This window comes from Rhodoferax sp. LS1R11 (assembly GCF_056521395.1).
On record NZ_JBWMAW010000013.1, the window covers coordinates 1 to 56,034 of the forward strand.

At 61.4% G+C, this 56,034-nt stretch carries 59 protein-coding genes (1 of these 59 only partly in view); 47 read left to right on the plus strand and 12 right to left on the minus strand.

The genetic code is table 11. The features are described from left to right. The 12 genes from AC097N_RS15080 to AC097N_RS15135 all read left to right on the plus strand — a co-directional run. Positions 1-310: flagellin (locus AC097N_RS15080; RefSeq protein WP_479582326.1), on the plus strand; the 310-nt coding region annotated here is incomplete at its 5' end. Between the two features lie 174 nt (positions 311-484). Continuing rightward, the gene (flhD, locus tag AC097N_RS15085; protein ID WP_479582330.1) at positions 485-811 is read left to right on the plus strand and encodes a flagellar transcriptional regulator FlhD; all 327 of its coding nucleotides are present in this window, start codon (positions 485-487) and stop codon (positions 809-811) included. Positions 812-822: 11 nt separating this feature from the next. Continuing rightward, positions 823-1,359, plus strand: coding sequence for a flagellar transcriptional regulator FlhC (gene flhC, locus AC097N_RS15090; RefSeq protein ID WP_479582332.1), 537 nt, complete (start codon positions 823-825; stop codon positions 1,357-1,359). Between the two features lie 207 nt (positions 1,360-1,566). Further along, positions 1,567-2,424, plus strand: a complete 858-nt coding sequence (gene motA, locus AC097N_RS15095; protein WP_479582334.1) for a flagellar motor stator protein MotA — start codon at positions 1,567-1,569, stop codon at positions 2,422-2,424. Positions 2,425-2,442: 18 nt separating this feature from the next. Further along, positions 2,443-3,387, plus strand: coding sequence for a flagellar motor protein MotB (gene motB, locus AC097N_RS15100; RefSeq protein ID WP_479582336.1), 945 nt, complete (start codon positions 2,443-2,445; stop codon positions 3,385-3,387). Between the two features lie 51 nt (positions 3,388-3,438). Continuing rightward, a complete protein-coding gene (gene cheY / locus AC097N_RS15105) occupies positions 3,439-3,828 on the plus strand; it encodes a chemotaxis response regulator CheY (RefSeq protein ID WP_479582338.1) in 390 nt (129 codons plus the stop codon). 5 nt (positions 3,829-3,833) lie between these two features. After that, positions 3,834-4,490 (plus strand): protein phosphatase CheZ, encoded by a 657-nt coding sequence (locus AC097N_RS15110; protein WP_479582341.1) that lies wholly within the window; start codon positions 3,834-3,836, stop codon positions 4,488-4,490. A gap of 83 nt (positions 4,491-4,573) precedes the next feature. After that, the gene (locus tag AC097N_RS15115; RefSeq protein WP_479582343.1) at positions 4,574-5,728 is read left to right on the plus strand and encodes an EscU/YscU/HrcU family type III secretion system export apparatus switch protein; all 1,155 of its coding nucleotides are present in this window, start codon (positions 4,574-4,576) and stop codon (positions 5,726-5,728) included. After that, positions 5,725-7,806 (plus strand): flagellar biosynthesis protein FlhA, encoded by a 2,082-nt coding sequence (gene flhA / locus AC097N_RS15120; protein WP_479582345.1) that lies wholly within the window; start codon positions 5,725-5,727, stop codon positions 7,804-7,806. Before AC097N_RS15115 ends, flhA begins: the two co-directional genes overlap by 4 nt. Further along, positions 7,803-9,248, plus strand: a complete 1,446-nt coding sequence (flhF, locus tag AC097N_RS15125) for a flagellar biosynthesis protein FlhF (protein ID WP_479582348.1) — start codon at positions 7,803-7,805, stop codon at positions 9,246-9,248. The genes flhA and flhF overlap by 4 nt, the downstream gene beginning before the upstream one ends. A 61-nt stretch (positions 9,249-9,309) precedes the next feature. Continuing rightward, positions 9,310-9,996 (plus strand): hypothetical protein, encoded by a 687-nt coding sequence (locus AC097N_RS15130; protein WP_479582350.1) that lies wholly within the window; start codon positions 9,310-9,312, stop codon positions 9,994-9,996. After that, complete coding sequence (locus AC097N_RS15135; RefSeq protein WP_479582352.1) at positions 9,996-10,712, plus strand: RNA polymerase sigma factor FliA; 717 nt, start codon at positions 9,996-9,998, stop codon at positions 10,710-10,712. The genes AC097N_RS15130 and AC097N_RS15135 overlap by 1 nt, the downstream gene beginning before the upstream one ends. A 68-nt stretch (positions 10,713-10,780) precedes the next feature. Here AC097N_RS15135 and AC097N_RS15140 read toward each other — a convergent pair whose 3' ends face one another. From AC097N_RS15140 to flgA, 3 genes are all read right to left on the minus strand, one after another. Then, positions 10,781-11,164, minus strand: coding sequence for a hypothetical protein (locus AC097N_RS15140; RefSeq protein WP_479582354.1), 384 nt, complete (start codon positions 11,162-11,164; stop codon positions 10,781-10,783). 13 nt (positions 11,165-11,177) lie between these two features. After that, entirely contained in the window at positions 11,178-11,492 is a 315-nt protein-coding gene (gene flgM, locus AC097N_RS15145; RefSeq protein WP_479582356.1) for a flagellar biosynthesis anti-sigma factor FlgM, read from the minus strand. A 111-nt stretch (positions 11,493-11,603) separates the two neighbouring features. Next, a complete protein-coding gene (gene flgA / locus AC097N_RS15150; RefSeq protein WP_479582358.1) occupies positions 11,604-12,344 on the minus strand; it encodes a flagellar basal body P-ring formation chaperone FlgA in 741 nt (246 codons plus the stop codon). A gap of 182 nt (positions 12,345-12,526) precedes the next feature. On the opposite strand from flgA, the gene flgB reads away from it, so the two are divergent. The 12 genes from flgB to AC097N_RS15210 are packed head-to-tail and all read left to right on the plus strand — an operon-like array spanning position 12,527 to position 24,224. Next, positions 12,527-12,979 carry a flagellar basal body rod protein FlgB gene (gene flgB / locus AC097N_RS15155; RefSeq protein WP_479582360.1) on the plus strand — a complete coding sequence of 151 codons (453 nt, stop codon included), beginning with the start codon at positions 12,527-12,529 and terminating at the stop codon, positions 12,977-12,979. Positions 12,980-13,005: 26 nt separating this feature from the next. Then, entirely contained in the window at positions 13,006-13,410 is a 405-nt protein-coding gene (gene flgC, locus AC097N_RS15160; protein WP_479582363.1) for a flagellar basal body rod protein FlgC, read from the plus strand. A gap of 18 nt (positions 13,411-13,428) precedes the next feature. Next, positions 13,429-14,085 (plus strand): flagellar hook assembly protein FlgD, encoded by a 657-nt coding sequence (locus AC097N_RS15165; protein WP_479582365.1) that lies wholly within the window; start codon positions 13,429-13,431, stop codon positions 14,083-14,085. A 29-nt stretch (positions 14,086-14,114) separates the two neighbouring features. Then, the gene (flgE, locus tag AC097N_RS15170) at positions 14,115-15,323 is read left to right on the plus strand and encodes a flagellar hook protein FlgE (RefSeq protein ID WP_479582367.1); all 1,209 of its coding nucleotides are present in this window, start codon (positions 14,115-14,117) and stop codon (positions 15,321-15,323) included. Between the two features lie 40 nt (positions 15,324-15,363). Continuing rightward, the gene (locus AC097N_RS15175; protein WP_479582370.1) at positions 15,364-16,104 is read left to right on the plus strand and encodes a flagellar basal body rod protein FlgF; all 741 of its coding nucleotides are present in this window, start codon (positions 15,364-15,366) and stop codon (positions 16,102-16,104) included. A 54-nt stretch (positions 16,105-16,158) separates the two neighbouring features. Next, a complete protein-coding gene (gene flgG, locus AC097N_RS15180; RefSeq protein ID WP_479582372.1) occupies positions 16,159-16,941 on the plus strand; it encodes a flagellar basal-body rod protein FlgG in 783 nt (260 codons plus the stop codon). Next, positions 16,938-17,633 carry a flagellar basal body L-ring protein FlgH gene (locus tag AC097N_RS15185; RefSeq protein ID WP_479582374.1) on the plus strand — a complete coding sequence of 232 codons (696 nt, stop codon included), beginning with the start codon at positions 16,938-16,940 and terminating at the stop codon, positions 17,631-17,633. Before flgG ends, AC097N_RS15185 begins: the two co-directional genes overlap by 4 nt. Positions 17,634-17,666: 33 nt before the next feature. Beyond that, complete coding sequence (locus tag AC097N_RS15190; protein WP_479582376.1) at positions 17,667-18,812, plus strand: flagellar basal body P-ring protein FlgI; 1,146 nt, start codon at positions 17,667-17,669, stop codon at positions 18,810-18,812. Between the two features lies 1 nt (position 18,813). Continuing rightward, a complete protein-coding gene (flgJ, locus tag AC097N_RS15195; protein WP_479582379.1) occupies positions 18,814-19,710 on the plus strand; it encodes a flagellar assembly peptidoglycan hydrolase FlgJ in 897 nt (298 codons plus the stop codon). 11 nt (positions 19,711-19,721) lie between these two features. Further along, positions 19,722-21,707: a flagellar hook-associated protein FlgK gene (gene flgK, locus AC097N_RS15200; RefSeq protein WP_479582381.1), complete on the plus strand. Its 1,986-nt coding sequence runs from the start codon at positions 19,722-19,724 to the stop codon at positions 21,705-21,707. A 26-nt stretch (positions 21,708-21,733) separates the two neighbouring features. Further along, positions 21,734-22,966, plus strand: coding sequence for a flagellar hook-associated protein FlgL (gene flgL, locus AC097N_RS15205; RefSeq protein WP_479582383.1), 1,233 nt, complete (start codon positions 21,734-21,736; stop codon positions 22,964-22,966). A gap of 4 nt (positions 22,967-22,970) precedes the next feature. Then, a complete protein-coding gene (locus tag AC097N_RS15210; RefSeq protein ID WP_479582386.1) occupies positions 22,971-24,224 on the plus strand; it encodes an HDOD domain-containing protein in 1,254 nt (417 codons plus the stop codon). A 28-nt stretch (positions 24,225-24,252) separates the two neighbouring features. Here the strand turns inward: AC097N_RS15210 and AC097N_RS15215 are convergent, their stop codons facing one another. Further along, entirely contained in the window at positions 24,253-25,698 is a 1,446-nt protein-coding gene (locus AC097N_RS15215) for an aminotransferase-like domain-containing protein (protein WP_479582387.1), read from the minus strand. Positions 25,699-25,831: 133 nt separating this feature from the next. Between AC097N_RS15215 and AC097N_RS15220 the strand changes: the two genes are divergently transcribed. The 5 genes from AC097N_RS15220 (at position 25,832) to AC097N_RS15240 (ending at position 30,291) form a co-directional block, all read left to right on the plus strand. After that, entirely contained in the window at positions 25,832-26,443 is a 612-nt protein-coding gene (locus tag AC097N_RS15220) for a LysE family translocator (protein WP_479582390.1), read from the plus strand. Further along, complete coding sequence (locus AC097N_RS15225) at positions 26,440-27,342, plus strand: DMT family transporter (RefSeq protein WP_479582393.1); 903 nt, start codon at positions 26,440-26,442, stop codon at positions 27,340-27,342. The genes AC097N_RS15220 and AC097N_RS15225 overlap by 4 nt, the downstream gene beginning before the upstream one ends. Before the next feature lie 37 nt (positions 27,343-27,379). Further along, on the plus strand, positions 27,380-28,594 hold the full coding sequence (locus AC097N_RS15230) for an aminotransferase-like domain-containing protein (protein ID WP_479582395.1): 1,215 nt from the start codon (positions 27,380-27,382) through the stop codon (positions 28,592-28,594). Between the two features lie 17 nt (positions 28,595-28,611). Beyond that, positions 28,612-29,544, plus strand: coding sequence for a PhzF family phenazine biosynthesis protein (locus AC097N_RS15235; RefSeq protein WP_479582397.1), 933 nt, complete (start codon positions 28,612-28,614; stop codon positions 29,542-29,544). Between the two features lie 78 nt (positions 29,545-29,622). Then, positions 29,623-30,291, plus strand: a complete 669-nt coding sequence (locus AC097N_RS15240; protein ID WP_479582399.1) for a histidine phosphatase family protein — start codon at positions 29,623-29,625, stop codon at positions 30,289-30,291. 109 nt (positions 30,292-30,400) lie between these two features. Here the strand turns inward: AC097N_RS15240 and AC097N_RS15245 are convergent, their stop codons facing one another. The 5 genes from AC097N_RS15245 to AC097N_RS15265 all read right to left on the minus strand — a co-directional run bounded on the left by AC097N_RS15245 (position 30,401) and on the right by AC097N_RS15265 (position 34,991). Continuing rightward, positions 30,401-30,787: a cupin domain-containing protein gene (locus tag AC097N_RS15245; RefSeq protein ID WP_479582401.1), complete on the minus strand. Its 387-nt coding sequence runs from the start codon at positions 30,785-30,787 to the stop codon at positions 30,401-30,403. 109 nt (positions 30,788-30,896) lie between these two features. Then, the gene (locus tag AC097N_RS15250; RefSeq protein WP_479582403.1) at positions 30,897-31,439 is read right to left on the minus strand and encodes a phasin family protein; all 543 of its coding nucleotides are present in this window, start codon (positions 31,437-31,439) and stop codon (positions 30,897-30,899) included. A 167-nt stretch (positions 31,440-31,606) separates the two neighbouring features. Further along, on the minus strand, positions 31,607-32,503 hold the full coding sequence (locus AC097N_RS15255) for a DMT family transporter (protein WP_479582405.1): 897 nt from the start codon (positions 32,501-32,503) through the stop codon (positions 31,607-31,609). Positions 32,504-32,524: 21 nt separating this feature from the next. Further along, a complete protein-coding gene (locus tag AC097N_RS15260; protein ID WP_479582407.1) occupies positions 32,525-33,376 on the minus strand; it encodes a creatininase family protein in 852 nt (283 codons plus the stop codon). A gap of 4 nt (positions 33,377-33,380) precedes the next feature. Continuing rightward, the gene (locus AC097N_RS15265; RefSeq protein WP_479582409.1) at positions 33,381-34,991 is read right to left on the minus strand and encodes a B12-binding domain-containing radical SAM protein; all 1,611 of its coding nucleotides are present in this window, start codon (positions 34,989-34,991) and stop codon (positions 33,381-33,383) included. Between AC097N_RS15265 and AC097N_RS15270 the strand changes: the two genes are divergently transcribed. The 9 genes from AC097N_RS15270 to priA all read left to right on the plus strand — a co-directional run bounded on the left by AC097N_RS15270 (position 34,990) and on the right by priA (position 43,425). Further along, a complete protein-coding gene (locus AC097N_RS15270; RefSeq protein ID WP_479582411.1) occupies positions 34,990-35,253 on the plus strand; it encodes a hypothetical protein in 264 nt (87 codons plus the stop codon). The two genes, AC097N_RS15265 and AC097N_RS15270, sit on opposite strands and share 2 nt — an antisense overlap. Further along, positions 35,250-35,672: a type II toxin-antitoxin system RelE/ParE family toxin gene (locus AC097N_RS15275; protein WP_479582413.1), complete on the plus strand. Its 423-nt coding sequence runs from the start codon at positions 35,250-35,252 to the stop codon at positions 35,670-35,672. The genes AC097N_RS15270 and AC097N_RS15275 overlap by 4 nt, the downstream gene beginning before the upstream one ends. Then, positions 35,669-36,091: a helix-turn-helix domain-containing protein gene (locus AC097N_RS15280; protein ID WP_479582415.1), complete on the plus strand. Its 423-nt coding sequence runs from the start codon at positions 35,669-35,671 to the stop codon at positions 36,089-36,091. The genes AC097N_RS15275 and AC097N_RS15280 overlap by 4 nt, the downstream gene beginning before the upstream one ends. Beyond that, positions 36,066-36,563 (plus strand): hypothetical protein, encoded by a 498-nt coding sequence (locus AC097N_RS15285; protein WP_479582417.1) that lies wholly within the window; start codon positions 36,066-36,068, stop codon positions 36,561-36,563. Before AC097N_RS15280 ends, AC097N_RS15285 begins: the two co-directional genes overlap by 26 nt. A gap of 216 nt (positions 36,564-36,779) precedes the next feature. Beyond that, positions 36,780-37,115: a DUF167 domain-containing protein gene (locus tag AC097N_RS15290; RefSeq protein ID WP_479582419.1), complete on the plus strand. Its 336-nt coding sequence runs from the start codon at positions 36,780-36,782 to the stop codon at positions 37,113-37,115. 68 nt (positions 37,116-37,183) lie between these two features. Then, entirely contained in the window at positions 37,184-39,370 is a 2,187-nt protein-coding gene (locus AC097N_RS15295) for a protein-disulfide reductase DsbD family protein (protein WP_479582421.1), read from the plus strand. A gap of 10 nt (positions 39,371-39,380) precedes the next feature. After that, positions 39,381-39,800, plus strand: a complete 420-nt coding sequence (locus AC097N_RS15300; RefSeq protein ID WP_479582423.1) for a CoA-binding protein — start codon at positions 39,381-39,383, stop codon at positions 39,798-39,800. A gap of 31 nt (positions 39,801-39,831) precedes the next feature. Then, entirely contained in the window at positions 39,832-40,941 is a 1,110-nt protein-coding gene (gene hemE, locus AC097N_RS15305) for a uroporphyrinogen decarboxylase (protein WP_479582425.1), read from the plus strand. A gap of 345 nt (positions 40,942-41,286) precedes the next feature. Continuing rightward, positions 41,287-43,425: a replication restart helicase PriA gene (gene priA, locus AC097N_RS15310; RefSeq protein ID WP_479582427.1), complete on the plus strand. Its 2,139-nt coding sequence runs from the start codon at positions 41,287-41,289 to the stop codon at positions 43,423-43,425. Between the two features lie 168 nt (positions 43,426-43,593). On the opposite strand, the gene AC097N_RS15315 is transcribed toward priA, so the two are convergent. Further along, entirely contained in the window at positions 43,594-44,535 is a 942-nt protein-coding gene (locus AC097N_RS15315; RefSeq protein WP_479582429.1) for a bestrophin family protein, read from the minus strand. Positions 44,536-44,645: 110 nt separating this feature from the next. On the opposite strand from AC097N_RS15315, the gene hpaR reads away from it, so the two are divergent. Beyond that, positions 44,646-45,092, plus strand: a complete 447-nt coding sequence (gene hpaR, locus AC097N_RS15320) for a homoprotocatechuate degradation operon regulator HpaR (RefSeq protein WP_479582431.1) — start codon at positions 44,646-44,648, stop codon at positions 45,090-45,092. Here hpaR and AC097N_RS15325 read toward each other — a convergent pair. Continuing rightward, a complete protein-coding gene (locus AC097N_RS15325) occupies positions 45,081-45,995 on the minus strand; it encodes a LysR family transcriptional regulator (RefSeq protein ID WP_479582434.1) in 915 nt (304 codons plus the stop codon). The two genes, hpaR and AC097N_RS15325, sit on opposite strands and share 12 nt — an antisense overlap. A 158-nt stretch (positions 45,996-46,153) precedes the next feature. On the opposite strand from AC097N_RS15325, the gene AC097N_RS15330 reads away from it, so the two are divergent. Both AC097N_RS15330 and AC097N_RS15335 read left to right on the plus strand, forming a co-directional pair. Next, positions 46,154-48,103 carry an FAD-binding monooxygenase gene (locus tag AC097N_RS15330; protein WP_479582437.1) on the plus strand — a complete coding sequence of 650 codons (1,950 nt, stop codon included), beginning with the start codon at positions 46,154-46,156 and terminating at the stop codon, positions 48,101-48,103. A 146-nt stretch (positions 48,104-48,249) separates the two neighbouring features. Next, positions 48,250-49,230: a Bug family tripartite tricarboxylate transporter substrate binding protein gene (locus AC097N_RS15335; RefSeq protein ID WP_479582439.1), complete on the plus strand. Its 981-nt coding sequence runs from the start codon at positions 48,250-48,252 to the stop codon at positions 49,228-49,230. Between the two features lie 64 nt (positions 49,231-49,294). Here the strand turns inward: AC097N_RS15335 and AC097N_RS15340 are convergent, their stop codons facing one another. Continuing rightward, positions 49,295-50,260 (minus strand): AEC family transporter, encoded by a 966-nt coding sequence (locus tag AC097N_RS15340; RefSeq protein ID WP_479582441.1) that lies wholly within the window; start codon positions 50,258-50,260, stop codon positions 49,295-49,297. 202 nt (positions 50,261-50,462) lie between these two features. Here AC097N_RS15340 and AC097N_RS15345 point away from each other — a divergent pair, with 202 nt between their 5' ends. From AC097N_RS15345 to AC097N_RS15370, 6 genes are all read left to right on the plus strand, one after another. Next, positions 50,463-50,711: an AbrB/MazE/SpoVT family DNA-binding domain-containing protein gene (locus tag AC097N_RS15345; RefSeq protein ID WP_479582443.1), complete on the plus strand. Its 249-nt coding sequence runs from the start codon at positions 50,463-50,465 to the stop codon at positions 50,709-50,711. Continuing rightward, positions 50,708-51,043: a type II toxin-antitoxin system PemK/MazF family toxin gene (locus AC097N_RS15350; RefSeq protein ID WP_479582445.1), complete on the plus strand. Its 336-nt coding sequence runs from the start codon at positions 50,708-50,710 to the stop codon at positions 51,041-51,043. Before AC097N_RS15345 ends, AC097N_RS15350 begins: the two co-directional genes overlap by 4 nt. 371 nt (positions 51,044-51,414) lie before the next feature. Then, entirely contained in the window at positions 51,415-52,221 is an 807-nt protein-coding gene (locus tag AC097N_RS15355; RefSeq protein ID WP_479582448.1) for a S1 family peptidase, read from the plus strand. A gap of 209 nt (positions 52,222-52,430) precedes the next feature. Continuing rightward, positions 52,431-54,563: an ATP-dependent helicase gene (locus tag AC097N_RS15360; RefSeq protein WP_479582450.1), complete on the plus strand. Its 2,133-nt coding sequence runs from the start codon at positions 52,431-52,433 to the stop codon at positions 54,561-54,563. Continuing rightward, positions 54,563-55,033, plus strand: a complete 471-nt coding sequence (locus tag AC097N_RS15365; RefSeq protein ID WP_479582452.1) for a hypothetical protein — start codon at positions 54,563-54,565, stop codon at positions 55,031-55,033. Before AC097N_RS15360 ends, AC097N_RS15365 begins: the two co-directional genes overlap by 1 nt. Further along, positions 54,955-56,034 carry the 5' portion of a phospholipase A gene (locus tag AC097N_RS15370; protein ID WP_479582454.1) on the plus strand. It continues 186 nt past the right edge of the window, so the window shows 1,080 of its 1,266 coding nt (coding positions 1-1,080); its start codon is at positions 54,955-54,957; its stop codon lies beyond the right edge, outside the window. Before AC097N_RS15365 ends, AC097N_RS15370 begins: the two co-directional genes overlap by 79 nt.

A 56,034-nucleotide genomic window follows, 5' to 3' on the forward strand; every position in this document is an offset into this window, starting at 1 on the left:
GACCAGCACCCTGGATGTCTCCTCTGTCGACTCCGCGACCCGCACCCTGACCACCGTGGACGCAGCACTTGCCGCTGTCAATGGCCAACGTGCCAGCTTTGGCGCCTTGCAATCCCGTTTTGAGACGACCATCTCCAACCTGCAGACCACCTCGGAAAACTTGAGTGCTTCGCGCTCACGCATCCAGGACGCTGACTTTGCCGAAGAAACGGCCAACCTGTCACGCTCGCAAATTCTGCAACAAGCTGGCACCGCGATGGTGGCGCAGGCCAACCAGTTGCCACAAGGCGTACTGGCCCTGCTGAAGTAAAAGAAATCGCCGCAATGCGGCGCTGCCCCGTCAAAGCTTGTAAGAGAAAACCTTACAAGCTTTTCTTTTTTTCTGACGTCTGCATTAGGCACTCCCCGATTCAAGTTTCTGAAGGTCCGGTTCAGAATCAACTCCATCGCAGCCCACACGGGTTGCCCACCGAAGGAGCCGACCATGACCGACGACCAACTCACCTCCGCCATCCGCGATGCCAACCTGACTTACCTCATGCTGGCGCAGAACCTGATTCGCAAGGACAAGGCTGAGGCGTTGTTCCGTTTGGGTGTATCCGACGAATCGGCCGACCTGATTGCCACGCTCTCGCCCTCACAGATTCTGAAAATTGCCTCCAGCACCATGCTGCTGTGCCGCTTCCGGGTGGATGACGACATTGTGTGGAACCTGCTGACCAACCACACCGCCAGCAAAGTTGACAACGACGCCACCACCAAGCTGCACGCAAGCATCTTGATGGCCGGTCGTTTCGCAGAAGCAATGTAAGGAGCAACACCATGGCCACCAAAAGCGTTTTGAATGATTCTCGCCAGGTTGACCGCGCCGTTGCGCTGATCCAGCTCGGTGCCCGCCTGCAAGTGCTGGAAAGCGAGACTGACCTGTCTTACGAGCGCCTGCTGCGTCTGTATAAAGAGGTGGCGGGCCGTTCACCCTCCAAGGGACAACTGCCCTTCTCGACCGACTGGTTTCTGACCTGGCAGCCCAATATTCACGCCTCGCTGTTTTTGAACACCTATGAATACCTGACCAAGGTCAGCGCCATGGAAGACATTGACGCGGTGATGAAGGCCTACCGCCTGTACACCGAGCAAATTGCGGCTTGCAATGTGGAGCCCCTGCTTTCCATCACACGCGCCTGGCGCCTGGTGAAGTTCGTGGACAACAACATGCTGTCCATGACCAAGTGCTGCAAATGCGGCGGGCATTTTGTGAGCGAAGCCTACGAGAACAGCCGCCACTTTGAGTGCGGTCTGTGCACCCCCCCAGCGCGGGCGGGTAAAGGGGCGGGAACTGGCGGCATCATGCTGCACTAAACGCTATTCTTTTTATAGCTGCTTACGCAGGTAGTACGGGGGCTAGGCCCCCGTTTTCTATGAAAAATACGTCTTCATGAGCCTGACAGGACATCCACAACAATTAACTCAAGCACGGGCCGTTTTGGTCGATATGGTTGATAAAGACCCTGAAAAGCAGCCCTCATCAACCCTTGAAGCCACAGGCACCCCTGTCACAATAAATTTATGTTTGTAATCATTGGTTGGATCATTGTTATGGTGTGCGTCTTTGGCGTGTACATCTTCCACGGTGGCAACATCATGGTGGTCTTGAAGGCGTTGCCGTTTGAGTTGATCACCATTGGTGGTGCGACCATTGGCGCTTTTGTAGCCAACAACCAGATGAAGGTGATCAAGGCCAGCATCAAAGGTCTGGGAACCTGCTTCAAAGGCAGCAAATACACCAAGGCCCGCTACATGGATTTACTGGCCCTGATGTTCGACATTCTCCAGAAAGCCCGTAAGGAAGGGTTGATGGCGATCGAGAAAGATGTCGAAGACCCTCACTCTTCTGCCATTTTTCAAAAACACGGCGCCGTGGGCAACGATCACCACGTGGTGGAGTTCATCACCGACTACCTGCGCATGATGGTTTCGGGCAACCTGAATGCTCACGAAATCGAATCGTTGATGGACAGCGAAATTGAAACCCACCACAACGAAGAACATGCTGCTGTAGCCGCACTTCAACGCATTGCAGGCGGTCTGCCAGCCTTTGGTATTGTGGCGGCCGTGCTGGGGGTGGTGAACACCATGGGCTCAGTAGGCCAGGCTCCTGCCATCCTGGGCGGCATGATTGCGTCAGCTTTGGTGGGGACGTTTTTGGGCATTTTGCTGGCCTATGCATTCGCAGAGCCGCTGGCTGGCCTGCTGGAACAAAAAGTGGAAGAAGCGGGCAAGGAGCTGCAATGCATCAAGACCACCTTGCTGGCCAGCATGCAAGGCTACAACCCCTCTACAGCCATTGAGTTTGGTCGCAAAGTTCTGTACTCCACGGACCGGCCTTCGTTCTCCGAACTCGAAACCTTTGTCAAGAAAAAATAAGAACATGGAGAGCTAATCATGGCCACGGAAGCCAAGAAACTCCAGCCCATCATCATCAAGCGTGTCAAGAAGGGTGGGCACGCGGTGCACGGGGGCGCATGGAAAATCGCTTACGCTGACTTCGTGACGGCCATGATGGCGTTTTTCTTGCTGATGTGGCTGCTGGGCAGCACGTCCGAGGGCGATAAAAAAGGTATTTCCGATTACTTTCAGTCACCCCTGAAGGTGGCTATGGCAGGCGGCAGTGGCGCCGGGTCCAGCAACAGCGTAATCACCGGGGGCGGCAACGACCTGACCCAGGCCGCAGGGCAAACCAAACGCAGCAATGGAGAAAAGATCTCCAAAAAAGTATCCGGCGAGCAAGCCAAAGCTGAAGTCGCCAAACAAGATGCGAAGAAACTGGCGGCGCTGAGCGCCAAGATCAGCGCGATGATTTCCAACAGCCCGCAGTTGGCCGAGTTCAGCTCCCAAATCAAGCTGGAGGCCACGCCAGACGGCTTGCAAATCCAGATCGTGGACGACCAGAAACGCCCGATGTTTGACAGCGGTGGCGCTTCTGTCAAACCTTACATGCGCGACATCCTGAGAGAAATTGGCGCGGCCCTCAGTGGTGTAGAAAACAAGATCAGCCTGGATGGTCACACCGATCGCACGCCTTACGGCAATGGCGACCGGGGTTACAGCAATTGGGAGCTCTCATCTGACCGGGCCAATGCCTCGCGTCGCGAGCTGGTGGCCGCAGGCATGCCCGACGACAAGGTCGCCCGGGTGGTGGGCCTGGCGTCAAGCATTTTATTGGACGGCGACAACCCCAAAAGCCCGGCCAACCGCCGAATCAGCATTGTGGTGATGACACGGGAAGCCGAAGAACGGCTCCTGGGCGCAGGGCGCATTCCGGTAGCCACCAGCACCGAACCCGTACCAACCGAGCCCAAAGCAGAGGCAAAGCCGGGGACAATATGATGCAGTACACACTCGAAATAGTTCGGACAAACGCGATTGAAAGGTTGCCCCATGGCAAATGAGCTCAGGTTTTTAGTGGTGGATGACTTCTCGACCATGCGGCGGATTGTGCGCAATCTTCTCAAGGAGAGTGGATTCACTGAAGCGGACGAGGCCGAAGACGGCGTGGTGGCGCTGCAAAAACTGCGAAACAGTACTTTTCACTTTGTCGTGAGCGACATCAACATGCCCAACATGAACGGGTTTCAGTTGCTCTCGGAGATCAAAAAAGACGAAAAACTCAAGCATATTCCGGTTCTGATGGTGACCGCTGAAGCGCGCAAGGAAGACATCGTGATGGCCGCGCAGCAGGGCGCTGCTGGCTACATCGTGAAGCCCTTTACCAAAGCTACGCTGGAAGACAAAGTTAACCTTATCCTTACCAAAATGGGCTTGAAGTAAACACCATGCAAAGCGACCAACCAACTCCTGCCGTGTGCGCCGCAGTCCCTGCGGATATCCATCAGTCGATCGGGATGCTGACGCGTCAACTGCATGACTCCCTCAATGGCCTGGGCTTGACCGACAAGGTCAAGGGCTGGGCTGGCGAGCTGCCTGATGCCAAAAGCCGCTTGTCCTACATCGCAAAACTGACCGGTGAGGCTGCAGAAAAGGTGCTCAACCGGGTTGACCAGGCCAAGGCGCAACAAGACCATATCGCGGCCGAGACCCGGCGCATTGGTGCATTGATCGTCAAGGACCCGGTAGGCGCCGTGGCCAAGGGCCATGTGATGAATTTCCTGAGTGACGTGGAAGCGTCCACCAAGCAAATTGATGACCACCTGACGGACATCATGATGGCACAGGACTTTCATGACCTGACCGGGCAGGTCATTGCCAAGGTCGTCAACCTGGCGGCCAGCATCGAGGAGCAGTTGATTCAGTTGCTGATTCAAACCGCCCCGGCTGACGCAGCAGTGAAAACCGCAGTGGCTGCCGCGGCTGCCACTGCAAAAGAACCCATGCCCTCCCTGTCAGGACCAGTGGTCAACCCCGAAGGCAACCCTGATGTGGTGACCGGGCAATCTGAAGTGGATGACCTCCTGGCCAGCCTGGGTTTCTAAGTGACGGGTTAAACGCCCGCTTATTGGCCTTTAGTTAACAAGGCCTGTCCGGACAATGGGGAGAACTACACAGTCTCCCCATCATGGAATCAAGTCAGGACCGCAACCTACCCGCGTCAGAGCAAAAGCTCAAGAAAGCGCGCGACGACGGGCAGACGGCCCGCTCACGGGAATTGACTCATCTGGCGGTGCTGGGAACGGGTTCAGTCACCTTATTGACCCTGGGTCCGGTCATGTTTGACCAGCTGAAACTCAGCTTGAGTCAGCAGCTCTCTTTCAACACCAGCGTCATGGAAAATCCTCTTTCCATGCTGGGTCGCCTGCAGGACATGGTGGCCGTGGGCTTGCTGGGTTGCGCCATTTTTGCAGTCATCACCACCGCCGTTGTCCTGCTCAGCACCGTAGCGGTCGGTGGTTGGATTGCCAGTTTCAAGCCGGTCATGCCGGACTTCAGCCGCCTCAACCCGCTCACGGGTTTTGGTCGCCTGTTTACCAAAGACAAGGTGACCGAAGTGCTCAAAATGACTCTCGTCACGGCGGTATTGATCACCATTGCCACCTCCTATTTAAGCGCCAGCATCAACACCATGGCCATGCTGGTGTTACAACCGTCGACCGCCGCCATTCGCCACCTGACTGAATGGCTGACTTCCGGCTTGGGAATGCTGCTGGTCGTGATCTTGCTGCTGGCCATGGTTGACATTCCGTTGCAACGCTTTCTGCACATGTCCAAGATGAAAATGTCACACCAGGAGGTGAAGCAGGAGCACAAGGAGTCCGACGGCAACCCTCAAATGAAGGGCAAGCTGCGCCAGCGGCAGCGGGAAATCTCGCAGGGCAACAGCGTGGGCGCCGTGCCCAAGGCCGACTTTGTGCTGATGAATCCCACCCACTTTGCCGTCGCCATCAAGTACGACGAAAAAACCATGCGCGCACCGCAAGTGGTGTCCAAGGGTGCCGACCTGCTGGCCATGAAGATTCGCGACATTGCCAAGAACAACGCCATCCCGGTATTACAGTCCCCCATGCTGGCGCGGGCGCTGTACGCGAATGCCGAGCTGGACCAGGACATTCCGGCCAGCCTTTACACCGCGGTGGCACAGGTGCTGGCCTACATCTACCGCCTGAAAGCCGCCATGCGGGGCGAAGGTCCCACACCGGGCGAGCCCCCTCAGCCTTTTGTCCCGCCTGAGCTGGATCCCCTGTCCAAGGTTATTGCCAGCACGCCCACACCATGAACGCACAACTCAAAGCCTTTCAAAACTGGTTCGGCGGCAACTCGGCGTTGATCAAGGGCGCGGCCGCACCTCTGCTGGTGGTGGCCATTCTGGGCATGATGGTGTTGCCCCTGCCGCCCTGGTTGCTGGACACCTTCTTCACGATCAACATCGCGGTCGCCTTGATGGTCATGATGGTGGCGGCCTACATGATTCGCCCGCTGGATTTTGCGGCGTTTCCCGCCGTGCTGCTGCTCACCACGCTGATGCGTCTGTCACTCAATGTGGCCTCAACCCGCGTGGTGTTGATGGAAGGCCATACTGGTCCGGGTGCTGCCGGTGCCGTGATTGAAGCGTTTGGCCATTTCCTGATTGGCGGCAACTTTGCCGTGGGTCTGATTGTGTTCTCGATCCTGGTGGTCATCAACTTCGTGGTGGTGACCAAGGGTGCGGAGCGCATCGCCGAGGTGTCGGCCCGCTTTGCGCTGGACGCCATGCCCGGCAAGCAAATGGCCGTCGACGCTGATTTGAATGCCGGCCTGATTGACGAGAAGGAAGCCAAGCGCCGCCGTGCCGAAGTGTCTGAAGAAGCCGACTTTTTTGGTTCAATGGATGGTGCCTCCAAGTTTGTGCGGGGCGATGCGGTTGCCGGTATTTTGATTTTGCTGATCAACATTTTTGGCGGCTTCCTGATCGGGGTGCTACAACATGGCCTGAGCGCTGGCCAGGCCGCCGACACCTACATCCTGCTGGCGGTGGGTGATGCGCTGGTGGCGCAGATTCCGGGCCTGCTGATCTCGGTGGCAGCCGCCATGGTGGTCTCCCGTGTCGGCAAGGAGCAGGACTTGGGTCGCCAGATCATCGACCAGATGTTCATCTCGCCGCGCGTGCTGGGCATTACTGCGGGCATCATGGGCGTTTTGGGACTGATCCCAGGCATGCCACATGTGGTGTTTCTGGGCATCTCCGCCGTGTTGGGCTACGGCGCCTGGGTACTGGCCCACAAGCCGGTGCCACAAGAGGCCTCAGATGTCGCGCCGGTGGTCACGTCTGACGGTGAAGCCACCTGGGATGACCTGCAACCCGTTGACCAATTGGGACTGGAACTCGGTTACCGGTTGATCTCCCTGGTAGACAAGACCCGCCAGGGCGACTTGCTGACGCGCATCAAGGGCGTGCGCCGCAAGTTTGCGCAAGAGGTGGGCTTCCTGCCGCCCGCGGTGCATGTGCGTGACAACCTGGAACTCAAACCCAGCGGCTACCGCATCACCCTGCGCGGCGTCATTGTGGGCGAAGGGGAGGCTTTTCCCGGCATGTTCCTGGCCATCAACCCGGGGGGCATCACAACCCCGCTAATCGGCACGGCCACCACCGACCCCGCTTTCGGTTTACCCGCACACTGGATCGACGATCGCCAGAAGGAAGCCGCGCAAATGGCCGGTTTTACCGTGGTTGATTCCGAGACTGTGATGGCCACTCATTTGTCACACTTGATGCAAGTCCAGGCCTCCAAGTTATTGAGCCGGACAGAGACCCAGCAGCTTGTTGAACATGTCGCCAAACAAGCGCCCAAATTGATTGAAGAAGTGGTTCCAAAAATGGTGTCTATTGCGGTTTTCCAGAAAGTTTTGCAGCTCTTGCTGGAAGAGTCTGTGCACATCCGTGACATCCGCACCATCATCGAGTCCCTGGCCGAGCATGCAGGCTCGGTGGTTGATCCCGCCGAACTGGCGCGCCGGGTGCGCATCGCCCTGTCGCCCGCCATCGTGCAACAGATCTACGGCCCGTCCCGTGAACTCAACGTCATCGCCATTGACCCCGCACTGGAACGCCTGCTGGTGCAGGCCCTGGGCAACGTCAATGGTCCGGCGCTTGACCCCGGTGTGGCCGACATCCTTACCCGCACTGCAGCGGAAGTGGCGCTCAAGCAGGAAGAAATGGGCATTCCAGCCTGTCTGCTCGTGCCCGATCAAATTCGAAGCGCCATTGCCCGCCTGGTGCGCCGCGTGGCCCCCAGGCTCCAGGTGCTCGCGCACAGCGAAATTCCTGAATCCCACACTATCCGCATTGGTCCGATTCTCAGAGGTGCCTCATCATGAACATCCAACGCTTTACTGCACCCACTTCGCGCGAAGCGCTTGCCAAGGCCCGCCTCGCCTTTGGCGACGGTACCCTGATTTTGTCGAACCGCCCGACCGCTTCGGGCGTTGAAGTGGTGGCGACGGCAGAAGACACCCTGACGTCCCTGGACCGCGCCGAGTCATTTGCCAGCCGTACAAAAGACCAAGCTCCACCCCGCCGGCAATCGACCCCGGTCAGTGCTGAATCAAGAGCCCAGGTCGAGGACGACGCCGCCCAACTGTCCATGAGCACCCTCTCCTTCCAGGACTATGTGCGCGAGAGAATGCTGCGCCGCCGCCACGAGGCAATGGCCGGCCGCGCAGAAGGCGCCATGCCGGAGGCAGTCGTTGCGCCCCGCGCCATTGTGGAGACCCCCCGGCCCCAGCCGACACCCTTCCAGACCCGCACCCAGACCCAACCGGCACCCGTCGTGCGCAAGGCGGCGCCCGTAGCCGCGCCAACTCAGGCACCTGCCATGTCGCAAGGCATTGCCAACGAGCTACACGCCATGAAAGCCATGATCGAGGACCGCTTCAATACCTTGACCTGGCTGGGTCAGGCGCGCCAGAACCCGATCCAGTCCAACCTGATGCTCAAGATGATTCGGGCGGGCTATTCACCCACGCTGTCTCGCACCATTCTTGAACGCATGCCCGAAGACTTGGGTGCCACCGAATCCGTTCGCTGGGTCATGGACATTCTGGAACGCAACCTGAAGACCGACGCCGCTGCCCGCCCCATCCATGAAGAAGGCGGCACATTTGCACTGGTCGGCGCCACGGGCGTTGGCAAGACCACCACGGCGGCCAAGCTGGCCGGCCTGTGCGCACGCACCCACGGTCCCGCCAGCGTGGGCCTGATTACCCTGGACACTTACAGAGTGGGTGCCCACGAGCAGTTGCGCTCTTACGGCCGCATGCTGGGCGTCGTGGCGCATTTGGCCCACGACCGCGCTGCTTTGCAAGACCTGCTGGGCTTGCTGGCCAACAAGAAAATGATCCTGATCGACACAACCGGCCTCGCACCCAGCGACCCGCGCAAACGCGACATGCTGGACCTGCTGGACCTGCCCAACGTCAACCGGCTGCTGGTGCTCAATGCGGGCGGCCACGGCGACACACTCGACGATGTCGTGTCCTCCTTCAAGTCCAACGGCGTGCAACAAGCGGTGCTCTCAAAGATTGACGAAGCGGCCAAAATGGGCCCCGCGCTGGATGCCACCATTCGCCACCAACTGGTGCTGAGGGGCGTGACCATGGGCCAAAAAGTACCCGAGGACTGGGAACAGGCCGATGCAGCCAAGCTGATCCGCATGTCAATGCGCTCACCCGTGAAATCCGCCTTTGACCCGAAAGCCGCCGACCTGGGCTTCTTCTTTACCCAGCCAAGCTCATCCTACGCAGGAAGACTCGATGCTTGAAACATGCGTCAACCAGGGCGCCGGACTCTTGAACCTGGCTTCGCAAACGGCCCCTCGCGTCATGGCCATGGCCAGCCACGGCAACCAGCAGGGTGAGTTGCCCCTTTTGTGGAGCCTTTGCGCCACGATGGTCGATTGCGGGCATTCGGTGGCCGTGCTGGATGCGACCACCGTTGAATCAACTGACAACCCGGGACTCGAGCAGCTACTGGAAGATGCCTATTGGCGCGGCAACGAAAGCCGTGAACCCCTGCCGTGGTCAGTGGTCCCGGCAGCGCGGGGCCTGCGCCAACTCTGCAAAAAGAATATAAATGGCGGCCAGGCACTGGAGCCGCTCAGCGGGTTGTTTGAGAATTTTGGGGTCATCATTATTTACGCCCAGGCCGAGGTCTTATCCCTTCTGTTGCCCAATACCGGCATTGAACCCCTGCTGACTGTGGCGCCCGTCAAAATGTCGCCGGTGACGGCCTACCAGGCGCTTAAGAAAATGTTGCTGAACGCCAAACTTCGGCCTACGCTTGCGACTATAGTGTCAGATACGTTTTCGAAATCACCGATGGCAAGCAAATCCCCGGACAATAATTTGCAGGAATGCGCCATGACCTTTTTAGGCTATCGCCTTGATTCGCTGGCCGTTCGCGCGCCACAGCCTGACGGCCACCCTTCAGACGACATTCATCGCCTCGCACTGCGGCTGCTGGAAAAAGCCATGCCGCTCAATCGCTACCATTCTGTGGGGACTCATTGATGTATACCGCCAAGGGTCAACTCGACCGCAACGCCATGATCAAACAGTACCAGCCACTGGTTCGGCGTCTGGCCCATCACATGATGGCCAAGTTACCGGCCAATGTACAGGTGGACGACCTGATTCAGGTTGGCCTGATCGGCTTGTCCGAAGCCCTGACCCGCTACGAAGCGGCGCAGGGTGTGCAGTTTGAAACCTTTGCCACACAACGCATCCGTGGCGCCATGCTGGACGAACTGCGCGGCAACGACTGGATGTCCCGGGGCTCCCGCAAGAGCCAGAAGGAAATTGAGCAGGCCTTGCGACGGCTGGAACACAAGCTGGGCCGCACGCCACTGGAAAGTGAAATCGCCGCCGATCTGGGGCTCAGCCTGGTGGACTATCAGACACTGCTCGGCAAAGTGCGGGGAACCCAGCTGGTGTACCTCGAAGACATGTCGCGTGGCAACGAAGACGACGACAGTTTTCTGGATCGACATGTAGGCGACCCCGAGGCCGACCCGTTGAACATGCTGTGCGACCAGCGCCTGCGCCAGGCCCTGGTCGATGCCATCAAGAACCTGCCTGAGCGGGAACAGTTCATCATGAGCATGTACTACGAGCAGGACATGAACCTCAAGGAAATCGCTGCCGTGCTGGACGTGACCGAATCACGGGTGTGCCAGTTGCACAGCCAGTCGATCGCCCGCTTGCGGTCCAAAATGCGAGCGCACTGAACGGCGCAATTAAATCAGGGATCGAACTGAAAGGCCCGAGGATTCAACATCCTTGGGCTTTTGCCGTTTCAGGCACTCAAATATTTGAAGGCGCCAGACTGCTTGCCGGCACTTCCGTAAGGACTGGAAGCGGGCGAATAAGTGTTATTGCCAGATGCAGGCACAACCGCGATCAAAGCGCGCTCCACCATGGCCGTGCGACGGATCAGGCTTTCGCGTCGAATCGCCATGCCATCCACCATGGTTTTCAACCGGGATGTCAGCTCTTTGTGTTTGAGATCTGCAGGTGTCAGGCCTTGTATCAAGACGGAGAAATCCACGGCGGCCTGGCGCAAAGCTGCGCTTGCGGCCTCCAGTGCCACGGGCTCGCCACTCACCAGCGCGTCGGACACGTCCTTGAACTGAAGTTCAACCCGTGTCAGCGCCTCTTCAAGATGAGCGGGCAACCTCATGCGTCAGCCCGTCTTAGGCGCTTGCGCCTTTGAGCATGTCCTGTGCATTGGACAGCAGTTTGTCGGCAATGGCTTCTGCGTTCACTTTGTACGAGCCATTCTGGATGGCTTCGCGCACCGCGTTCACTTTTGCCATGTCCACATCTGCCGTGTCGCCGCTGCTGGATGGCTCCAACGTGCGCGCCAGGGAAGAAACGGTGACCGCCACACCGGCGGGTGGTGCGCCCTTGGCTGGCGCCGCACTGGCGGACGCTGCCGCACTCTTCCCACCCTTGGTGGAAGATATGCTGACCGAAATCGGATTGTCTGAAGGTTGACCTATTTTCATCGTGCTCTCCAAAACTACTGGAAATGTAGCCTCGTATGAGAACTATCGGCCCGATTTTGGCTAGCTTTAGCCTTTTTTGCTTGTGATTGAGATTTCTGGTGCCGGAAACCATCATATTTCCAGTTTGACTGTACGGTTGTCCAGTACAACGCCCGACATAACACGCCCATTGTCCATTTTGACGCGGGCCGGCTGGCCGATGACCCCCGCCGAAAGAGCTTGTCCGTCAGATGTAATCTGGAACCCGATACCTTGCGCCACGACGCGCACCTGAGCGCCGGCCTGGAAAACCTGCGCGGGCTTGATCATGACCTGCCGAATGGCTTGGCCGGTGGTCAGCGCCCGGGACGCAACTTGCCCCACCCATTGGGCGGGATTGTTGACGATCGGACTGGCATCCTCGGCCCAGTCAACCTCGGACTCCATGGCATCGGCTTCGGTCAGCACTGCGCCAGGGGCCACATTGCCCTTGACGACCCAAGCTGAACCAAAGGCCTTGACCGTGACCGGCAGAAAGACATTCCACTTGGCAGCCCCTTCCAGGCAGCGGATGCCCAGACGGGTTTTGCCCCAGAGACGCGTTCCGACTGGAATGTAGGGTTCGACTTTCAGACAGGGCGCCAGGCGCAACCGGCTGTCGAGCTCCCCCACCGCCACCTCCATGCGCAGCGGCAACGCCCCCGACGACTTGACCGTTGTCACAGCGGCATTCAACCACTGGCGTGTCGCGTCAATGAATTCAGTCCCGACCGCGGCTTCCTGTGCATGGGCGCCAAAACTACAGCAGGCGGCCACCAGTCCACCCAGAGCGGAGGCCTTCAGGCGAATCAGGGGAAATGGCTTATTGAACATGGTGACCTTCGTGCGGAATGACAGCGACTATAGGCAAGACATCCCACCATGAACCACCCAAGTAAAGACGGATTTACCCCTCTATTCAAGGCATCAAAAATTAAAGAAATTTCCATAATTGCCTCACGTCGCATCCTCAGGCCCCCGCCATGAGGCCGGATAACCGAAAGTTGAGGTGTTTCATGTTGGCAAATTTAACCAGTGGTTTGGACTTCCATTCGAAGGCCCTGGTCCAGCGCGCCGAACGCCAGCGTGTCATTGCCAGCAACATCGCCAACGCCGACACCCCCGGCTATGTGGCCCGCGACCTGAATTTCAAAGAGGCCATGAGTGCCGCCACCGGCAGCAACCTGACCGGCGGTTTGACGCTCAGCCCCACCCAAGGCGCGGGCACCAGCAACACAGGCACGACCCACCCCAACCATATTGCACTCAGCGGCAGCACCGTTGGGTCGCTGGGCGGCGGGTCCGGCCTGGCTTACACAGCGCAAAGCCAGCCCAGCCTGGACGGCAACAGTGTGGACTTGGACCGCGAGCGCGCCAATTTTGCCGACAACTCCATCCGTTACGAAGCCACCCTTCGCTTCATTAACGGCCAGTCCAAAACGATCTTGAGCGCCATTCAAGGCCAGTAAACCTAAAAGGTTGTCGGAGACCCCTTATGTCCATGTTTTCCATCTTCAATGTGTCGGGCAGCGCCATCAGCGCGCAATCGCAGCGTCTCAATGTGGTGGCCAGCAACCTGGCCAACGCGGACGCCGTGGCTGGCCCCGACGGCAAAGGTTACAAAGGGCGCCAGGTGGTGTTCGAGACCACCCCCATGGGGTCAGACGCCTCCTCTGGCGTGCGCGTCGCCTCCATCCAGGAAAGCAATGAGCCCCTGCGCAAGGTGCACAACCCGAGCCACCCGTCGGCCGATGCAGAAGGGTATGTGACCCACTCCAACGTGAACCCGGTGGAAGAAATGGTCAACATGATCTCCGCCTCGCGTTCGTACCAGAACAACGTCGAGGTCATGAACACGGCCAAAACCCTGCTACTCAAAACCCTGCAAATGGGTCAGTAAAAACACAAGGACCTTCCCATGCTTTCTGCTACTTCCGCCGTCTCATCATCCACCGCAGCCGCGACAACGTCCAGCACGTCGACGTCCGCCACCGACACCACAGCGTCACAGGACCGGTTTTTGAAGCTGCTGGTGGCGCAGCTCAACAACCAGGACCCGATGAACCCGATGGACAACGCGCAGATGACCAGCCAGATGGCGCAGATCAACACGGTCACGGGCATCCAGCAGGTCAACGACACGCTCAAAAGCATGGCGACACAATTCACCTCGCTGCAGGTGCTGCAGGGCTCGTCCATGGTTGGTCACAACGTGCTGGTCGCCAGCAACACCCTGACCCGCAGCGACGGTGTTGCCAGCGGCGCCATTGATTTTTCGGGCAAGGCCGACACCGTCAAAGTCGACATTCTTTCGCCAGGTGGCCAGGTTCTGGACACGATCAACCTGGGTCCGCAGGAGGTCGGCCGCCAAGCATTCAACTGGGATTCAAGCAGCTACCAGGGCACGGGCGAACCCAGCTTCAGAGTGACCGCCACGCTGGCTGGGAAGACCGTTGAAACCACCTCACTGGCACGCGATACGGTCGTCTCGGTGGGCAGTGAAAACGGGGCCATGACCGTCCAACTGCAGGGACGCAGTGCAGTGGCCTACGACAGCGTCAAGGCCATTCTCTAAACAACAACGCAACGCAGAAGGAACACATCATGTCTTTTCAAACAGGTCTCTCCGGATTGAACTCCGCCAGTCGCAATCTGGACGTCATTGGCAACAACATCGCCAACGCCAATACCGTAGGCATGAAATCTTCACGTACCGAGTTTGCGGACCTCGTCTCATCCTCCATTGGCGTAGCGGGCGGCAACTCGGGTGGGATCGGGGTTGATGTCGGTTCAATTTCCCAGCAGTTCTCGCAAGGCAACATCACGATCACGGGCAACGATCTGGATGTCGCAATCAATGGCGGCGGATTTTTTGAGCTGACCATGCCAGACAAATCGATGGCCTACACCCGAAATGGCCAGTTCAAGCTGGACAAGGTGGGCAATGTCGTCACGAACGCCGGAGCCAACGTGATGGGCTACCCCACCGACATCAACGGCGTGCAGACCAGCAGCACCATCCAGGCCCTGAAACTGCCCACCAACGCCCCGATCAGCGCCAACCAGACAAGCGCCATTGCGGCCGAATTCAATCTGGACGCACGTGCGACTATTCTGCCGGTGGTGAGCCCCATTGCCACCACCTACGGCACCTCTTTGACGACCTATGACTCTCAAGGGGTGGCCCTTCCCGTCAACCTGTATTTCAGCAAAGTCACCCCCACAACGGCGGGGACGGACGAATGGGCGGTCTACCAGGACCCTGCTGGTGCACCTGTTGGCTCGATGGTGTTCAACGCCAACGGCGGCCTCGCGAGCTCCACTGTTGGCACCATGACATTGACGCCCAAACCACCCAGCATCGTGCCTGCTTTTCCGGTCACACTGGACGTCAGCAAAGTCACCCAATACGGATCGGCCTTTGCCGTCTCTGCCATCACCCAGGACGGCTACGCCCCGGGCGAGTTGACCGGCCTCAAAATTGGCAACACCGGCGTCATCACGGCCAGCTATTCCAATGGCCAGACACAGGCAGCCGGTCAACTCGCCCTGGCAGACTTCCGCAATGTCCAGGGCCTAACCCCCACCGGCGGTGGCAACTGGGTTGAAACGTATGCCTCCGGTCAACCCGTTCAGGGTGCCCCCGGGTCGGGCAAATTTGGCGCATTGACCTCTGGCGCCATCGAAGAGTCCAACGTCGACCTGACGGCCGAGTTGGTCAACATGATGACGGCCCAGCGTGCCTATCAGGCCAACGCCCAGACCATCAAGACCCAGGACCAGGTCATGACCACGCTGGTCAACCTGCGTTGATCCTTAGCGCCATTTAACCCGTCATTGAACAGGACCCGCCATGGACCACCTCATCTACACCGCCATGTCGGGCGCCAATGCAGCGGCCAACCGCCAGGCCGTCCTGTCCAACAACCTGGCCAATGCTTCCACCAACGGTTTTCGGGCCGAACTCTCCACATTTCGCGCCGTGCCGGTGCGAGGTGATGGCGCCAGCACCCGCGTGATGGCACTCGAAGCCACCCCCGGCCATCTGGAGACCCCCGGCGCGGCACAGCGCACCGGCCGCAACCTGGACGCCATGACCACCGGCAACTCGTGGTTTGCCGTGCAGGCGCTGGACGGCACCGAGTCCTACACCCGCAACGGCTCCTTTGAAGTTGCCAATGACGGCTCCCTGCGAACCAGCAGCGGCTTGACCGTGTTGAGCGACGGCGGCTCGCCCATCACCGTACCGACCGGGGCCGAAGTGTCCATCGGTTTTGACGGCAATTTAAGCGCCAAAGTCGGCAACCAGCCCCCCAGCGGCATTGGGCGACTGAAGATGGTGACCCCGACCGGCGATGACCCCTTGAAACGCGGCACCGACGGCCTCTTCCGGTCGACCTCCGGCGACCCCTTGACCAGCGACGCCAATGCCCGCCTGTCAGTCGGCGTACTGGAAGGCTCCAACGTGAACGCCATTGAAACCATGGTCGGCATGATCCAGACGGCCCGCCAGTTCGAGACCCAGATGCGCCTGCTGCAAAACGCAGAAGCCAACGACAAATCAGCAGGCCAGCTGCTCAGCATGCAGGGCTAAGCCCGACGCGCGCCGCCCAACACTCACTGCACCTCACAAGCGAAGGACTTCATCATGATCAACTCCCTGTGGATCTCCAAGACCGGCATGGAAGCCCAGCAAATGCAGTTGGACGTCATTTCCAACAACCTGGCCAACGTCTCCACCACCGGCTTCAAACGCGCCAACGCGGTGTTTGAAGACCTGATGTACCAAAACCTGCGCCAGGTCGGCTCCAACAGCGCCGAGCAGTCGCAACTGCCCACCGGCCTGCAGGTGGGACTGGGTGTGCGCACCGTGGCCACCAGCCGTTCGTTTGCACAAGGCAACCTGCAGCAGACCAGCAACAAACTCGACGTGGCCGTGCAAGGCAACGGCTTCTTCCAGGTCACCATGCCCGATGGCACCACCAACTACACGCGTGACGGCTCCTTCCAGGTGGACTCACAAGGGCGCCTGGTCACGGCCACCGGCCTGCCGATTGCCAACGGCGTGACCGTGCCGGCCAATGCCACCAGCGTGGCGATTGCGGGCGACGGCACGGTGACCGCGCAAATTCCGGGCAGCACATCACCCCAGGGTATTGGCACCATTGCGCTGGCCAGCTTCATCAACCCCGCTGGCCTGGACCCCAAGGGTCAGAACCTGTACGCCGAAAGCCCCGCCTCCGGCCAGCCCAACACCGGCACACCCGGCGCCAACGGACTGGGCTCCCTGATGCAGGGTTTTGTGGAAACCTCCAACGTCAACGTGGTGCAGGAACTGGTCACCATGATCCAGACCCAGCGCGCCTACGAGATGAACTCCAAGGCCATCCAGACCTCGGACCAGATGTTGCAAAAACTGGGGCAGTTGTGAAATCGCGCCTGACAATTACCGCGCTCGCGCTGGGCGCAGGCCTGCTTTGCGCGGGGTGCGAGTCCCTGCCGCAAACCGCCAAGGTCGACTTCCCCGAGTCCAAACCTGTGCAGCCCATGGCCGTGGCGACTTTGCCAGACCGGCCCGCTACTGGCGGCCTGTTCAACAAGGTCAGCTACCGGCCTGGTTTTGAAGACCAGCGCGCCCGGACCATTGGCGACACCGTGACGATCCAGATTGTGGAGAAAATCACGGCCAGCCAGGTCTCCAAATCCACCGCGAACCGCACCACCTCGGGCGCCACCAGTGTCTCCGCCTTTCCGCTGCTGTCGCCGCTGGACCTGGCCAACCTCAAGGCCGGGGTGACCACCTCTTCTGCCAACGACTTTTCCGGCAAGGGCGGCACTGAAAGCGCCAACACCTTCGCAGGCACCATCACAGCCACCGTCGTGGAAGTCCTGCCCAACGGGCATATGGTCGTCACGGGCGAGAAGCAGATTGGCGTCAACCAGAATGTGGACGTGCTGCGCTTCTCCGGCACGGTCGACCCCCGCGTGGTACAGCCCGGCAGCATTGTCAATTCCACCCAGGTGGCCAATGCCCGCATCGAGTCCAAGGGGCGCGGCGCACAGGCCGAAGCGCAGACAGTTGGCTGGTTAACACGGTTCTTTTTCAGCTTTCTGCCGTTCTAAAGCTGCCGAGAATAGTGCCGAGGGGTAACCACAATGCACACCAGCCACACACCAAACAAGATTCGCCACTTCTGGCCTCGCGCCGCGCTGTGGCTGATCGCCAGCCTGCTGGTGGTCGGGGTGGCTCATGCCAGCCGCATCAAGGAAGTGGCGGCCGTGGAGGGTGTGCGCAGCAATCAGCTGACCGGCTTCGGGCTGGTGGTGGGGCTGGACGGCACAGGTGACCAGACCTCCCAGATGCCCTACACCTCACAGGGACTGACCAACTACCTGCAACAACTCGGCATCACCCTGCCTGCAGCAGCCATCGCGCAGCTGCAGCTCAAAAACGTGGCCGCCGTGCTGGTCACCGCACAACTGCCCGCCTTCGCGCGCCCGGGTCAGGCCATTGACGTCAACGTATCGTCCATGGGCAACTCCAAATCGCTCAAGGGCGGCATGCTGATCACCACGCCGCTCAAAGGCGCCGATGGCGAGGTTTACGCGCTGGCCCAAGGCAACCTGATCGTCGCCGGCGCGGGGGCCTCAGCGGGTGGCAGCAAGGTGCAAATCAACCACCTGAGTGCCGGGCGTATTCCCGGCGGCGCCCAGGTGGAGCGCGTTGTGCCCACGCCCCTGCTTGAAGGCACCAGCATCAATCTGGGGCTCGAGGCGTCTGACTTTCAAACCGCACGCCGTGTGGCCCAGGCCATCAACAAGCGCTTTGGCGAAGGATCGGCCAAGGCTCTTGACGGCCGCACCATCCGGGTCAATGCGCCCACGGAATCCGATGCACGGGTGTCCTTCATAGCCGAGATGGAAGAACTGCCACTGGAGTCGTCCGTCCCGTCGGCCAAAGTCGTCATCAATTCACGCACCGGCTCCATCGTGCTCAACGGCGCCGTCACACTCGGTTCATGCGCCATTGCGCATGGCAACCTGTCGGTCAGCATCACCACGACACCGATGGTCAGCCAGCCCAACGCCCTGTCCACCGGCGGCCAAACGGTGGTGACCGAAAAGAGCAACATCCAGATCCGGCAAGAACCCGGCATGCTGATCCAGTTGCCGCCGTCGACCCAGCTGTCTGACGTGGTACGCGCCCTGAATGCGTTGGGCGCCACACCGCAGGACCTGCTGGCCATTTTGCAGGCCATCAAGGCGGCAGGCGCTCTCAATGCGGAGCTGGAGGTGATCTGACATGAGCTTCGGACAAACCAATTCAAGCACCGGCGCACTGGCCGCCGACGCCCGCTCACTGAACAACCTGAAGATGCAGGCGGGACAAAAAACGCCTGAAGCCATCAAGGAAGCCGCCAAACAGTTCGAGTCGCTGTTCATGCGTGAGCTGCTCAAAAGCATGCGCGACGCCACCATGAAGTCCGGCATGATGGACAGCCCCGGCGGCGACCTGGGCACCGACTTGCTCGACCAACAATTTGCGGTGCAGATGTCCGGCCAGCCCGGCGGACTGTCAGAGCTGATCGCGCAGCAATTGACGCGCCAGATGGCAGGTGCAGACGGCACGACCGATGCAGCCCCCAAAACCAGTACCCCACGCATCAGCGCCCTGAGCAAGGCCTCATCGATTGCAGCCTACGGCGGCAATGCCAGCACACCCTCGGTGAGCCAAAGCAATTTTGTTCAACGCCACAGCGAAGCGGCCGCCCAGGTGGAAAAAACCAGCGGCATTCCCGCCAGCTTCATGGTGGGACAAGCCGGTCATGAAACCGGCTGGGGCAAACACGAAATCAAGATGAAAGGCGGCGCGCCCTCGTACAACCTGTTCGGCATCAAGGCCGGTGGCAGCTGGACCGGCAAGGTGGCGGAAGTCACCACCACCGAGTACGTCAACGGTGTAGCCCAAAAGACTGTGGGCAAGTTCCGGGCCTATGACTCGTATGAAGACTCTTACCGCGACTACGCACGCCTGATTACCAAGTCGCCCCGCTACGCCCAGGCCAGCCAGCAAACCGGATCGGCGATGGCGTTTGCGCAAGGCCTGCAAAAAGCCGGTTACGCCACCGACCCGGACTACGCCTCCAAGCTGAGCCGGGCGATCAACACCACGCAGCGCCTGCAGCGCGCACAGGCTTGAGCCACTAGCGTATGAGCAGCGGCATCCTCAACATCGGCACCCGTGCCCTGATCGCCAACCAGACGGCGCTTCAAACCGCGGGCAACAACATTGCCAACGTCAACACGCCGGGCTACTCGCGCCAGTCGGTGGTGCTCAAAACCACACAAGGCCAATTCACAGGTGGTGGTTACATTGGCAAAGGGGTGGATGTCCAGACCATCCAGCGTAATTTCAGCGCGTTCCTGACGCGCCAATCAGCCGTGGCAGGCTCGACCCAGGCGGCAGACAGCACCCGGGCCGACAAACTCACGCAGCTGGAAGGCATCTTTGAGGGGGGTGCCACCGGACTCGGCGCGGCGGTCAGCGACATGCTGAATTCCTTTTCAGATGTGGCCAGCGCGCCCACCGACCTCACCGCCCGCACGGTCGCCCTGACCCGCATTGACGAAACCGCGTCGCGCATGCGCGCCGCTTCCCAACGCCTGGACGACCTGCAACAAGGCGTGACCCAGGAACTGAGCCAAAAGGTCACGGCCATCAACAGCCTGGCCAAAAGCATTGCCGGCGTGAATGAGCAGATTGCCCGCGCACAGGGTTCTGGCCAGCCGCCCAACGACCTGCTGGACCAGCGTGACCAGTTGGTGCGTGACCTGAACAAATACATCCAGACCACGCAGATCGCGGCCGATGACGGCACCGTCGGGGTGTTCGTGGGGGGCAGCCAGGCGCTGGTGCTGGGCACTGAAGTCGCGCCGCTGTCGATCGTGCGGGATGACTTTGGCGACACCTTCAAAAGCAAACTCGCAATCACGCGCAACGGGCAATCCACCACCCTGGACGAGAACACCCTGGGCGGCGGCGAGGTTTCGGGCCTGTTGCGGTTCCAGAACACCGATCTGGCAGAAGGCCGCAATCTTCTGGGCCGCCTCACCATGGGCATCAGCACCTCGATGAACGACCAGCACAAGCTGGGGCTTGATCTGGATGGCAACCCCGGCGGCAACCTGTTCACCCCCACCACGTTCAGCAACAAAAATGTGTTGCCCCCGGTCGCACCGGCCACGCTCAACGCGGGCACAGCGGCGCTCACCCTGTCCATCAGCGACGCGAGCAAGTTTGTGGCCTCCGACTACGAGGTGAACTTTTCCTCGCCCGCCACCAGCCCGGCCACCGGTACCATCACCCGGGTGTCGGACAAAGCGGTCACCAACTTTGCCTTGCCGGCACTGCCTGCCGCCCAGGACATCACGATTGACGGCCTGAAGCTGTCGTTGACCGGCACCCCGGGCGCGGCAGACCGGTTTTTGATCAAACCCTTCAGTACGTCGGCCAGCAACATCAGCGGGGAGTTTTCCACGCCCCGTGCACTGGCGGTGGCCAGCCCGGTCGCGGCCAGTGCCAGCAGCACCAACAAGGGAACCCTGGCGGTGGCCAGCATCAGCGCCCTGACCGTGGCCTCCAGCAGCGGCGACACCTTCAGCGTCACATTCAACGTGGTCGCGGGCGTCACCACGTACGACCTGGTCAACACCACCACCGCCACCACCGTGGCCACGGGTCAGCCTTACGTTGCCGGCCAGGCCATCACTTACGCGCCAGTCACCACGCCAGCCACCCCCGGCTGGTCCTTGAAGCTGACGGGCGCCGCGGCCAATGGCGACACCTTCACCGTGCAGCCCCAACCCGCAGCCAACCGCAACCTCAACGCGGGCAACGCCAGCGCCATGATGGGCTTGCGCGACATGGCCTTGTTTGACGGTGCGGCGTTGACGGATGGTTATGCCGGGCTGATTGCGCAGATCGGCGTGCGAACCCAGAGCGCCAATTACGCCGCCGAAGTGTCCAGCTCCATCGCCACCAACCTGGAAAAAGACCGCACTGGCGTCTCGGGCGTCAACCTGGACGAAGAAGCCGCCAAGCTGCTGCAGTACCAGCAGGCCTACCAGGCCTCGGCCAAGATGATCCAGATTGCACAAAGCATTTTTGACACCCTGATTCAGGGCATGGGCCGCTGACGCAGCGCCCCACAGGAGCACGCACCATGACCACATCGCCCTCCCGGCTCGGTTCCGCCAATGCCTACGACAACGCGGTCCGCAACCTCTCGACCCGGCAGTCCAACCTCTCCAAACTGCAGGAAAACCTGACCTCCGGCAAAAAAGTGGTGCACGCCAGCGACGACCCGACCGGTGCGGCCCAGGCCGAGCGCGCACTCACCCGCATCAGCCGCATTGCCACCGACCAACGTGCGCTGGAGTCCCAACGCAACTCGATGGCTATGGCCGAAAGTACGCTGGGCGATGTGTCCGACGCCCTGCAAAGTTTTCGGGAACTGGTGGTGAGCGCGGGCAATGGAACCCATACCGCGGCCGACCGCAAGACGATTGCGCTGCAGCTCACCGGCCTGCGCGACCAGATCTTTGGCTTGTCCAACCGGAACGACACCAACGGCCAGCCCCTGTTCAGCGCCCTGGGCAGCGCCCTGGCACCGTTTGTGGGCCCGCAAACAACGGCACCCGACTACACCTTCCAGGGCCTGCCAGGCCAGTCCGCCACCAGTGAAGTGTCCATTCCATTCACCTTGGACGGCGACAGTGCCTTCATGCTTCAGTCGGCGCGCGACGGGGTGTACAACGTGAGCATGGGCAGTGCAGCGAGCACGCTGAAAAGCGGCACGGTGTCCCTCAGCCCCCCCACACCAGCCACGGGTGCGTCCTACGCGATCAGCTTCACGGCGGTCACTGCGGCCGCAGGCAACACCACGGCGAACTACAACATCGTGGACAGCGCCACGGGGGCCGCGGTGTCGTCTGGGACGCGAACCTACACCACCGGCCAGAGCTTCACCGTGACTGAAATGCCCGGCCTGTCCCTAACGATCACCGGCACGCCGACGCTGACCGACACGGTCAAAGTGGATGCCAGCCCCAGCCTGTTCAGCGTGCTGGACGACGCCATCAATGACATCGGCGGCGCCACCACCAACGCCTCCGCCTCGCAAGCAGTCAGCCAGGCGCTGGGCAACATCGACACCGGCATGGCTCGCGTCTCCGCCGTGCGCGGCCAGGCCGGTGACCTGCTCAACCGCGCCGACCGCATCACCGCCAACCAGGACAAGCGTTCCATCCAGATGGAAGCCGACCGCTCACGCGCCGAGGACCTGGACATGGTCAAGGGCATCTCGGATTTCCAGAACCAGCAAACCGGTTACCAGGCGGCGCTGCAGTCGTACGCACAGGTGCAGAAGCTGTCACTCTTCAACTACATCGGCTGACACCATGACTTCATCCGTTCTTGGCAGTGTGTCGCTGGGCTACCAGCTGCTGTGGAACCAGTTGCGCCAGCTCTGCGGCGTGCAACTGTTTGTCGGCACCGACGAGGTCGCACCGGTCGATGCCCGCCATCTGCTGGGCGCGATTGGCGAGCTGTGGTCAGAGCAGGCACCGACACTGCTGGTGTCACCCCAGTCGCCGGGCCTGTTGGCCGATCTGCTGACCCACGCCCCGCAGGGCAGTCCCGGGATCGAAGTGCACGAAAACTCCCTGGGCGACCAGGCCATGGTGCGCCGTGTGGTGGACGCCAACCAGCGCGGCATGAAACTCGTCTGGCGCGGTGAACCGGGCACCCGGCCCAGTGCGTCACTGGCCCCGTATTTCGAGCGCAACATGGTCAGCCTGACGGCGGAAGAAGCACTGGCGGGCCTGCGCATCTCCCTGCGCAAACACAACGGGGCCGACGCAGGTGCCGCTCCCCAGCTGAACAGCCCCGTGCGGGCCGGTCACATGTACGAAGCCGTGGCCAGCCGCGTGCTCGCCGAACACTGCCTGGACGAACAGGCCGCCTGGGCCGTGGCGGGTTGGCCGATGGAGGACGTGTTGCACGGCTACCGGCAACAACGCATCCAGCCCGGGCACCGCACCATCGTCCACCTGATCGAGGCCATTGATGCCGACGACTCCGTGGAGCACATTGAACACGTGCTGTCCGAAGAGCCTGTTTTGGCCTACCGTTTCATGCGCTACGCCAACTCGGCCGCCTTGGGACTGCGCGCCGAGATCGACTCCCTGCGCCACGGGTTGATGGTGCTGGGCCTCTCCAAGCTGCGGACCTGGCTGCTGGAGCAGTTGCCCCATGCCACCAGCGACCTGAACCTGGAGCCGGTGCGCGCCGCCATGGTGGTGCGTGCCCGTTTGATGGAGCACCTGCTGGACGCCGGGGATGGCGACGACCTGCGCCGTGACGTCTACCTGTGCGGCCTGCTCTCGCAGATTGACCTGATGCTGGGCGAACCCCTGACGGCGGCGCTGACCCGCATTCCCTTCGCACCGCGCATCACCTCCGCCATCCTGTCGCAGTCTGGCCCCTACCTGCCCTACCTGGAGGTAGCCACGGCGCTGGAGTCGGCCAACACAGCGGCGACCCGTGCCGTGTGCGAGACGCATGCGCTGAGCGCTGAGGAGGTCAACCGGGCCTTGTTGCGCACCCTGCGGGACGCCAAGCCCCACCCGGCCAAAGGCTTGCTGCTGGTGTGACAGCGGCACCCACCAAGGCCACGCGCGTTCACAACTCAGCGCGTATCTTTGAATAAACCTGCCAGAACTTGGCCTCCTGCGTCGTCGCAAAATTGATGCGCATCAGCGTGCTCGGCTGGCGGCTGGCGTGAAACAGGGCGCCGGGTGCCAGCAGGTAACCCACATCGAGCATGCGCTGGGCCAAGGCGTCGGTGTCCACGCCCGTGTCCACCCAACCAAACAGGCCGGCAGGCGGCGCCGCAAAGGTGCAGCCGTGAGCCAGCGCGAGTTTGACGCTGCGTGCCCGCGCCAGATCCAGCCGAGTCCGAATGCGCTCGGCGTGGCGGCGCAACTGCCCTTGCTCAATACACCAGGCCAGCGCCTGCTCCAGCAAGGCCGGGGTGGTCAGCGTGGCGAGCAGTTTGGTATCGAGCAGCCGTTCAAACAACGCAGGCGGCGCCGCCATGAAACCCACCCGCCAGCCCGGCGCCAGAATTTTGGCAAAACCACTCACATAAATCGTGCGCTGCAAGCCATCCAGCGCACACAGGCGCGTGGCGTGCTCGGGGGCGATGTGGCTGTAGGTGTCGTCCTCAACAATGTGAAAGTTGTGGGCATTGGCCAGTTGCAGCACGCGATGCGCACTGCCCGGCGTGAGGCAGAAACCCGTGGGGTTGTGAAACACGCTCACGCTCACAAACAACTTGGGCTTGTGCAGTTCGCAGTAACGCGCCATCACCGCCAGATCCGGCCCGTCAGCCCGCCGGGGCACCGGCAGAATGCGCATGCCCAGCGCGTCCAGCCGCGCAAACTCAATCGCCCAGCCTGGCTCCTCCACCATCACATAGTCACCGGCGCGCAGCAAGGTGCGGCTGACGATGTCCAGCGCATGGGTGGCGCCCACGGTGGTGATGATCTGCTGCGGCGTGGCATGCACGTTCAGGCCCATCAATTTTTGTGACAAGGCGCGGCGCAACCCCATGTCCCCCGCGGGCTCGCCGTACTGGAGCGACAGCGCCTGCAACTGTTTGGGGCTGGTCACCCGACGCACAGCCGAGGTCAGGAACGTGGTCTCCAGCCAGTCCGACGGAAACACGCCCATGCCCGGCTGGGGCGTGTCGCTGCTGCGGTGGAACATGCCCCGGATCAGCGCCGTGGCGTTGACCGGCACATGCTGCGCCTCGAACCGGCTGGTGGGCGCGGGCTCAGCGCCGCCTGATGCTATTGAATTAATAGCTGCTTGCGCACGTCCCTCCTGGGCTAGAGCCCTGTTTCTTATAAAAAACCCTTTGTTCTTGTGCGCCTCCACCAGTCCTTGCGCCAGCAACTGGTCATAGGCCGCCACCACGGTGCTGGGGCTCACGCCCTGCTGCAGGGCGCATTGCCGCACCGACGGCAAACGAGTGCCCGGCGCCAGCAAACGGCTGTTGATGCGCTCAGCAAAGCGGCTGGCCAACTGGTCGGTTAAAGATTGGGATGCGGTCTTGATCAACATGGGTTGCGCTTTCTCGCGCGTCTGTGCTGCCAACAGGGGCCATACAGATGAACGGATTGTCTTGAAAACTGTATTGGTAGTGTGTTGGTTTCAACTATAAAGTCAAACCCATGCAACACGCCAAAAAATTGCCATGACCAGCGCCGAATTTTCTGCCCTGCTGGTGCTCATGACCGCGGCCAGCTTCACGCCGGGGCCCAACACCACCCTGTCGACCGCGCTGGGGGCCAACCTGGGCCTGCGGCGGTCCCTGCGCTTTGTGGTCTCCGTGCCGGTGGGCTGGAGCTTGCTCTTCACCCTGTGTGCCGGTGGCGTGGGCGGCCTGGTGGCAGCCTGGCCTGCCCTGCGTCTCGCCATTCAGGCCGTGGGCATTGGCTACCTGCTGTGGCTGGCCTTCAAGCTGGCGCGCTCCACGTCGCTCAGCCAGGCCGACGCATCACAACTCCAGGTCACCTTCTGGCAAGGCGTGATGCTGCAGTTCGTCAACATCAAGGGCTGGATGTTTACGCTCGCCGTGGTGGCGGGCTGGCTGGCCGGGCGCGCCGATGCGGCCGAGCGCTTTGCGATCATCCTGCCGGTGATGCTGGCCTTTGGCTTGCTCAGCAACCTCACCTACGCCGCCATGGGCTCACTGTTGCGCGACTGGCTCAACGGCCCTGACAACACCGCCCTGCGCCTGCGCTGGTTCAACCGCCTGATGGCTGGCGTGCTGGTGGTGACCGCGGCCTGGATGAGCACGTTTTGAAGCTCACCCACGACATCCGCAAAGGGCTGTGGCTGGGCGTTTTGGGCGTCGCCATTTTTGCGCTCACGCTGCCCATGACCCGCCTCGCCGTGGGCACGCCCGAGGCGCCCCAAATGTCGGGCATCTTCATTGCCTCGGGGCGCGCGGTGATTGCCGCCCTGCTCTCGGCCGTCTACCTGCTCGCCACCCGGGCGCCCTGGCCGAACCGGGCCGACTGGGGCCCACTGTGTGTCGTGGCACTGGGCGTGGTGTTTGGTTTTCCGCTGTGCACGTCGATCGCCATGCGCCATGTCGAGGCCGTGCATGCCAGCGTGATTGTAGGCGTGCTGCCCCTGGCCACTGCCGTGGTGGGCGCCCTGCTGCACCGGCAGCGCCCGTCCAACGGCTTCTGGTTGTGCGCCGGCCTGGGCACTGCGCTGGTGGTGGCGTTTGCGGTGTTGCGCTCGGGGCAGGGCGGCTTGCGCCTGGCCGCGGCCGACATGCTGCTGTTGCTGGCCATGGCCTGCGCTGCCGTGGGTTACGGCGTGGGTGCGCAACTGTCGCAACGCATGCGGCCGGACTACGTCATCTGCTGGGCGCTGGTCTTGTCTTTTCCACTAAATGTGCCGCTAGCCCTGATGGAGTGGCCGCAAGCAGCTATTAAAACAGTAGCATGGATTGCCTTTGCCTACGTGGCGGTGTTCTCCATGTGGCTGGGCTTTTTTGCCTGGTACCGCGGCCTGGCGCTGGGCGGCACGGTGCGGGTCAGCCAGATACAACTGATCCAGCCTTTTCTGTCCATGCTCTTTGCCGTGCCTTTGCTGGGAGAATCGCTGGATGCGGTGACGCTGGGCTTTGGCCTGGCCGTGATCGCCGTGGTCTTTATTGGCCGGAAAATGCCGGTCAGCGCGGCGGCTTGATACCTCAGTCGCTTTATAAAAATTCAGGAACCACCTCATGGACACCTCCACCCCTGCAAACTCCCCCTGGCAACTGGCCGCACGCGCCGCCAAAATGAACCCGTCCGTGATCCGCGAGATCCTCAAGGTCACGGAAAAGCCCGGCGTCATCAGCTTTGCCGGTGGCCTGCCCTCCCCCAAAACCTTCCCCGTGGCCGAGTTTGAAGCCGCCTGCGCCAAGGTCTTGCGCGACGACCCGCAAGGCGCGCTGCAATACGCCGCCAGCGAAGGCTACGGCCCGCTGCGCGAACAGGTCGCGGCCATGCTGCCGTGGAACGTGGACCCGGCCCAGGTGCTGATCACCACCGGCTCGCAGCAGGGGCTGGACCTGGTGGCCAAGATCCTGATCGACGCGGGCAGCAAGATTCTGGTCGAGTCGCCCACGTACCTGGGCGCCGTGATGGCCTTCATGCCGATGGAGCCCGAGGTCGTGAGCGTGGGCAACGACGACAACGGCGTGGACATGGCCGACCTGCGGGCCAAGGCGGCCGGCGCGCGTTTTCTCTACGCCCTGCCCAACTTCCAGAACCCCACCGGCCGCACCATGACCGAGGCCGGACGCGCGGCGCTCAGCAGCACCGCCGCCGAACTCGGCCTGCCCATCATGGAAGACAACCCCTACGGCGACCTGTGGTTTGACACCGCCCCGCCACCACCGCTTGCCGCCCGCAACCCGGACGGCTGCATCTACCTGGGCTCGTTCTCCAAGGTGCTGGCGCCGGGCCTGCGCCTGGGCTTCATCGTGGCGCCCAAGGCGGTGTACCCCAAGTTGCTGCAAGCCAAGCAGGCGGCCGACCTGCACAGCCCCGGCTTCAACCAGCGCCTGATTTCCGAGGTCATGAAAGACGGCTTTCTGGACCGCCACGTGCCCACCATCCGCGCCCTCTACAAGTCGCAGCGCGACGCCATGCTCGACGCCCTGGCCCGCGAAATGCCGATGGGTGACGCCGACTCGACCCTCACGTGGAACACCCCGGCCGGCGGCATGTTCCTGTGGGCCCGTCTGCCCAAGGGCATGAGCGCGGTGGACCTGCTGCCCTATGCCGTGGAGCAAAACGTGGCCTTTGTGCCCGGCGCGCCGTTTTACGCCGACCACGGCGATACGCGTACCCTGCGCCTGTCGTTTGTGACCCCGAGCGTGGAAGAAATCCACCGCGGCGTGGCCGGACTGGCCACCGCCATCAGCACCTACGCCGCCACCCTGCCCGCCTGAACACCCGAGCGAACGCCATGAAAACCCGCCCCTTCAAACAGGTAGACGTCTTCACCGCCACGCCTTACCTCGGCAACCCGGTGGCCGTGGTGCTGGACGGCGCCGACCTGTCCACGCAGGCGATGCAGCATTTCGCGCACTGGACCAACCTGTCGGAGACCACCTTCCTGCTCTCCCCCAGTGCTGCGGGTGCGGCGGCCGGGGCCGACTACCGGGTGCGCATCTTCACGCCCGCCAGCGAGCTGCCGTTTGCCGGCCACCCCACGCTGGGCAGTTGCCATGCGTGGCTGCAAGCCGGTGGAGCGCCAAAGGCAGGCGATGAGATCGTGCAGGAATGCGAGAAGGGGCTGATCCGGATCCGCCGCGAAGGCCAGCGTCTGGCCTTTGCCGCGCCGTTGCTCAAGCGCAGCGAACCCAGCCCCGACTTGCTGGCGCAGGTGGCCAGCGCGCTGGGACTTCGGGTGGATCAGATCATCGCGGCGCAGTTGCTGGACAACGGCCCGGTGTGGCTGGGCCTGCTGCTGGACAGCGCGGCAACCGTGCTGCAATTGACGCCCGACTTCGCGGCTCTCAAGGGCTTGGTGCCCGGCGTGGGTGTAGCCGCCGTGGAACGTGCGCAAGCAGCTAGTAATTTGATAGCAAGATCGAACCGGGAAGCGCGGGCGTTTGGCGCCCGCTCCGCCGTCACCGAAGACACCGCGGAGCCCGAACTCGAAGTGCGCTGCTTCGCCCCCGACATCGGCGTGGGCGAAGACCCGGTCACCGGCAGTTTCAACGCCAGCCTAGCGCAGTGGCTGATCGCCAACGGCCACGCGCCCCGCACCTACATCGCCTCCCAGGGCAACTGCCTGGGCCGCGCCGGGATGGTGCATGTGGCGCAAGACGACGCGGGTCAGGTCTGGGTCGGTGGTGACTCAGTCACCTGCATTGACGGCACCGTCAGCCTCTAAGTATTTTTGCTATCAAATAAATAGCTTCGGTCGCACGTGTGACAAGGGCCAGAGCCCCATTTGATATAAATTACAGCCATGGGAACCCTCTATCTTGTGCGCCACGGCCAGGCCTCGTTTGGTGCCGATGACTACGACCGCCTGAGCCCGCTGGGCCACCAGCAAAGCGTACGGCTGGGCGAGTACTTTCGCAGCAAAGGTTTGACGTTTGGCAGCGTGCTCACCGGCACCCTGCTGCGCCACCAGCAAACCTATGCCGGTATTTGCGAAGGCATGGGCAGCACAGAGGCCGCCTTGCCGTGGCCGGGCCTGAATGAATACGACAGCGCGGCCGTCATTGCCGCCATCCACCCCCACCCGCTTGAGAAACCCGACACCCCCGAGCTGTACCGCCACCACTTTCGGCTGCTGCGCGACGGCCTGACGCAATGGATGAACGGCGTGATCAGCCCCAAGGGCATGCCCACCTACCGCGAGTTCCAGCATGGCGTGACCAGCGCGCTGGACCACATTCGCCACCACAGCGAGGGCCCTGTGCTGGTCGTCTCCAGCGGCGGCCCGATCGCCACGGCCGTGGGCCACGTGCTGGGCACCACGCCGGAGACCACCATCGAGCTCAACCTGCGCATCCGCAACAGCGCCGTGACCGAGTTTGCCTTCACGCCCAAGCGCCACATGCTGCAAACCTTCAACACCCTGCCGCACCTCGACCACGCGGACCACGCCAGCTGGATCACCTCCGCATGATCCCTCCCGCATGGCGACAATGACCTGACTACGGAGGTGCCCCATGTTCCCCACAGAAATTTTGATGGCCTACCTGGCCGCCTCAGTCCGGTGAACCGCAGACCGGGCGTCAGCCTTGAACGGTCGCCACCTCTTCCGTTTTGAAGTCGGCAGGCATCACGATCTCCAGCATTTCCACATCGTCGCTGTGGCCAACTTCCCGGTGACGGATTTCAGGCGGTTGGTAGACGCAGGACCCGGCCTCGAGCCTGACAGTGCCCTGGCCCTCGTATTCAAATTCGATCCATCCTTTGAGAACATAGACAAGCTGAAAGGTGGTTTTGTGCAGGTGGGGCTGACTGGAGAAATCGGTGCCCGCCGCACGAATCACATGCGCGTCGATTTGCCCGGCGGTCGCCCGCTTGATTCCCAAATCCCGGTATTCAAAGAACGACCGAAGCCCCCGTTGGAAAACGGCGTCCTCCGCATGGGTCACTGTAAATCCGGTCGTTGTCATGACGGTTCTCCTTTGCCAGCAGCCAGCATAGCGCAGCAGACGAAAAAAAGGCACCCAAGGGTGCCTTTTTTGCTTCCACGCCGTGAGGCGTTGAAGAACCGCGAAGGTATTAAACCTTGGTGACAGCAGTAGCAGCTGCAACAGCCTTGTTGGCCACGGCAGTGAAGTTGGTCTCAACGGCTTCAGCAGCCTTTTTGGCGGATGCTTGGGCAGTTTCCATGGCGTTTTGGCTGGCGGTCAACGCGCTTTTGAACATGGCAACAACAGACTCCGAGCCAGCAGGTGCGTTCTTGGTAGCAGTTTCCACCAGGTCAGCGAAAGCCTTTTGTGACTCGACCACTTTGGCTTCGACAGCCTTGGTGAACTCGGTGCTGGCTTCTGTCGCGATCGTGTACACGTGACGGCCGTAAGCGGCAGTCTTTTCAGCCAAAGGCTGGACCAGGGCGGATTGCAGACCCATCAGTTGTTGTGCGTCTTTGGCACCCAACACCGCTTGTGTGTGGCTGAAAGACTCACCCACGAGGGCTTTGGTCGCAGCCATGTTGAGCTCAACGAGCTTCTCGAAACCGGCGTAAGCCTGAGTCGTCAGGCCTTTGAGGGTTTCCAGGTTGGCTGCGTTGGAGGCGGTGAATTGGTCGGCGTTGAAGTTCATATAAATCCCTTGAGTAAATTGAGAGCTACGTCGCAACAACCCTTTCAGGCCATTCATGTTGCAGTGCAGCATGAGACGAATTATAGGGATAACCCACAGACATGCAAGCAATATGTTGCAGCGCAGCAATCTTTAGGGGTGCAGACCTAGCTTGGCACCAGAGACGGCTAGCGCAACAAAATCAGGGCCGTCCCCAGCACCGTCAGCGCAGCCCCCAACCAGGCACCCGGCGCTGGTGCGCGGCCCAGATGCCACCACAGCAAAGGCAGTACCAGCACGGGCGAGACCGACGACAAAATAGCCACCATGCCCACGTCGCCTTTTTTGAGGGCCAGCAAAATAAGCGTCATCCCGACACCCATGGCGATAAAGCCATTGAGCGCGGTTTGCGCCAGCACCCGCAGCGTGGGCGCCTGATGGGCCCGCGCTGCGCCAAAACCCAGCCCCAACAACACAAAATGCGCACTGCACGCCACCGACACGCGCACGGCAGAAGCAGCAATGGGGTCTAAATCCACACTCATGGCGGGTTTGACAATCAGCGATCCCACCGCTTGGCACAAGGCGGCCAACAACCCCAGCGCAACCCCTGAACCCACGTGGCCACGGTCGGCCTCCCAGTCGTGGCGGTCTTCCTTGCGGCGGCCCAACACAATGGCCGTCATCACGCCCGCCACGGTCAGCGCGCCGCCCCACGTGGCTTGCGGGCTCATGCGCTCACCCAGCAGCATAAACCCCAGCAAGGCACTGAACACGGCGTGGGTGGCAAACAGCACGCCCGCACGACGCGGCCCCAAGCGGTTCATGGCGGCGAACAGTGCCGTGTCACCCACAAAAATGCCAACCAACCCGCTGAGCGCCATGACGCCCCACACATCACCGGCAATGGTGCGCCACCCGCCCGTGGCCAGCGAGATGGACCACAACATGACCGCCACCATGAGCATGCGCCAGCGGGTGAAGGCAAAAGCCCCCAGATGACGGGCGGGCGACACCGACAGCACACTACCTATTGCCCAACAGGCCGCAGCACCCAGCGCGAGCCAGTCATAAGAAAACAACATGGGATGAATGAAAGCCCGCTCTTAGCGGGCGCCAGCGTCAGGCTGGGGCACGAGGGTGCTGAGCGGCAACTGATCCAGCTCGGTCAGCAGTTGGGCCAAGCCTCGGCCAGCAGCGTCCACCACGGCGCGGCCTTTGGTGGCCGTGGCGGCTGCCGCGTTGCCCACGGCGCCTGCGGGGTTGTAGTCCTGCATTTGCCAGCCCAGCTTGGCGCTTTTGCCGTTGCCCAGGATCTCAAACTGCTCGGCCCGGTCCTGCGAACTGGAGCGGAAGTCTCGGGCTTTCGCCATGTCCACATGCACGGAGTCCAGCGCCAGCATCATGGAGGTTTCCACGTCGCCCGCATGGATACCAAAGCGGTGTTCGCTGGCGCCAAACAGGGCGTTGACATCCTGCCCATCGGCTGTGCGCAGCGGCAGGTTGAACCAGCTCACGCTGTAAACCAGCAGGTCGAGGCGCGCACGCAGGTCACGCGCCACCATGTCCATCACGCTCACCTGCCCGCCGTGCGAATTGAAAAGCACGAGTTTTTTGATGCCTGCCGCTGCCACCGACTCGCCAATGTCGGTCCACAGGCGCAACACCGTCTCGGCCTTGAGCGTGAGCGTGCCGGGAAAGCGCGCGTGCTCGGGGCTGAAACCCACGGCTTGCGTCGGCAGAAAAAGCACCTTCAGGTCCGGCGCCAGATGCGGCAGCGCTGCGGCCAGCACGCCCTCCACCAGCACGGTGTCCACGCTCACCGGCAGGTGCGGTCCATGCTGCTCAATGGCGGCCACGGGCAGCACGGCGATGGTGTTGGCGGCATCACCGCTGGTGATCAATTGGGCGAAATCCTGGGTGGTCAGGTCGGCCCAGAATCTGGAAGGGGTGGTCATGGGTCTATCTTAGGGCCTGATCCAGATGCCGCTCCTGGCGCTGCGCCAGCGTCTTGGCAGCAGGCGCCTGAGGTGCTGCTTGGCGTGGCAACAGGCCTTTGAGCGAGCGCGGGCTGGCGCGGGCGCCGCTGGCCACATAGTCGGCCAGCAGGGCTTGCTGAACGCCGGGGGCAGGCAAGCCGACCTCGGTACCCAGGTAGTCAAACAGCGCGTCCACCAGGGCTTCAGGCGACAGGCCGCTGGTTTTTCCTGTGGTGCGCCACAGCCAATCGGCAAACCCGAGGAAGGCATAAAAGGGGGATGTCTGGCCGTCCGCGTCACCCCGCCCACCCCCCAGCAGCACCGCCAGCGTCTGCTTGAAACGGCCCGAGTTGGCGACCATGTCCCAGTAGCGCGCAAAGCGGGTGAAGCGCTCCATCGTGGCCGCGTCCACCGAGCCGGTTTGCCGCACGGTGTAAGGCGGACCGGCGTCGTAGACCATGCCGTACTCGGCGGTGTGGCGCGCAATGGGCGTGCCGCGCAGGCGCTTCAAGATGCCCAACTGAATCTCGTGCGGGCCCAGGGCGTGCAGGCGGTCAAAGCCGGTGGCAAAACTTTCCAGCGTTTCACCGGGCAGGCCGAAGATAAGGTCGGTGTGCAGGTGGGCGTTGGACTCTTGCACCAGCCAGCGCAGGTTGGCGGTGGTTTTGTCGTTATCCTGGCGGCGCGAAATGCGCTGTTGCACATCTACGTTGAAGCTCTGGATGCCCACCTCAAACTGCAGCACGCCGGGCGGAAACTTCGCAATCATGTCCTTCAGCCGGTCGGGCAGCTGGTCGGGGATGACCTCGAAGTGCACGAACAGATCGGGGGTGAGCCGGTCCAGAAAAAACTGAAGGATGCGGATGGATGCGTCTATCTTCAAGTTGAAGGTCCGGTCCACAAACTTGAAGTTGCGCGCGCCACGCTGGTACAGGCCATCCATCTCGGCCAGAAAAGCCTCCAGGTCAAAGGCCCAGGCGGTTTTGTCGAGCGAGCTCAGGCAAAACTCGCATTTGAACGGGCAGCCGCGCGAGGCCTCGACATACAGCAGGCGGTGCGCCAGGTCAGCGTCGGAGTACTCGGCATAGGGCAGCGCAATCTGTTCCAGCGGGGGCTGCTCCCCGGCGATGACCTTCATCAGCGGCTTCGGCCCCTGCAGCAAAGCACGGCACAACCTGGGAAAACTCACGTCGCCCCAACCGGTAATCACATGGTCGGCCAAGCGCACGATGTCCTGCTCGTCCACCTCGTGGCTGACCTCGGGGCCGCCCAGCACCAGTTTGATGTCAGGGCGGGCCGCTTTGAGCAGGCGCACCACCTCGCAGGTTTGGGTCACGTTCCAGATGTACACACCAAAGCCAATGACCTGCACCGCGCCCGGTTGCGGCGCGCCCAGCGTGGCCAGCAACTCGTCCACCACCTCCTGCGGCTGGCGGGCGATGGTGAACTCGCGCAAAGCGGTGAGCGCCCGCAACTCACCCATGTTGGCCAGCAGGTAACGCAGGCCGAGCGAGGCGTGGATGTATTTGGCGTTCAGGGTGGTCAGGACGACCGAGGGCGAAGCAGGTGAAGTGGGTGCTAGCGGTAAAACCATGACAGCATTATCAAACCATGAACAAAAAACAGCTCCGGATGCTCGAAACCGAGCTCTGGCGGGCCACCGACTGCCTGCGCGTCAACGCTGGATAAAGCCAGCAACGACTTTCGACAAGCTGTGCGTGGACCCGCTGGGCCTCAGTTTGCTATCTGAGACGCCCTTTAGCTGGATAAAAAAACAGTGGTTTAATGACCCCAAGCTTGGGAATCTCAATCTGAAGCTTTTTACCCAATCATTAACCTATGGGTTAACATCTTGAAAATCCTGTCGATACAACGAGCCAAGTTTCATGTAGGGGCCGCAGTCCAAGAAAAGGGCGACGGCTCACTGGTCTGTTCCCTGATCGAAGATTTCACAGAAATCGAGGCTGCTTATGCAGCATCACGAAACCGTATATTGGAATATTTCAAGCAAGTCGCTGCAGGTGGTCCACAAGCGCTGAACTTTGCGCAATGCCACCCGGTTGATACGAACAACAAGATTTACGAGTTCATTTCAGGCAAGTTGCGAGTGCTGTTTTTTCAAGGCACAGCAGGCCGCATGGTCATCTGCTCGCATATGTTCTTGAAGAAAACGCAGAAGACACCACGGCAAGAAGTGAACAAAGCCATCAGGGCGAAAAATGAATACGAGCAGGCTGAAAAAGCGGGTCTCGTTGAATGGAGAGAAGAGATATGAGCAAAAAAAGTTTTGCCGCGTTGTACGCCAAGCTGGAGTCCACGCCCGCCTATCAGGCAGAGAAACTGGCCGTGGCATTTTTAGCTGAACTCAATGCATTCATGCAGGCACATGGTGTGTCGAATGCCGAACTTGCCCGGCGCGCGGGCGTTTCGCCGGCTTACATCACCAAGGTGTTCCGCGGACCATCCAATCTGTCAATCGAAACACTGACCAAGCTGGCTGAAGCCGTTGGCTGCAAAGTGCATCTGCATCTTGCGAACCAGGGCGCTGACGTGCGTTGGTTCGATGTTTTCCGACAGCAGCGCACGTTTCAGCATGACATGGCGTCAAGAGCCCCTGATTTCATGCGCGTCATGAGTCAACTCAAACCAATCACCCAGAAAGAAAACGATGAGAAGTTCACCCTTGCGGCTTAAAGAGCTGTTTTTCCCGCAAGTTTCCATCAAGGCGATGGTGCCCGCGACGCCTGAAGCGATTGAGCGTGAACTGGACTTGGACGACCTTGAGATCAGTTTTGGATTTGACTTTGATGCGACCGGAAAAATCGCCAATGCAGGACTCAAAGTTGCCACAAAAGACCCTTCGTCCGAAGCAGCACAACAAGCCAATCTGTACCAGGTGCAGATTGAGGCCTACGCCAACTTTGAAGTCATCAGCCCTGAGCACACCGACGCGATGGCGGTGTACCTGCGCCAATTCGCTGCGGCTTCCGCCTTGATTGGCGCCGCTCGCGAACAAATCGCACTGATGACTGCTCGCGGCCCTTGGGGTGTGGTGATGCTTCCCATGATCAGCATGGACAGAGTGGTTGGACCACCTCCAAAGAAAGACATCCTGAGCGCCCCCCCAATCAAGAAGGTTGCCAAGACAAAAAAAGCAGCTGCATGAAATGGATGCATGCATGCACGGTTGGCAAAGATGTTGGCAACTCCATGAGTAAAAGTTGATTATTTCTCGTTGAAATCAGCAACTTGCATGCACCTACAACTTGGCAAAGCAGATGGCATCAAAGCGCGTCTTATCATCAACGGCTATGCCCAACTTCATCTCTGAAGACCCAATCGAACAAGCGCTGCTGCAGCGCCATGCCGCGCAAGGGCGGAAATGAGCCGCGGCCCCATCCGAAACGCCACCGGTGACTCATTCTTTGTGTGGGAGGGCGATGTGCTGGTGGTCAACATTCTGGGCAAGCCCAGTTCCAGCAAAGACGCCATTGGCAAACCCAAGGGCACGCAGCTCAAGATCAGCGTCACAGCGGCGCCCGTGGCGGGCAAAGCGACCGACCACATGGTGCGCTTCCTGGCGCCTTTGTTTGGCGTGGCGGTGGCGGACATTGAGGTGGTGTTTGGCCGCGAGAACGTGAACAAACAACTGCGCATCAAGGCGCCCAAGAAATTGCCGGCCGTGTTTGCGCAAGGTTCGCTGCTGACCGACGACTGAGTGCCAACCCCTGCCCAATCACAGCCTCCCCCGGAACTTTGCGCCCCCCGCTCCACTCCCACACTGCAATGACATTCTCCATACGCTCCTGCCGCGCACTACTTGCACGCCCCCCCCTCCTTCTTGCTACGCTTTTAATAGCTGCTTGCGCACTGTCCACGGCGGCTACAGCCCAAAATAGCATCAAGTCTGTCGTCACCACCGACCAGGTGCGTGCCGAGTTGATGGCCCACGCCCCCGAGGGCGCCGACCCCGGCAAGCCGGTCTGGCTCGGCCTGCAAATCACCCACAAGCCCGAATGGCACACCTACTGGAAAAACTCCGGCGACTCCGGCCTGCCGACCAAGCTGGAGTGGACGCTGCCGGTGGGCGTGATGGCGGACGACATTGCCTGGCCGCTGCCCAAGAAGATTCCGATTGGCAACCTGGCCAATTACGGCTACGAGGGCACGGTGCTGCTGCCGGTGCAACTCACCATCACGCCCGACTTCAAACCCTCGCTGCTCAACGCGGACCTGGAGGTCAAGCTCAAAGCCAGCTGGCTGGTGTGCCGCAAGGAGTGCATTCCGGAAGAAGGTGAATTTGCCTTGCGCCTGCCGGTGCGCGGCTCCACCGCCCTGAACAGTGCCGACTTTGCCGCCGCCCAAAAGGCGCAACCGGCGCCTTTGAACGGCAACAGCCAGGTCGAGATCAGCGGCAAGGTGCTCAAGGTCTCGGTCACCGGACTGCCCGCCGCCGTGCAGGGCAAGACGCTGGCGCTGTACCCGGAAACACCCGAAGTCATCGAAACCGCCGCGGCCATCACGCAGGCCTGGCAAGGCACCACATGGACGGCCAACGTGCCCCTGTCAGACCAGCGCAGCCAGAGCCCCACGGTGATGCCGCTGGTGCTGGCTGCCGATATCAACGGCCAGCACCAGGGTTTTCTGGCCCAGGCCAAAGTGCTGGGCACCTGGCCCGAGGTGGCGGCACCCCAAGGCGTGTCGCCTGAACTGGCGGCCGCGCTGCAGGCCAATGCCAGCGTCGGTGCCGCCCCCACCGGATCTTCAGCGCCCTTGGGTTTGATGGCCGCATTGCTGGGGGCGCTGCTCGGCGGCATGATCTTGAACCTGATGCCCTGCGTGTTTCCCGTGCTGGCCATCAAGGTGATGAGCTTCACGAAACACGCGGACGACCGCCGCGGCCACCAGGTGAGCGGCCTGGCCTACAGCGCGGGCGTGGTCTTATCCTTTTTGGCGCTGGGCGCATTGATGCTCGGTCTGCGCAGCGCGGGTGAACAACTGGGCTGGGGCTTTCAGCTGCAGTCACCCGCCGTGGTGGCCACCCTGGCGGTGTTGTTCACGGTGATGGGGCTGAACCTGGCGGGCCTGTTTGAGTTTGGCCAGTTTGTACCCAACCGCGTGGCCACGCTGGAGGCCCAAAACCCGGCGGTCAACGCCTTCCTGTCGGGCGTGCTGGCGGTGGCCATTGCCTCGCCCTGCACGGCGCCGTTCATGGGCGCGTCGCTGGGGCTGGCGCTGGGCTTGCCCGCGCTGCAGGCCTTGCTGATTTTTGGCGCCATTGGCGTGGGCATGGCCCTGCCCTACCTGGCGGCCAGCTGGATGCCCGCCGTGGCCCGGCTGCTACCGCGCCCCGGTGCGTGGATGGACACCTTCCGCCGTGCCATGGCCTTCCCCATGTTTGCCACCGTGGTGTGGCTGGTGTGGGTGCTGGGCCAGCAAAGCGGCATTGACGGCGCGGGTGCGCTGCTGGCGCTGCTGGTTGGGCTGGCGCTGGTGATCTGGTCGCTCACGCTGCGCGGACGCAGCCGGGTGGCAATTGCTACGCTTTCGATAGCTACCCTCGCCCTGTTGACGGGGGCTATCGGCCAAAATGTCTTGAAACCGGTCGAAAGCACGAGCATCATCAAGGCCGGAGACCGCTGGCAGGCCTGGGCGCCCGGCCGGGTCGAGCAGGTGCTGGCCAGCGGCGCGCCGGTGTTTGTGGACTTCACCGCCGCCTGGTGCGTAACCTGCCAGTACAACAAGAAAACCACCTTGGTCAACCCCGCCGTGCTGGGCGATCTGGATGCCAAGAAGGTCACCCTGCTGCGCGCCGACTGGACCCGGCGCGACCCGGCCATCACTGCCGCCCTGAGCCAGTTGGGCCGCAACGGCGTGCCGGTGTATGTCATCTACAAGGCCGGGCGTGCGCCGGTTGTTTTGTCTGAAATTTTGTCGGTGGACGAACTGCGTTCGGCGCTGGCCACCCTGTGAGGTACCTGCCATGCTTGATACTGACAACATCCGCCACATCCTCGCCACCTGCCGCACCGTGGCCGTGGTGGGCCTCTCGCCCAAGCCGCACCGCGCCAGCTTTGACGTGACGCGCTACATGCAGGCGCACGGCTGGCGCATCATTCCGGTCAACCCGGTGGCGGCGGCAAGTAACCTCACGATCCTGGGTGAAAAGGTCTATGCCACGCTGCTGGACGCCGCACAGCACGAAAAAATTGACCTGGTGAACGTGTTTCGCAACAGCGAGGATGTGCCGCCGGTGGCCGCCGATGCGATTGCCATCGGTGCAAAGGCCCTGTGGCTGCAGATGGGCATCGTCAACGACGCAGCGGCCGCCGCTGCGCAGGCCGCGGGCCTGACCGTGGTGCAGAACAAATGCCTGATGGTGGAACACCGCAACGCACCCTAAGGGCTGAATCGCTTGCGGCGACAATTGGGGCATGAACACCTCCGCCCCCAACAGCGCATTTGCCCCGCTGCAAAACGACACCTTCATCCGCGCCTGCCTGCGCCAGGAAACCGCCCACACCCCCGTCTGGTTGATGCGCCAGGCCGGGCGCTACCTGCCCGAATACCGCGCCACGCGCGCCCAGGCCGGCAGCTTCATGGGACTGGCCACCAACACCGACTACGCCACCGAAGTGACGCTGCAACCGCTGGAGCGCTACCCGCTGGACGCCGCCATTTTGTTCAGCGACATCCTGACCATCCCCGACGCCATGGGCCTGGGCCTGACTTTCGCTCTAGGCGAAGGCCCCAAGTTTGCCCACAACGTGCGCGATGAGGCCGCCGTGGCCCGGCTTGCCGTGCCCGACATGGACAAGCTGCGTTACGTATTTGACGCCGTCACCTCCATCCGCAAGGCGCTCAATGGCCGGGTGCCGCTGATCGGTTTTTCGGGCAGCCCCTGGACGCTGGCCTGCTACATGGTCGAAGGCGGCGGGTCGGACGACTACCGCGCCGTCAAAACCATGATGTACAGCCGCCCCGACCTGATGCACAAGATGCTGCAGATCAACGCCGACGCGGTGGCGCTCTACCTCAACACCCAGATCGAGGCCGGGGCGCAAGCCGCGATGATTTTCGACAGCTGGGGCGGTGTATTGGCCGACGGCGCGTTCCAGGAATTCAGCATGGCCTACACAGAGCGCGTGCTGGCGCAACTGAAAAAAGAACACAACGGGGTGCGCATTCCGAGCATCGTGTTCACCAAGGGCGGCGGCATGTGGCTGAAAGAAATGCGCGAGCTCGACTGCGACGTACTCGGCCTGGACTGGACAGTCAACCTCGCCAAGGCGCGTGCCATGGTGGGCGAGAGCAAGGCGCTGCAGGGCAACATCGACCCCAACGTCTTGTTTGCCAACCCCGCACAAATCGAGGCGGAGGTGGTCAAGGTGCTCACCAGCTTTGGCACGCCACACACCGGCCCGGACAAGGGACCGACCCATATTTTCAACCTCGGCCACGGCATCAGCCAGTACACGCCGCCTGAGAATGTGGCGGTGCTGGTCAAGGCGGTGCATGAGCATTCGCGCAAGATGCGGGCCTGAATAAAAGAACCCATACCACCTTTTTCAGGGATTTCGAGTTGGTGACGACTGACTTATGCACAAAATTCTTGTTGCGGTGCGACATCTGTCATCCACCAGGCAGGTCTTTGCTACGAAACCAATAGCGCCTGTAAGTCATTGATTCATAACGAATTTAAATTTTGCTTTTTTTCCGGGCAATTTAGCGAAAGCCTTGATTTACAAGGCTCCCGCGGCCTCCAAAGCAACATATCAACAAAGTTATCCACAGAAATCTTGGATGTCTCTTAAATCGCTTATGAATCAAAGACTTAAGGATGTTTTCGCAAGTTCACATCAACTAAGCACCCCAACTCAGGTTTTGGCATGACGCATTGGCTCCCGGTTTTGGTGCATACGCCGGTCCACAGCCAAGTGGCGGGACCCTTGACCTATGCAAGTGAGTCGGCACTCTCGCCCGGCAGCCTGGTGCGTGTGCCACTGGGCAAACGCGACATGCTGGGCGTGGTGTGGGACGCTGGCAGCGGGCCAGATACCAGCACCCTGAACCCCGACAAACTGCGCCCGATTGCCGGCACGCTGGACGGCATTGCGCCGCTCTCGCCAGCCTGGCGACAACTGGTGACGTTTGCAGCGCACTATTACCAGCGCTCGCTCGGCGAGGTCGCCCTGGCCGCCCTGCCCCCGCAACTGCGCGACCTCAACACCCTGCAACTGGCACGCCGTCTCAAGCGCCATGCCAAAGACCTGGTGCCCGACCCGTCCAGCCCCTCACACGCTATCACTTCAGTAGCGCTAACCGAAGAGCAGACGGCGGCTATCGCCCGATTTGATGCTGAAGACGGGCCTTTTCTGCTGTTTGGTGCCACCGGCAGCGGCAAGACCGAGGTGTATTTGCACAGCGTTCAGAAGCTGCTGGCGACAGACCCCGACGCCCAGGCCATGGTGATGGTGCCCGAGATCAACCTCACCCCCCAGCTGGAGGCCCGTTTCATGGCACGCTTTGGCCCGCTGTATGGCGAACACGCAGTGGTGTCGATGCACAGCGGCATGACGCCCGCCCAGCGCCTGAAAAGCTGGCTGGCCGCGCACAGCGGGCTGGCCCGCATCGTTCTGGGCACGCGCATGGCCGTGTTTGCCTCCCTGCCCAAGGTGAAGCTGATCATCGTGGACGAGGAGCACGACCCCAGCTACAAACAACAGGAAGGCGCCCGCTACTCGGCACGCGACCTGGCCATCTACCGCGGCCGACTCGAAGGCGCCAAAGTGCTGCTGGGGTCGGCCACGCCGTCGCTGGAAAGCTGGCACCACAGCCGCCCCGCCGCAGAAGGCGGGCGCTATGTGCGCCTGGAGATGCCCAGTCGCGTGGGCGCCAACGCCGCGCTCCCGCTGGTGCGCCGGGTGGACATGAACCACCAGCCCAAGAAATGCGTGTTTTCGCCGCCCCTGCTCACCGCCATTGAAGAACGCGTGGGCCGCGGCGAGCAGTGCATGGTGTTTTTGAACCGGCGCGGCTACGCCCCGGTGCTGCACTGCGCCGACTGCGACTGGAAAAGCGAGTGCCCGCACTGCAGCGCCTTTCGCGTGTTCCACAAGATTGACCGCACGCTGCGCTGCCACCACTGCGGTTTTACCGAACGGGTGCCGCGCGCCTGCCCGGCCTGCGGCAACCCCGACATCGCCCCGCTGGGCCGCGGCACCGAGCGGCTGGAAGAACATCTTGCTGATTTGCTCAAGCACGTGCGCCGCCCCAACTCGGTCACCGAGGCATGCCCCGAAGGCGAGCCCGTGCGCATTGCCCGCATTGATGCCGACACCACCAAGCTCAAGGGCGAGCTGGAGTCCCAGCTCGCCCGCGTCCACTCCGGCGAAGTCGATGTGCTGGTGGGCACGCAGATGATTGCCAAGGGCCACGACTTTCGCCGCATCACGCTGGTGGCAGCGGTGAGCCCCGACAACGCGCTGTTCTCCAGCGACTTTCGGGCCCCCGAGCGGCTGTTCAGCCTGTTGATGCAGGCCGCTGGACGCGCCGGGCGCGATGCCGACATCAGCGGCCAGAGCGAGATGTGGATTCAGACCTTTCACCCGGCGCACCCGCTGTTTGACGCCCTGAAACGCCACGACTACCCGGCCTTTGCCACCGAGCAGCTGCGCGAACGCGAGCAGGCCGCCATGCCGCCGTTCAGTTTTCAGGCCCTGGTGCGGGCTGAGGCGCGCACGCAGGAAGTGGCCCAGGCGTTTTTGACCGCTGCCAGCGCCGCCGCAGCCGCCATGCCGGACGCCGAACAGCTGCTGCCCCACCTCGCCCTGTTCCCCGCCGTGCCGATGAGCATGCAGCGCGTGGCCAACGTGGAGCGCGCCCAGATGCTGATCGAAAGCCCCTCACGCGCCGCCTTGCAGCGCTTTCTGGCCGCGTGGCAAGCGGTGCTGCACACCACGCGCGCGCAGCCCGAGCACCGCGGCCTGATCCGCTGGGCCGTGGACGTGGACCCGCTGGCGATCTGAACCAGGCCATAATTTATAGAAAAAAGGCCTACAGCCCTTTATTTACGTGCGGTAGCAGCTATTTAATTGATAGCAAATTATCAGGGGTGTGGGTAGCCTTCTCGGTGATGGCCACCGGCACCTCTTTGGCATCGCCCGCGCGGCTTGGGGTGGGGTGTTGACCTGGGCTCAGGTCAGGCAGTAGTGGATGGGGGTCAGCGGCGCGGGCACGTGATCGTCGCCCAGCGACTCGCGCAAGTTGATTTCAAGGGTGCGGCAGATCGCGTCCAGGGGCAGGTCATTGGCTTCCTTGCCAAACGGCTCTTCGATCTCGTCACCCAGCGCATCCAGCCCGAAAAAGGTGTAGGCCACGATGGCCACCACGAACGGGGTCATGAAACCGATGGAGTCCACCAGCCCGAAGGGCAGCAGAAAGCAATACAGGTAGGCCGTGCGATGCAAAAGCAGCGTGTACGAAAACGGAATTGGCGTGCTTTTGATGCGCTCACAAGACGCGGCCGCCGCCGTCATTGAGGACAGGGTGGCGTCCAGGGAGGCAGCCAGGCAGCCTTCGAGTCGCCCCTCCTGCAGGCACGCGCGCAGGTCGTCCCCCATGCGCAGCATCAAAAAATCCGGCTTGTTGGACGACTGGGCCAGTTGCTGCCACTCGGCTGCCAGCAACAGAGGCTGGAGCTCCGTGGCCACCGGGTCGTCGCGCAGGTGCAGGCGCAGGGCATGGGCGAACGCAATGGCGCGGTACACCATGCGCACCCGCACATCGGCCAGGCCCAGGCTGGCTTGCACCGGCTGCACGCCGCTGATCAGGCTTTGGCACTGGCGCGAAAAATTGCGGCTTCTGAGCAGCAACTCGCCCCACAGCTTGCGTCCCTCCCAGAAACGGTCGTAGGCGGCGGTGTTGCGAAAGCCCAGAAAAATCGCCAGGGGCAAACCAATCAGGCTGAACGGAATGGTGGTCAGCGTGATCTTGAGCGCAAACAGGTCGCCATGGTTGATGGTGACCAGCGTGGCGATCACGGTGTTGACGAACAACGATGGCAAAATCCGCGGCAACACGGAGCCCCGCACCAGCAGGAACATGCGCAGCCCGGAGGGCCGGTCTCTGACGATCATGGGCCACGCCCCAAGCGGACGCCGTTTTGCTGATAATTCACTAACATCATAGTGATTTAATCACTACTATATGAGTGAGTCAAGACGCATCACACCAGAAAGAGACTGCCATGTCCGAATCCCCGCCCCGCATTGCCAACCGCAACCTGCCCCAGTTATTCCTGAAGGCGCGGGAGAGCCTGATGTCGCACTTTCGGCCCATCCTCAATCACTTTGGCCTCACCGACCAGCAGTGGCGCATCGTGCGGGCGCTGGACGAGCACGCCCAGCTGGAGCCGCGCGAACTGTGCGATTTGTGCCAGATACTCAGCCCCAGCATGACGGGCATGCTGACGCGCATGGAAGAGCTGGCGCTGATCGAGCGCAACCGGGTGTCAGGCGATCAGCGCCGCGTGCTGGTGCGCCTCGCCCCCAAAGGCGAGCAGCTGGTGAGCGAAATGGCCCCGCTGATTGACCAGCAGTACCGCCAGATTGAGGCCGTGGTGGGTGAGCAGGTGCTGGACGACTTGTTCAACTCGCTGACGGTGTTTGTGCACAAGCAGCTATCAAATAAGTAGCAACGGGTCAACCCCCGAAAACAAGCCCATCATCGCCTGACGCAGCCAGATGTTGCCCGCGTCCGCGTTGAAGCGCTCATGCCAGTGCTGCTTGACTTTGTAGGCGGGCAGCGGCAAGGGCGGCTCCAGCACCTTCATGCGTTCTTGTTGTGCCAGCGCATGGCCAAGCTGGCGTGGCACGATCACCAGAAACTCGGTTTGGGCCACGATGCGCGCCACACCCAGAAAGCTGGGCACACGCAGCACCACGCGGCGGTTGATCTGGTGTTTGGCCAGTACCTTGTCCACAATCGAATGGCCTGTGCCCGACGCCATGACCACGATGTGCCCCTCGGCCGAGAAGGCCTCGCGTGTGAGTGTTGTGCCAATACGCGGGTGATCGCTGGATGCGAGGCAGACAAAGTTCTGCGCAAACAGGGCCTGCTGGTAGAAACCTGCCTCCAGATCGGGGATGAAGCCCACGGCCAGATCGATGTCGCCTGACTCCAGCCTGCGACGGCTTTCAGGGGAAATTTTCTCCGCTTCGACGACGAGGCCCGGCGCGGTTTTCTGAAGATGGTTAATAAGCCGTGGCAGTAACACAATTTCGCTGATGTCGGTCATGCAGATCCGGAATTCGCGTGTGGCCTGATGGGGCACAAACGCACCGGTGGCCCCGCGCGCCTTCTCAAGCAGCACCAGGGCCTCCAGCAAATCGGGATAGATGTCTTGCGCACGTGGCGTGGGCTCCATGCCGGTCGACGTGCGGCAGAAAAGCGGGTCATCAAAATGTCGGCGCAGCTTGTTCAGCGCAATGCTGGCACTGGCCTGTTCCATGCCAAGCGCCTGCGCTGCACGAGAGACGCTTCGCGTTTTGTAAACCTCAACGAACACGCTGAGCCAATCCAGATCAAGTTTTGCCATGTCGGCATGGTAGCGGTGTATATCAAAAAAATATACCGGGTATTCGATATTTGGCTTTGACGCAATAGTCCACGCCTGCGACAGTGAGGCCCATTCAAAAAGCCACGCCTCGCGTGAATCCCTTCGCTGGCAACCAACGTGCAAAAAGGAAAGTCAAAGTGCAATTTCATCTCAATGGATTTCGCCCTGGGGATCCCGGGCTTGTGGACGCTGCCGGGCCAATCTCGGATATACCTCCAGGCAGCGCCCTTCCCGTCGAAGCCGATGTTCTGATCATTGGCTGCGGGCCTGCCGGGCTGACGCTTGCCGCGCAGTTGGCGGCTTTTCCGGACATCCGCACGGTGATCGTGGACCAGAAACCTGGTCCGCTGCAGCTGGGCCAGGCCGATGGCATTGCCTGCCGGACGATGGAGATGTTCGAGGCCTTCGGTTTTGTCGAGCGCGTGTTGAAGGAGGCTTATTGGGTCAACGAGACGACCTTCTGGAAGCCCGACGATCGCAACGGCAGCCGCATTGTGCGCAGTGGACGCGTTCAGGACGTGGAGGACGGGCTGTCGCACATGCCGCACGTGATCCTGAACCAGGCGCGTGTGCACGACTTCTACCTTGAGACCATGCAAAGGTCAGCCTCACGATTGGTGCCGCACTACGGCCGCCGTCTGGTGGGGCTTGAACGTGCGCCCGATGGGGCGTCAGATTACCCGGTCACGGTCCGGTTCGAGCGGCAGGACGCTGAGCACGCTGGACAAGTGGAGACGATCCGTGCCCGTTACGTCGTGGGTTGCGATGGCGCGCGCAGTGGGGTGCGACAGTCCATGGGCCGGGTGCTGCAGGGTGATTCGGCCAACCATGCCTGGGGCGTGATGGACGTGCTGGTGGTCACCGACTTCCCGGACATCCGTTTCAAGGCGCTGATCCAGTCCGCCGATGAAGGCAGCGTCTTGCTCATCCCGCGCGAGGGCGGGTATCTCGTGCGCATTTACGTGGAACTCGACAAACTCGCCGTGAATGAGCGCGTTGCAGCCCGCAACATCAGCATTGATCAACTCATCGCCGCCGCCCAGCGCATCTTCCATCCGTATAGCCTTGACGTGAAGGAAGTCGCGTGGTGGTCGGTCTATGAAATCGGCCAGCGGCTTTGCGACCGGTTTGACGATCTTGAGCCCCACGACATGGCCACGCGCCAGCCGCGCGTCTTCATCGCGGGCGACGCCTGCCACACGCACAGTCCGAAAGCGGGCCAGGGCATGAACGTTTCCATGCAGGACAGCTTCAACCTGGGCTGGAAACTCGCCGCTGTGCTGCGGGGGCGCTGTCCCCCGAGCTTGCTCCACACCTATTCCGCCGAGCGGCAGGCGGTGGCCAGGGAGTTGATCGACTTCGACCGCGAATGGGCCAAGATGCTCAGTGCGCCGTTGAAGAAACCTGGCGACGCGGCAGGCACTGGGGTTGACCCGTCCGAGGTGCAGCGCTACTTCGTGCAGCATGGCCGCTACACGGCTGGCACGGCCACACGCTACCAACCAGCGCTGCTCACCGGGCAGTCGACGCACCAGCATTTGGCACAAGGACTGGTGATCGGTACACGCTTCCATTCCACGCCGGTCGTCCGCTTGGGCGACGGCAAGTTGATGCAACTCGGCCAGACGCTGGCAGCGGACGGCCGCTGGCGCTTGTTGGCCTTTGCCGGGCAGGGTGACAGCGCAGCGCCCGCATCGCCCGTAGGCAAGCTCTGCAGCTATCTCACCGATTCGCCCCAGTCCCCGCTCAGGCGCTACACCCCGGCAGGCGCGGATATGGACGCCGTCTTTGATGTGCGAGCGGTGTTTCAGCAAAGCCACCACGAACTGGCCATCACCAACCTGCCCGAGCTGCTGTTCCCTCACAAGGGCCGCTACGGGCTGCGCGACTATGAAAAAGCGTTCTGTGCGCTGGACGGTGCGCAGGCCAATGGTGCAAGCCAGAACATCTACACCTTGCGCCAGATCAGCCGCGAGCACGGCTGCCTGGTGGTGGTACGGCCCGACCAATACATCGCCCAGATTCTGCCGCTTGACGCCACTGACGCACTGGCCGCTTTTTTTGGCGGCTTCATGGTGGATGTCTGAACACATCCGCAACCCTCTGTAGAGCACCAAAAGCTCGCGCCATCACGCAAACCGAGCGCCTTGGCGCCGCCATGGAATGCCATGCGGCTATCAGTCCGAAAACTGTTTGTAAAAGATCACTTCACCCTTGACCCCAGGAGACACTTTTGAAATCCAATAATCTGACCACTCTCGTTCTGGCCGCGACCGCAGCGCTGTGCCTGCCCGCCGCGGCCCAGCAAGCTGGCTTCCCTACCAAACCCGTGACCATCGTCACCGCCTTCCCCGCCGGTAGCGGCCCGGACGCCGTGCTGCGCCAGGTTTCCGAGAAACTGTCCAAACTATGGGGCCAGCCGGTGCTGGTCAACAACAAACCCGGTGGTGGCGGCTTCATTGCCATCGAAGCTTCACAGCGGGCACCAGCCGACGGCTATACCCTGGTGCAGTTCGACAGCGAACATCTTGCCGCCTTGCCGCTTCTGTACAAGGCCAAGGGCTACGTCACCTTGAACAACTTCGACCCGGTGGCCCCGCTGTTCCGCACCCCGTTCTTCGTCGCCGTCCCCACCGACTCCAAGTGGCAGAACATGAAAGACCTGATTGGTGCCGCAAAGGCCGCTCCCAACAGGGTCAACTTTGGCTCCTGGGGCATCGGCAGCCCGGGCCATCTGGGCGGCGAACAACTGGAACTGCTGAGCGGCATTGAGATGACCCACGTGGCCTACCGCGAGATGTCCCATTTATTCACATCGGTCGGTTCGGGTGAGTTGCAGTGGAGTTTTGGCAGCCTTCCCTCCAGCCAGGGCATCTACAAGGCCGGCAAGCTGCGCTACATTGCCGTGGCGGCGGCCAAGCGCGTGCCACAAATGCCCGACGTGCCCACCATGGCCGAGGCAGGCGGCCCGGCCGGTTTTGAAGTCAACTCCTTCGTGTCGTTGCTCTCGCCCAAGGGCATTGCTGGCGACGTCAAAGCCAAGATCCACGCCGACGTGCTGAAGGTGCTGGCCGATCCTGATGTCAACGCCAAGTTCGACACCTTCGCTTACGAGACCATCACCTGGTCGCCTGACCAGATGCGCCAGAACGCCGAAGCCAAAGGCAAGATCTACGAACAGCTGGTCAAGCGCAAGAACATCAGCCTCGACTAGCAAAGCACCAGGAATGAACAAGATTGCCTGGTGGTGATGCGCACCGATCAGTACATCGCGCGCATCAAGTCAGCAAGGACACTGCCAGTGAAAACGTCAAAAACGCCGCGGCAGTAGACACCAGAATGATGCGCGCAATGCGCCCGTTGTCGGCGCCAAAGCGTTCGGCCAGCAGCGACACATTGCTGGCACTGGGCAGCGCCGCCACCAGCACCATGACGGTCAACGCAAACTTGTTCAAGGGTGCGCCCAGCTCCACGGCAGCCGCACCGACCAGCAGCACCAGCAGCGGATGCACCAGCAGCTTGATGGCGGCCACCGGCAGGTAGTCCACCAGCGGGATGGGGGGGTGCTTGTTGGCAGCGGCCTGCATTTGCGAGCGCGCCAGCACGGCGCCAATGGTGAACAGGGCCACGGGGGACGCGGCATCGGCCAGCAGGCCCACGGTCTGCAGCACCGGTTTGGGCAGCGACAGGCTCACGGCCGAGGCCACGCCCCCCAGCAATATGGACCAGGGCATGGGGTTGAACAACATGCCCTTGAGGGCGTTTTCGGCCGCATGGGCAAAGCCGTGCTCGTCCGCCCCGTCCAGCCGGGACAGCGCAATGCACAGCGAGGTGGTGATCACCATGTCCACCACAATGGTCACGATGATGGGGCCCGCCGCCTGGGCGCCCAACAGCGCCACCAGCAGCGGCACGCCCATGAAGCCGGTGTTGGGAAAGGCCGCCACCAGCGCGCCAAAGGAGGCGTCGTTCCAGCGGATGCGCCGGTTCAGGCTGATGGCCACCGTGAAGCCCACCACAATCAGCGCGCACAACAGCCAGGTGAAAAACACGCTGGCATCCAGCAACTGGGCCAGCGGCGTGGTCGAGCCAAAGCGGTACAGCATGCACGGTAAGGCAAAAAACAGCACGAAGCTGTTGAGGCCCGGAATGGCATCCAGCGGCAGCATGCGCCTGCGGGCGGCCAAGTAGCCACACAACACCAGGGCGAAGAAGGGAAAGGTGATTAAGAGTATTTGCAGCACGGCGGGTATTATCCTTGCCGCGGAACCCGTGCCTACGCTTGATTCAGGCTGTCAACCCATGGCAGGAAGAAGTTTTTATGCCGATACTGCCATGAAGCTATGCATCATCTGAATGCTGGTTCTGCCGGGTTGGGCCGGGCGCAAGGCGTCAGGCAAAAACCGCCAAAAGTGGTAACATTGTGCTTATTTTAAGGAGAAATCCATGCAGGTTTCAATCCGAAAAATGGGCAACTCCCAAGGCATTCTGATTCCCAAACCCATCTTGAAGCAACTCGGTTTGGTCGATGCGGCCGACTTGCAAGTCAACGGCAATGTGATCGAAATTCGCCCACTCAAGCGCAGTCCGCGCGAAGGCTGGGCGCTGGATAGCCAGCGCTTGGCCGCGACGGGAGACGACGCGTTGGCGTGGCCCGAGTTGGGCAGTGATGGGGATGCGGAGCTGATGTGGTGAGCCGCCCGGCAGTGGTTACCGGTGAGGTCTGGCTGGCCAATCTCGATCCCACAGTGGGCAGTGAAATTCAAAAGACGCGACCTTGCGTCGTGGTGTCGCCCCCTGAGATGCACGACTACCTGCGCACCGTGATCGTGGCACCCATGACCACCGGCTCGCAACCAGCAGCCTTTCGCATAGGCTTGACGTTTCAGGGTAAATCGGGGCTGGTGCTGCTGGATCAGGTGCGCACGCTGGACAAGGTGCGGCTGGTGAAACGGCTGGGGGCGCTCCATCCGGCAACGCTTCAAAAACTGCTGACCACCCTCCAGTCCGTGTTTGAGCCGGGTTGACTTCCGTGTGCAAGCACCCACTCCGAGCGGTTCTGAATAGCATCGGGATCTCCTTTTCAGACAACGGCAAAGGCCCTGTGGATGGGGACTTAGTCGCTTGACATTCAGCGGTCGCGAACGAACAACGACACCCCCATTTGGGGGATGGCCTACTGGCAAGTGGCACCTAGAATCGGCGAATGAGGGTTGCTGGGTTTCATGAAATTTTGACATCTATATGCAAACCTGCAAATCGACCAAGAGCCAATCCACAAGCCACCATCAAGAGATTTTCATGTCCAGATTAATTCGCAGCGGCCGGTATCATTCGCAGGGTTTGCAATGGACATTACTTTAGCCATTCAAATTCTATGACTCCCGCTGAAACTCTGATGCACACTACTGTCCGGCTTGAATGCTTGCTGGACGGGAACCGAAACTCTACCGGAACAGGATTCTTCTTCTCGTTCAAGGTTGATGACAAAACCCACGTTCCAGTAATCGTCACCAACAAGCACGTAATTAATCAGGCGAAAGTTGGCACATTCGTTTTGACGAAAATGAACGATCAGGGTGAGCCAATCCTGGGCACCACGGAGCGAATCGTTCTCGAAAATTTTGAAAACCTCTGGATAAAGCACCCTGAGGAAGGCGTCGATTTAGCGGTATTCCCACTTGCTCCGCTTTATCAACAAGCCGAAGCAAAAGGCATCAAATTTTTTGTGCCACCGATTGGCGAAGACCTACTTGCCACTTCTGAGAAGCTCGCTGATCTTTCTGGTCTCGAAAACATAACCATGATCGGTTATCCGAACGGTATTTGGGATCAGAAGAACAACATGCCAATCGTTAGACGCGGAATTACAGCGACGAATCCTAAGTACGACTACAACGGCCTCCCAATATTTGTAATCGATTGCGCTTGTTTTCCTGGATCAAGTGGAAGTCCGGTGCTTATATTTGACCAAGGCGGATTCATGGATGCAAAAGGTACTCTCAACCTTGGTGGGGGTCGTATTATTCTGCTTGGTGTTTTGTTCGCTGGCCCGCAGCACGTAGCTGAAGGAGAAATCCAAACCATCGAAGTGCCACTAGCCCAAGTACCGATTAGTTTGTCCAAGATTCCGAACAACCTGGGCTTTGTCGTTAAGGCTCAAAAAATTGCGGATTTCAGAAACATGCTTATAAAAAATGGCTAACTGGTCGGCCCACACGGACACTCTCAACAGTTCTGGCAAGTCCAAACCTTCGAAGAAAGCGAAGTCCTGAGGGATAGCCTGCAAGTACGCGCATGATCGCGTCAGCCGCGTCCTGCTCATCCCGCCGACACAAGCGCCGGCAAGGGTCAAGCAAAACGCCCCGGCATCGGGGCCTCTGTATGATTCCCCGCTTCGCCCAAAGTATCTGCATGTCAACTTCCTTCACGAGCGGTCTGAATCTGGCCCAACAAGACGCCGTCAACTTCATGCACGGGCCCTGCCTGGTGCTGGCGGGCGCGGGCTCGGGCAAGACGCGGGTGATCACCCACAAGATCGGCCGCCTGATGGAGGCCGGACTGTCGCCCAAGCGCATTGCCGCCATCACGTTTACCAACAAGGCCGCCACCGAGATGCGCGAGCGCGCCAAGCAGCTGATTGGCCGGGCAGCCAAGGATGTGGTGATCTGCACCTTTCACGCGCTGGGTGTGCGCATGCTGCGCGAGGACGGCGAGGTGCTGGGACTGAAGGCGAAGTTCTCGATTCTGGACACCGACGACATCACAAGCATCCTGAAAGACGCCGGTGGCTCGGTGGACGTGGCCACGGCCCGCTCCTGGCAATGGGTCATCAGCGGCTGGAAGGGCCAGGGGCTCAACGCCGCGCAAGCCGCGGTGCTGGCCAAGGACGACAACGAACGCATCATCGCCCGCGTCATGGGCCACTACGAAGAACGCCTCAGCGCCTACCAGAGCGTGGACTTTGACGACCTGATCACCCTGCCCCTGAAGCTGCTGCGTGACCACGAGGCGGTGCGCGAGAAGTGGCAAAAGCTGATGGGCCATGTGCTGGTGGACGAGTACCAAGACACCAATGCCACGCAGTACGAGGTGCTGAAACTGCTGGTGGGCGGCAACGACCCGGCGGGCGCGCGTTTTACCGCCGTGGGCGATGACGACCAGTCCATCTACGGCTGGCGCGGCGCCACGCTGGACAACCTGCGCAAGCTGCCGGTGGATTTTCCGACACTCAAGGTCATCAAGCTGGAGCAGAACTACCGCTCCACCGGCGCCATCCTGCGCGCGGCCAACAATGTGATTGGCCCCAACCCCAAGCTCTTCCCCAAAAACCTGTGGAGTGACCTGGGCGAAGGCGAGCCGGTGCGCGTGGTCGATGCCGACAGCGAAGAACACGAAGCCGAGCGCACCGTGGCACGCATCCAGAGCCTGCGCGCCAGTGGGCTGCCCCACGCCGGGCCGCAGTTCAAGGAATTCAGGCACTTTGCCATCCTGTACCGCGCCAACCACCAGGCCAAGACGTTTGAGAAGGCGCTGCGCAAAGCGGCCATTCCCTACAAAGTGTCGGGCGGCACCAGCTTTTTTGACCGCGCCGAGATCAAGGACCTGTGTGGCTGGTTCCGGCTGTGGATCAACAACAACGACGACCCGGCGTTTCTGCGCGCGGTGACCACGCCCAAGCGCGGTATTGGCCACCAGACCCTGGCCCAGTTGGGCGTGTTTGCCAGCCAGTACAAACTCAGTTTGTTCGAGGCGCTGTTCTCCTCCTCGCTGGGCAGCATGTTGAGCACCAAAGCCGTGGGCAGCCTGCATGAGTTCGGTCGTTATGTGAACGACCTGGAGTTTCGCGCCCGGCACACCCTGGGCGCCGAAGACGCCCGCGCTTTCCTGATGGAATGGCTCAAGGAAATTGACTACGAAAAGCACCTGTACGACGGCGAGGACAACGAGAAAGCCGCCGCCGCCCGCTGGACCAATGTGATGGATTTTTGCGACTGGATGTCGGCCCGTTGCGGCGGCCAGCTGGACGACGCCGCCGGGGTGTCGACCACCAACGAGGTCAAGTCGCTGCTGGAAGTGGCACAAACCGTGTCGCTCTTGTCCACCATCAGCGAGCGCGAGAAAGACCTGGACGTGGTGACGCTCTCCACCCTGCATGCGTCCAAAGGTCTGGAGTGGCCGCACGTGATGCTGGTCGGCGTGACCGAGGGCATGCTGCCCTTCAAGATGAAAGACTCAGGCGCCGATTCACTCGGCGGCTCGGAGCGCGCCCATGAGGCCGCCAACGAAAGCATGGCCAGCCATCTGCAAGAAGAACGCCGCCTGATGTACGTGGGTATCACCCGCGCCCAGCGCAGCCTGGCGGTGAGCTGGACGCGCAAACGCAAAAAAGGCCGCGAGATGGTGGCCGCCCTGCCCAGCCGCTTCATAGCCGAAATGGGGCTGGACCAGGCAACCGTCAAGGAAGACCCGCGCGAAAAGCTGCGGGCCCTGCGAGACGAATTTGCCAAAAAAGCGCAGGCCGCGGCCGCGGCGCGAGCGGCCTGATGGCGCTCCAACTCACTCAACCGTTGATTGCTATTATTTTCATAGCTGCTTGCGCTCACTGGACGGGGGCTACAGCCCAAAATCTTATAAATCCTGCGTTACCCACGAGTTGCCCGCAGGCCACGGACTTGAGTGCCGTGCATCTCTACGGGTTGTGGCGTGCCGAGTTTGAAGGGCTGCCGCAACCGGCCACGGTCTTGTTTGAGCGACACGCCGAACTGACCGGCAGCGTGAGTGGCCACATCAACCGCGATGGCGTCAAAGCCCACATCGCCGGCGACGTGGACGAAGACGAATTGGCCCTCGACGAGTCACTGGACGGTCAAAACATCTCCGCCACCTGGACCGGCACGGTGGTCGACAACACTTGCGGCAAAGAAATCAGAGGAACATGGAACAACACACTTCCCGGCGCCACAGGCCACCGGTCTTACCCCTTCGTCTTACGCAAATTACCGGGCTGGCAATAGCCCTGGGGGCGCCACTGTGGGTCGGCCATGCGCAGGCTCAAACAGACAATACACCCGCCCCAGACCAGTCCTGGCAGCGTTGCGCCAGCCTGAGCGCCGACCGTGACGCCCGACTGAATTGCTTTGATGAATGGGCCTTGCAGCAGGCACCGGGCAAACCCGATGGGCCATCCCGGCCCGCCGTCCCCAACACCGCCCTGGCCAGCCACTGGTCAACCGCTCAGGGCGACGAGCGTGCCGCACCGATGATGTCGTTGTCGGCGGCGGTGCCCCCGATCCACATCACCATGGAAGCGCCTGCCGCGCACGATTGCAAGCACAGCCAGTTTTCGGAGTTGTCGCGCTTTTGGGAGCTGGAGGCCGGCAGTGACTGCGGCACGTTTGGCATTCGCGGGTACCGCCCCATCAGCCTGTCTTGGATTGGCTCCAACAGCGTCAATACGCAGCCAGGCTCCCCCACCGCGAACCACACAGCCAGCGCGACCCAGCCCTACAACGTCAACGAAACGCGCATCCAGCTCTCGGTGCGGACCAAGATAGCGCAAGGGCTTTTGACCGGTTTGCTGAGCGGCCAACAGACCCTGCTACGCGACTCCCTGTGGTTTGGCTACAGCCAGCAGTCCTATTGGCAACTGTTCAACGGCGATTTGTCGCGCCCGTTTCGCACCACGGACCACGAACCCGAAATCACCTACATCTACCCCACCGACGCGGCCTTGCCCGCGGGCTGGCGCCTACGCTACAGCGGGGTCAGCCTGGTGCACCAGTCCAACGGCCAGACGCTGCCCCTGTCACGCAGCTGGAATCGCACGGTGTTCATGGCGGGCATGGAAAAGGGTGATCAGTTCAAACTGCTGGGTCGGTTCTGGAACCGGCTGAGCGAAGACGCGGAGGATGACGACAACCCCGAAATCAGCGACCTGGTCGGCCGCGCAGAGATCACCGGCTTGTGGAATGTCAACAAAGTCAATTCGCTGGCACTCACGGTTCGCCACAGCTTG

Excerpts from the sequence above, each read along its gene's own strand:
- AC097N_RS15315 (WP_479582429.1), bottom strand. The coding sequence starts at position 44,535 with ATGATCGTCAGAGACCGGCCCTCCGGGCTGCGCATGTTCCTGCTGGTG.
- AC097N_RS15210 (WP_479582386.1), top strand. The coding sequence starts at position 22,971 with ATGACTTCATCCGTTCTTGGCAGTGTGTCGCTGGGCTACCAGCTGCTG.
- AC097N_RS15215 (WP_479582387.1), bottom strand. The coding sequence starts at position 25,698 with ATGTTGATCAAGACCGCATCCCAATCTTTAACCGACCAGTTGGCCAGC.
- flhF (WP_479582348.1), top strand. The coding sequence starts at position 7,803 with ATGAACATCCAACGCTTTACTGCACCCACTTCGCGCGAAGCGCTTGCC.
- AC097N_RS15250 (WP_479582403.1), bottom strand. The coding sequence starts at position 31,439 with ATGAACTTCAACGCCGACCAATTCACCGCCTCCAACGCAGCCAACCTG.
- AC097N_RS15135 (WP_479582352.1), top strand. The coding sequence starts at position 9,996 with ATGTATACCGCCAAGGGTCAACTCGACCGCAACGCCATGATCAAACAG.
- motB (WP_479582336.1), top strand. The coding sequence starts at position 2,443 with ATGGCCACGGAAGCCAAGAAACTCCAGCCCATCATCATCAAGCGTGTC.
- AC097N_RS15110 (WP_479582341.1), top strand. The coding sequence starts at position 3,834 with ATGCAAAGCGACCAACCAACTCCTGCCGTGTGCGCCGCAGTCCCTGCG.
- AC097N_RS15115 (WP_479582343.1), top strand. The coding sequence starts at position 4,574 with ATGGAATCAAGTCAGGACCGCAACCTACCCGCGTCAGAGCAAAAGCTC.
- flhA (WP_479582345.1), top strand. The coding sequence starts at position 5,725 with ATGAACGCACAACTCAAAGCCTTTCAAAACTGGTTCGGCGGCAACTCG.
- flgG (WP_479582372.1), top strand. The coding sequence starts at position 16,159 with ATGATCAACTCCCTGTGGATCTCCAAGACCGGCATGGAAGCCCAGCAA.
- AC097N_RS15290 (WP_479582419.1), top strand. The coding sequence starts at position 36,780 with ATGAGCCGCGGCCCCATCCGAAACGCCACCGGTGACTCATTCTTTGTG.
- AC097N_RS15300 (WP_479582423.1), top strand. The coding sequence starts at position 39,381 with ATGCTTGATACTGACAACATCCGCCACATCCTCGCCACCTGCCGCACC.
- AC097N_RS15255 (WP_479582405.1), bottom strand. The coding sequence starts at position 32,503 with ATGTTGTTTTCTTATGACTGGCTCGCGCTGGGTGCTGCGGCCTGTTGG.
- flgL (WP_479582383.1), top strand. The coding sequence starts at position 21,734 with ATGACCACATCGCCCTCCCGGCTCGGTTCCGCCAATGCCTACGACAAC.
- flgB (WP_479582360.1), top strand. The coding sequence starts at position 12,527 with ATGTTGGCAAATTTAACCAGTGGTTTGGACTTCCATTCGAAGGCCCTG.
- hemE (WP_479582425.1), top strand. The coding sequence starts at position 39,832 with ATGAACACCTCCGCCCCCAACAGCGCATTTGCCCCGCTGCAAAACGAC.
- AC097N_RS15285 (WP_479582417.1), top strand. The coding sequence starts at position 36,066 with ATGAGAAGTTCACCCTTGCGGCTTAAAGAGCTGTTTTTCCCGCAAGTT.
- flgA (WP_479582358.1), bottom strand. The coding sequence starts at position 12,344 with ATGTTCAATAAGCCATTTCCCCTGATTCGCCTGAAGGCCTCCGCTCTG.
- AC097N_RS15265 (WP_479582409.1), bottom strand. The coding sequence starts at position 34,991 with ATGGTTTTACCGCTAGCACCCACTTCACCTGCTTCGCCCTCGGTCGTC.
- AC097N_RS15270 (WP_479582411.1), top strand. The coding sequence starts at position 34,990 with ATGACAGCATTATCAAACCATGAACAAAAAACAGCTCCGGATGCTCGA.
- hpaR (WP_479582431.1), top strand. The coding sequence starts at position 44,646 with ATGTCCGAATCCCCGCCCCGCATTGCCAACCGCAACCTGCCCCAGTTA.
- flgK (WP_479582381.1), top strand. The coding sequence starts at position 19,722 with ATGAGCAGCGGCATCCTCAACATCGGCACCCGTGCCCTGATCGCCAAC.
- cheY (WP_479582338.1), top strand. The coding sequence starts at position 3,439 with ATGGCAAATGAGCTCAGGTTTTTAGTGGTGGATGACTTCTCGACCATG.
- AC097N_RS15230 (WP_479582395.1), top strand. The coding sequence starts at position 27,380 with ATGGACACCTCCACCCCTGCAAACTCCCCCTGGCAACTGGCCGCACGC.
- AC097N_RS15240 (WP_479582399.1), top strand. The coding sequence starts at position 29,623 with ATGGGAACCCTCTATCTTGTGCGCCACGGCCAGGCCTCGTTTGGTGCC.
- motA (WP_479582334.1), top strand. The coding sequence starts at position 1,567 with ATGTTTGTAATCATTGGTTGGATCATTGTTATGGTGTGCGTCTTTGGC.
- priA (WP_479582427.1), top strand. The coding sequence starts at position 41,287 with ATGACGCATTGGCTCCCGGTTTTGGTGCATACGCCGGTCCACAGCCAA.
- AC097N_RS15130 (WP_479582350.1), top strand. The coding sequence starts at position 9,310 with ATGGCCATGGCCAGCCACGGCAACCAGCAGGGTGAGTTGCCCCTTTTG.
- AC097N_RS15235 (WP_479582397.1), top strand. The coding sequence starts at position 28,612 with ATGAAAACCCGCCCCTTCAAACAGGTAGACGTCTTCACCGCCACGCCT.
- AC097N_RS15325 (WP_479582434.1), bottom strand. The coding sequence starts at position 45,995 with ATGGCAAAACTTGATCTGGATTGGCTCAGCGTGTTCGTTGAGGTTTAC.
- flgC (WP_479582363.1), top strand. The coding sequence starts at position 13,006 with ATGTCCATGTTTTCCATCTTCAATGTGTCGGGCAGCGCCATCAGCGCG.
- AC097N_RS15140 (WP_479582354.1), bottom strand. The coding sequence starts at position 11,164 with ATGAGGTTGCCCGCTCATCTTGAAGAGGCGCTGACACGGGTTGAACTT.
- AC097N_RS15355 (WP_479582448.1), top strand. The coding sequence starts at position 51,415 with ATGCACACTACTGTCCGGCTTGAATGCTTGCTGGACGGGAACCGAAAC.
- flgJ (WP_479582379.1), top strand. The coding sequence starts at position 18,814 with ATGAGCTTCGGACAAACCAATTCAAGCACCGGCGCACTGGCCGCCGAC.
- AC097N_RS15190 (WP_479582376.1), top strand. The coding sequence starts at position 17,667 with ATGCACACCAGCCACACACCAAACAAGATTCGCCACTTCTGGCCTCGC.
- AC097N_RS15245 (WP_479582401.1), bottom strand. The coding sequence starts at position 30,787 with ATGACAACGACCGGATTTACAGTGACCCATGCGGAGGACGCCGTTTTC.
- flgE (WP_479582367.1), top strand. The coding sequence starts at position 14,115 with ATGTCTTTTCAAACAGGTCTCTCCGGATTGAACTCCGCCAGTCGCAAT.
- AC097N_RS15345 (WP_479582443.1), top strand. The coding sequence starts at position 50,463 with ATGCAGGTTTCAATCCGAAAAATGGGCAACTCCCAAGGCATTCTGATT.
- AC097N_RS15360 (WP_479582450.1), top strand. The coding sequence starts at position 52,431 with ATGTCAACTTCCTTCACGAGCGGTCTGAATCTGGCCCAACAAGACGCC.
- AC097N_RS15365 (WP_479582452.1), top strand. The coding sequence starts at position 54,563 with ATGGCGCTCCAACTCACTCAACCGTTGATTGCTATTATTTTCATAGCT.
- AC097N_RS15280 (WP_479582415.1), top strand. The coding sequence starts at position 35,669 with ATGAGCAAAAAAAGTTTTGCCGCGTTGTACGCCAAGCTGGAGTCCACG.
- AC097N_RS15220 (WP_479582390.1), top strand. The coding sequence starts at position 25,832 with ATGACCAGCGCCGAATTTTCTGCCCTGCTGGTGCTCATGACCGCGGCC.
- AC097N_RS15295 (WP_479582421.1), top strand. The coding sequence starts at position 37,184 with ATGACATTCTCCATACGCTCCTGCCGCGCACTACTTGCACGCCCCCCC.
- AC097N_RS15165 (WP_479582365.1), top strand. The coding sequence starts at position 13,429 with ATGCTTTCTGCTACTTCCGCCGTCTCATCATCCACCGCAGCCGCGACA.
- AC097N_RS15260 (WP_479582407.1), bottom strand. The coding sequence starts at position 33,376 with ATGACCACCCCTTCCAGATTCTGGGCCGACCTGACCACCCAGGATTTC.
- flhD (WP_479582330.1), top strand. The coding sequence starts at position 485 with ATGACCGACGACCAACTCACCTCCGCCATCCGCGATGCCAACCTGACT.
- flgM (WP_479582356.1), bottom strand. The coding sequence starts at position 11,492 with ATGAAAATAGGTCAACCTTCAGACAATCCGATTTCGGTCAGCATATCT.
- AC097N_RS15175 (WP_479582370.1), top strand. The coding sequence starts at position 15,364 with ATGGACCACCTCATCTACACCGCCATGTCGGGCGCCAATGCAGCGGCC.
- flhC (WP_479582332.1), top strand. The coding sequence starts at position 823 with ATGGCCACCAAAAGCGTTTTGAATGATTCTCGCCAGGTTGACCGCGCC.